Source organism: Inquilinus limosus, assembly GCF_051487185.1.
Lineage (GTDB): Bacteria > Pseudomonadota > Alphaproteobacteria > DSM-16000 > Inquilinaceae > Inquilinus > Inquilinus limosus_F.
In genome coordinates, this window is the sequence record NZ_JAHVDK010000005.1 from 114287 (window position 1) to 170225 (window position 55939).

The 55939-nt window shown below is 70.0% G+C and carries 53 protein-coding genes, 1 tRNA gene and 1 pseudogene (1 of these 55 only partly in view); 24 read left to right on the forward strand and 31 right to left on the reverse strand.

Translation table 11 applies throughout. From position 1 onward, the window contains the following. The 8 genes from KXR53_RS07465 to lpxB all read left to right on the forward strand — a co-directional run. Positions 1–551 carry the end of a 1-deoxy-D-xylulose-5-phosphate reductoisomerase gene (locus tag KXR53_RS07465; RefSeq protein WP_437374475.1) on the forward strand. The gene continues 610 nt to the left of window position 1, outside the view, so only the last 551 of its 1161 coding nucleotides appear in the window; its start codon lies off the left edge, out of view; the stop codon is at positions 549–551. Positions 552–596: 45 nt separating this feature from the next. Continuing rightward, positions 597–1712: an RIP metalloprotease RseP gene (rseP, locus tag KXR53_RS07470; protein WP_437374476.1), complete on the forward strand. Its 1116-nt coding sequence runs from the start codon at positions 597–599 to the stop codon at positions 1710–1712. Between the two features lie 151 nt (positions 1713–1863). Beyond that, positions 1864–4152 (forward strand): outer membrane protein assembly factor BamA, encoded by a 2289-nt coding sequence (gene bamA / locus KXR53_RS07475; RefSeq protein WP_437374477.1) that lies wholly within the window; start codon positions 1864–1866, stop codon positions 4150–4152. Between the two features lie 168 nt (positions 4153–4320). After that, on the forward strand, positions 4321–5343 hold the full coding sequence (lpxD, locus tag KXR53_RS07480) for a UDP-3-O-(3-hydroxymyristoyl)glucosamine N-acyltransferase (protein WP_437374478.1): 1023 nt from the start codon (positions 4321–4323) through the stop codon (positions 5341–5343). A gap of 1 nt (position 5344) precedes the next feature. Next, the gene (gene fabZ, locus KXR53_RS07485; protein ID WP_437374479.1) at positions 5345–5818 is read left to right on the forward strand and encodes a 3-hydroxyacyl-ACP dehydratase FabZ; all 474 of its coding nucleotides are present in this window, start codon (positions 5345–5347) and stop codon (positions 5816–5818) included. Beyond that, entirely contained in the window at positions 5815–6624 is an 810-nt protein-coding gene (gene lpxA, locus KXR53_RS07490; protein ID WP_437374480.1) for an acyl-ACP--UDP-N-acetylglucosamine O-acyltransferase, read from the forward strand. Before fabZ ends, lpxA begins: the two co-directional genes overlap by 4 nt. Beyond that, a complete protein-coding gene (locus KXR53_RS07495) occupies positions 6614–7441 on the forward strand; it encodes an LpxI family protein (RefSeq protein ID WP_437374481.1) in 828 nt (275 codons plus the stop codon). Before lpxA ends, KXR53_RS07495 begins: the two co-directional genes overlap by 11 nt. Next, on the forward strand, positions 7441–8628 hold the full coding sequence (gene lpxB / locus KXR53_RS07500) for a lipid-A-disaccharide synthase (RefSeq protein ID WP_437374482.1): 1188 nt from the start codon (positions 7441–7443) through the stop codon (positions 8626–8628). The genes KXR53_RS07495 and lpxB overlap by 1 nt, the downstream gene beginning before the upstream one ends. On the opposite strand, the gene KXR53_RS07505 is transcribed toward lpxB, so the two are convergent. The 3 genes from KXR53_RS07505 to gltX all read right to left on the reverse strand — a co-directional run bounded on the left by KXR53_RS07505 (position 8613) and on the right by gltX (position 11726). Further along, positions 8613–8822 (reverse strand): hypothetical protein, encoded by a 210-nt coding sequence (locus KXR53_RS07505; protein ID WP_437374483.1) that lies wholly within the window; start codon positions 8820–8822, stop codon positions 8613–8615. The genes lpxB and KXR53_RS07505 overlap by 16 nt on opposite strands. After that, on the reverse strand, positions 8815–10131 hold the full coding sequence (locus KXR53_RS07510; protein ID WP_437374484.1) for a citrate synthase: 1317 nt from the start codon (positions 10129–10131) through the stop codon (positions 8815–8817). The genes KXR53_RS07505 and KXR53_RS07510 overlap by 8 nt, the downstream gene beginning before the upstream one ends. 185 nt (positions 10132–10316) lie before the next feature. After that, positions 10317–11726, reverse strand: a complete 1410-nt coding sequence (gene gltX, locus KXR53_RS07515) for a glutamate--tRNA ligase (RefSeq protein WP_437374485.1) — start codon at positions 11724–11726, stop codon at positions 10317–10319. Between the two features lie 169 nt (positions 11727–11895). Between gltX and KXR53_RS07520 the strand changes: the two genes are divergently transcribed. Continuing rightward, positions 11896–13959: a ComEC/Rec2 family competence protein gene (locus KXR53_RS07520; RefSeq protein WP_437374486.1), complete on the forward strand. Its 2064-nt coding sequence runs from the start codon at positions 11896–11898 to the stop codon at positions 13957–13959. Between the two features lie 4 nt (positions 13960–13963). Here the strand turns inward: KXR53_RS07520 and KXR53_RS07525 are convergent, their stop codons facing one another. After that, the gene (locus tag KXR53_RS07525) at positions 13964–14818 is read right to left on the reverse strand and encodes a phytanoyl-CoA dioxygenase family protein (RefSeq protein ID WP_437374487.1); all 855 of its coding nucleotides are present in this window, start codon (positions 14816–14818) and stop codon (positions 13964–13966) included. A gap of 105 nt (positions 14819–14923) precedes the next feature. On the opposite strand from KXR53_RS07525, the gene KXR53_RS07530 reads away from it, so the two are divergent. Further along, positions 14924–16051 carry a Gfo/Idh/MocA family protein gene (locus tag KXR53_RS07530; RefSeq protein WP_437374488.1) on the forward strand — a complete coding sequence of 376 codons (1128 nt, stop codon included), beginning with the start codon at positions 14924–14926 and terminating at the stop codon, positions 16049–16051. A gap of 3 nt (positions 16052–16054) precedes the next feature. Here KXR53_RS07530 and KXR53_RS07535 read toward each other — a convergent pair whose 3' ends face one another. Beyond that, positions 16055–16777, reverse strand: coding sequence for an NIPSNAP family protein (locus KXR53_RS07535; protein ID WP_437374489.1), 723 nt, complete (start codon positions 16775–16777; stop codon positions 16055–16057). Positions 16778–16858: 81 nt separating this feature from the next. Here KXR53_RS07535 and KXR53_RS07540 point away from each other — a divergent pair, with 81 nt between their 5' ends. Then, the gene (locus tag KXR53_RS07540) at positions 16859–17488 is read left to right on the forward strand and encodes an LmrA/YxaF family transcription factor (protein ID WP_437374490.1); all 630 of its coding nucleotides are present in this window, start codon (positions 16859–16861) and stop codon (positions 17486–17488) included. Here the strand turns inward: KXR53_RS07540 and KXR53_RS07545 are convergent. From KXR53_RS07545 to KXR53_RS07590, 10 genes are all read right to left on the reverse strand, one after another. Further along, on the reverse strand, positions 17485–18507 hold the full coding sequence (locus KXR53_RS07545) for a LacI family DNA-binding transcriptional regulator (protein ID WP_437374491.1): 1023 nt from the start codon (positions 18505–18507) through the stop codon (positions 17485–17487). The genes KXR53_RS07540 and KXR53_RS07545 overlap by 4 nt on opposite strands. Before the next feature lie 46 nt (positions 18508–18553). Continuing rightward, positions 18554–19795, reverse strand: coding sequence for a PQQ-dependent sugar dehydrogenase (locus KXR53_RS07550; RefSeq protein ID WP_437374492.1), 1242 nt, complete (start codon positions 19793–19795; stop codon positions 18554–18556). Positions 19796–19915: 120 nt separating this feature from the next. Beyond that, complete coding sequence (lexA, locus tag KXR53_RS07555) at positions 19916–20644, reverse strand: transcriptional repressor LexA (protein ID WP_437374493.1); 729 nt, start codon at positions 20642–20644, stop codon at positions 19916–19918. Between the two features lie 130 nt (positions 20645–20774). Continuing rightward, on the reverse strand, positions 20775–21974 hold the full coding sequence (locus KXR53_RS07560; RefSeq protein ID WP_437374494.1) for a molybdopterin molybdotransferase MoeA: 1200 nt from the start codon (positions 21972–21974) through the stop codon (positions 20775–20777). After that, positions 21971–22453: a cyclic pyranopterin monophosphate synthase MoaC gene (moaC, locus tag KXR53_RS07565; protein WP_437374495.1), complete on the reverse strand. Its 483-nt coding sequence runs from the start codon at positions 22451–22453 to the stop codon at positions 21971–21973. The genes KXR53_RS07560 and moaC overlap by 4 nt, the downstream gene beginning before the upstream one ends. Next, entirely contained in the window at positions 22450–23271 is an 822-nt protein-coding gene (gene trpC / locus KXR53_RS07570) for an indole-3-glycerol phosphate synthase TrpC (protein WP_437374496.1), read from the reverse strand. The genes moaC and trpC overlap by 4 nt, the downstream gene beginning before the upstream one ends. Continuing rightward, complete coding sequence (gene trpD / locus KXR53_RS07575) at positions 23268–24302, reverse strand: anthranilate phosphoribosyltransferase (protein ID WP_437374497.1); 1035 nt, start codon at positions 24300–24302, stop codon at positions 23268–23270. Before trpD ends, trpC begins: the two co-directional genes overlap by 4 nt. Continuing rightward, entirely contained in the window at positions 24299–24883 is a 585-nt protein-coding gene (locus KXR53_RS07580; RefSeq protein ID WP_437374498.1) for an anthranilate synthase component II, read from the reverse strand. Before KXR53_RS07580 ends, trpD begins: the two co-directional genes overlap by 4 nt. 106 nt (positions 24884–24989) lie before the next feature. Beyond that, entirely contained in the window at positions 24990–26528 is a 1539-nt protein-coding gene (gene trpE / locus KXR53_RS07585; protein WP_437374499.1) for an anthranilate synthase component I, read from the reverse strand. A gap of 213 nt (positions 26529–26741) precedes the next feature. Then, entirely contained in the window at positions 26742–28613 is a 1872-nt protein-coding gene (locus KXR53_RS07590) for a peptidyl-prolyl cis-trans isomerase (RefSeq protein WP_437374500.1), read from the reverse strand. A 185-nt stretch (positions 28614–28798) separates the two neighbouring features. On the opposite strand from KXR53_RS07590, the gene tpiA reads away from it, so the two are divergent. The 9 genes and pseudogenes from tpiA (at position 28799) to KXR53_RS07635 (ending at position 36393) form a co-directional block, all read left to right on the forward strand. After that, positions 28799–29554, forward strand: a complete 756-nt coding sequence (gene tpiA, locus KXR53_RS07595) for a triose-phosphate isomerase (protein ID WP_437374501.1) — start codon at positions 28799–28801, stop codon at positions 29552–29554. Positions 29555–29641: 87 nt separating this feature from the next. Then, positions 29642–29718 (forward strand) — tRNA-Pro (locus KXR53_RS07600). 19 nt (positions 29719–29737) lie between these two features. Beyond that, positions 29738–30637 carry a 2-dehydro-3-deoxygalactonokinase gene (locus tag KXR53_RS07605; RefSeq protein WP_437374502.1) on the forward strand — a complete coding sequence of 300 codons (900 nt, stop codon included), beginning with the start codon at positions 29738–29740 and terminating at the stop codon, positions 30635–30637. A gap of 1 nt (position 30638) precedes the next feature. After that, positions 30639–31271, forward strand: a complete 633-nt coding sequence (locus KXR53_RS07610; protein WP_437374503.1) for a 2-dehydro-3-deoxy-6-phosphogalactonate aldolase — start codon at positions 30639–30641, stop codon at positions 31269–31271. 78 nt (positions 31272–31349) lie between these two features. Beyond that, positions 31350–31640: pseudogene (locus tag KXR53_RS07615) on the forward strand (CRISPR-associated endonuclease Cas3''); the annotation flags it as partial. A gap of 199 nt (positions 31641–31839) precedes the next feature. After that, a complete protein-coding gene (locus KXR53_RS07620) occupies positions 31840–33258 on the forward strand; it encodes a CRISPR-associated helicase/endonuclease Cas3 (protein ID WP_437374622.1) in 1419 nt (472 codons plus the stop codon). Between the two features lie 362 nt (positions 33259–33620). Further along, entirely contained in the window at positions 33621–34244 is a 624-nt protein-coding gene (locus KXR53_RS07625; protein ID WP_437374504.1) for a YqaA family protein, read from the forward strand. A gap of 74 nt (positions 34245–34318) precedes the next feature. After that, positions 34319–35803: a DUF1176 domain-containing protein gene (locus KXR53_RS07630; protein ID WP_437374505.1), complete on the forward strand. Its 1485-nt coding sequence runs from the start codon at positions 34319–34321 to the stop codon at positions 35801–35803. Positions 35804–35988: 185 nt separating this feature from the next. Further along, entirely contained in the window at positions 35989–36393 is a 405-nt protein-coding gene (locus KXR53_RS07635; protein WP_437374506.1) for an MAPEG family protein, read from the forward strand. A gap of 144 nt (positions 36394–36537) precedes the next feature. On the opposite strand, the gene KXR53_RS07640 is transcribed toward KXR53_RS07635, so the two are convergent. The 12 genes from KXR53_RS07640 to KXR53_RS07695 form a co-directional block, all read right to left on the reverse strand. Beyond that, positions 36538–37011 carry a DUF2269 family protein gene (locus KXR53_RS07640; RefSeq protein ID WP_437374507.1) on the reverse strand — a complete coding sequence of 158 codons (474 nt, stop codon included), beginning with the start codon at positions 37009–37011 and terminating at the stop codon, positions 36538–36540. A gap of 4 nt (positions 37012–37015) precedes the next feature. After that, positions 37016–38263: an SDR family oxidoreductase gene (locus KXR53_RS07645; protein ID WP_437374508.1), complete on the reverse strand. Its 1248-nt coding sequence runs from the start codon at positions 38261–38263 to the stop codon at positions 37016–37018. 233 nt (positions 38264–38496) lie between these two features. Continuing rightward, positions 38497–39540: a hypothetical protein gene (locus KXR53_RS07650; protein ID WP_437374509.1), complete on the reverse strand. Its 1044-nt coding sequence runs from the start codon at positions 39538–39540 to the stop codon at positions 38497–38499. A 144-nt stretch (positions 39541–39684) separates the two neighbouring features. Continuing rightward, positions 39685–40140, reverse strand: coding sequence for a DUF4126 domain-containing protein (locus KXR53_RS07655; protein WP_437374510.1), 456 nt, complete (start codon positions 40138–40140; stop codon positions 39685–39687). Between the two features lie 180 nt (positions 40141–40320). Continuing rightward, positions 40321–40746, reverse strand: a complete 426-nt coding sequence (locus KXR53_RS07660; protein ID WP_437374511.1) for a growth inhibitor PemK — start codon at positions 40744–40746, stop codon at positions 40321–40323. Between the two features lie 16 nt (positions 40747–40762). Continuing rightward, entirely contained in the window at positions 40763–41017 is a 255-nt protein-coding gene (locus tag KXR53_RS07665) for a type II toxin-antitoxin system prevent-host-death family antitoxin (protein WP_437374512.1), read from the reverse strand. A 226-nt stretch (positions 41018–41243) separates the two neighbouring features. Beyond that, positions 41244–41585 carry a DUF6404 family protein gene (locus KXR53_RS07670; protein WP_437374513.1) on the reverse strand — a complete coding sequence of 114 codons (342 nt, stop codon included), beginning with the start codon at positions 41583–41585 and terminating at the stop codon, positions 41244–41246. An 88-nt stretch (positions 41586–41673) separates the two neighbouring features. Continuing rightward, positions 41674–43131, reverse strand: coding sequence for an N-acyl-D-amino-acid deacylase family protein (locus tag KXR53_RS07675; RefSeq protein WP_437374514.1), 1458 nt, complete (start codon positions 43129–43131; stop codon positions 41674–41676). Next, positions 43124–44056 (reverse strand): SIS domain-containing protein, encoded by a 933-nt coding sequence (locus tag KXR53_RS07680; protein WP_437374515.1) that lies wholly within the window; start codon positions 44054–44056, stop codon positions 43124–43126. Before KXR53_RS07680 ends, KXR53_RS07675 begins: the two co-directional genes overlap by 8 nt. Positions 44057–44396: 340 nt before the next feature. Then, positions 44397–45704, reverse strand: coding sequence for an alanine racemase (locus KXR53_RS07685; protein ID WP_437374516.1), 1308 nt, complete (start codon positions 45702–45704; stop codon positions 44397–44399). Between the two features lie 13 nt (positions 45705–45717). Continuing rightward, a complete protein-coding gene (locus tag KXR53_RS07690) occupies positions 45718–46785 on the reverse strand; it encodes an ABC transporter ATP-binding protein (RefSeq protein ID WP_437374517.1) in 1068 nt (355 codons plus the stop codon). 182 nt (positions 46786–46967) lie between these two features. Then, positions 46968–47762, reverse strand: coding sequence for an SDR family oxidoreductase (locus KXR53_RS07695; RefSeq protein WP_437374518.1), 795 nt, complete (start codon positions 47760–47762; stop codon positions 46968–46970). 313 nt (positions 47763–48075) lie between these two features. Here KXR53_RS07695 and KXR53_RS07700 point away from each other — a divergent pair, with 313 nt between their 5' ends. From KXR53_RS07700 to KXR53_RS07715, 4 genes are all read left to right on the forward strand, one after another. Beyond that, the gene (locus KXR53_RS07700; RefSeq protein ID WP_437374519.1) at positions 48076–49314 is read left to right on the forward strand and encodes an ABC transporter substrate-binding protein; all 1239 of its coding nucleotides are present in this window, start codon (positions 48076–48078) and stop codon (positions 49312–49314) included. A 185-nt stretch (positions 49315–49499) separates the two neighbouring features. After that, on the forward strand, positions 49500–50426 hold the full coding sequence (locus KXR53_RS07705) for a carbohydrate ABC transporter permease (RefSeq protein ID WP_437374520.1): 927 nt from the start codon (positions 49500–49502) through the stop codon (positions 50424–50426). Next, complete coding sequence (locus KXR53_RS07710; RefSeq protein WP_437374521.1) at positions 50419–51240, forward strand: carbohydrate ABC transporter permease; 822 nt, start codon at positions 50419–50421, stop codon at positions 51238–51240. The genes KXR53_RS07705 and KXR53_RS07710 overlap by 8 nt, the downstream gene beginning before the upstream one ends. Positions 51241–51248: 8 nt before the next feature. Next, entirely contained in the window at positions 51249–51638 is a 390-nt protein-coding gene (locus tag KXR53_RS07715) for a RidA family protein (RefSeq protein ID WP_437374522.1), read from the forward strand. Positions 51639–51802: 164 nt separating this feature from the next. Here KXR53_RS07715 and KXR53_RS07720 read toward each other — a convergent pair whose 3' ends face one another. Genes KXR53_RS07720 through KXR53_RS07735 form a run of 4 tightly spaced genes read right to left on the reverse strand, consistent with a single transcriptional unit; the run spans position 51803 to position 55764 of the window. Continuing rightward, positions 51803–52669, reverse strand: a complete 867-nt coding sequence (locus KXR53_RS07720) for a TauD/TfdA dioxygenase family protein (RefSeq protein ID WP_437374523.1) — start codon at positions 52667–52669, stop codon at positions 51803–51805. A gap of 55 nt (positions 52670–52724) precedes the next feature. Beyond that, entirely contained in the window at positions 52725–53555 is an 831-nt protein-coding gene (locus KXR53_RS07725) for an isocitrate lyase/PEP mutase family protein (RefSeq protein ID WP_437374524.1), read from the reverse strand. Between the two features lie 52 nt (positions 53556–53607). After that, a complete protein-coding gene (locus KXR53_RS07730; RefSeq protein ID WP_437374525.1) occupies positions 53608–54849 on the reverse strand; it encodes an MFS transporter in 1242 nt (413 codons plus the stop codon). Positions 54850–54894: 45 nt separating this feature from the next. Beyond that, positions 54895–55764 (reverse strand): NmrA family NAD(P)-binding protein, encoded by an 870-nt coding sequence (locus tag KXR53_RS07735; RefSeq protein ID WP_437374526.1) that lies wholly within the window; start codon positions 55762–55764, stop codon positions 54895–54897. Positions 55765–55939 lie beyond the last annotated feature (175 nt).

Below are 55939 nucleotides of genomic sequence, written 5' to 3' on the forward strand. Positions count from 1 at the left end.
CGAACTGGAGCATGGGGGCCAAGATCTCGGTCGACAGCGCCACCTTGATGAATAAGGGGCTGGAGCTGATCGAGGCCTCGCATCTCTTCGCCATGCCGGAGGACCGGATCGAGATCGTGGTCCATCCGCAATCGGTGATCCACAGTCTGGTCGACTATGCCGACGGCTCGGTGCTGGCCCAGCTCGGCGTGCCCGACATGCGGGTGCCGATCGCTTACACGCTTTCCTGGCCGGAGCGGATGGAGACGCCCTGCGCCGCGCTCGACCTGACCCAGATCGCCCGGCTCGACTTCCAGGCGCCGGACCCGGAGCGGTTCCCGGCGCTGCGGCTGACCCGGGAATGCCTGCGGCAAGGTGGCTCAGCCACCACGGTGCTGAACGCCGCCAACGAGGTGGCGGTGGCGGCCTTCCTGGCCGGGAAGATCGGCTTTCTCGACATCGAGCGAATCGTCGAGCGTACCCTTGCCATGATTCCGGCACAAGCTGTGGCGACGCTGGACGAGGTGTTCGCCATCGACGCCGAGGCGCGACGGCACGCCGCTGCGCTTTGATTTGCGGGCGAGCGGGCCTACATAGCCCCTCGGCAAGAGGTACATATGACGCTGTTCACCTATCTGATCCCGTTCCTGGTCGTGCTGACCGTGCTCGTCTTCGTGCACGAGTTCGGCCATTACTGGGTCGCCCGCCGCAACGGCGTGCGGGTCGAGACCTTCTCGATCGGCTTCGGGCCGGAGTTGTTCGGGTTCAACGACCGGCACGGGACCCGCTGGAAGTTCAGCGTCGTGCCGCTCGGCGGCTATGTGAAGATGTTCGGCGACGCCGACGCGGCGTCGAGCCCGGCGACCGCGGCGCTGGACGGCATGACCGAAGAGCAGCGGGCGGTGTCGTTCCATCACAAGCCGGTCGGCCAGCGCGCCGCCATCGCCGCCGCCGGGCCGATCGCGAATTTCCTGTTTTCGATCATTGCCCTGTTCTTCCTGTTCCTGGTCGGCGGCCATCCCTTCCCGCCGGCGGTGGTGGGCGAGGTGTCGCCGGGCGGCGCTGCGGCCGAGGCCGGGATCCGGCCGGGGGACCGGATCACCAGCGTCGACGGCACCGCGGTCGACCGCTTCGCCGAGCTCGGCATCGCCATCCGCAACGGCAACGGCAAGGCCGTCACGCTCGGCATCGACCGCGGCGACGAGGCGCTGAGCTTCGAGCTGACGCCGCGGCAGGAGACGGTGCCGACCACCGATGGCGGCACCGCGACCGTCTGGCGCCTGGGCATCGCCGCCGATACCGGCCCCTACGGCGTCGCCGAGGCGGCGCGGATGTCGGTCAGCGAGAGCTGGGCGATCGTGTCGATGACCGCCTCGGCGCTCGGGGAGATGGTCGCCGGCCAGCGCGGCACCGAGGATCTCGGCGGCCCGATCCGGATCGCCCAGATGTCCGGTGAGGTCTACCAGGTCGGCGTCGTGGCGCTGCTCTGGTTCATGGCGATCCTGTCGATCAATCTCGGCCTGATCAACCTGGTGCCGATCCCGATGCTCGACGGCGGCCATCTGCTGTTCTGCGCGATCGAGGCGATCCGCGGCCGTCCGCTCGGCGCGCGGGCCCAAGAATACGGTTTCCGCCTTGGGCTTGCTTTGGTATTAACCCTGATGCTCTTCGCGACCTGGAACGACCTGGTCCAACTCAAGGTTGTGGCCTTTTTCAAAGGCTTGGTGTCCTGAGCCGGGCCGTGTTACCGGATCGTGGCGGGGGTGAGTCGCCGTGATCCGTAGCCGCTGGTGGTGGGGGCGGCGGTCGTTCGTCAAACCTCTCGCGCCGGCTCGCTCGGGGACGAGAGGGATGGGTGTGAGTTTGAGGGGAAAGCAGAAACCGATGTCGACCGTGACCTCCCGACTCTGGCTCGCGGCCGTGGCGGCTGTTGCTCTTGGAACGGCGCCGATGGCGGCGCCGGCGCAGACCCGCGGCGGGACCGTCGCCGACGTCAAGGTCGAAGGGTCGCAGCGGATCGAGCCGGCCACCGTGATCTCCTACATGGCGATCAAGCCGGGCGACGAGTACAGCGACCGGGCCGTGGACGAATCCGTTAAGAGCCTGTTCGCCACCGGCCTGTTCTCCAATGTCCAGATCCGGCGCGAGGGATCGAGCCTGGTGGTGACGGTCGAAGAGAACCCGATCATCAACGAGATCGCGTTCGAGGGGAACGACCGCTTCGACGACGCGAGGCTGACCTCGGAGATCGAGGAGCGCCCGCGGCAGGTCTACACCCGCACCAAGGCGCAGAGCGACGCCGACCGCATCCAGCAGCTGTACCGCCGCAGCGGTCGCTTCGCGGTCGCGGTCGAGCCGAAGATCATCCAGCTCGACCAGAACCGCGTGAATCTGGTGTTCGAGATCCGGGAGGGCGACCTCGCCCGGATCGAGCGGATCAACTTCGTCGGCAACCGCGCCTTCTCCAACAGCGACCTGCGCGACGAGATCCTGACCAAGGAGACCGAGTGGTGGAACATCCTCGCCACCAACGACACCTATGATCCGGATCGTCTCGCGGTCGACCAGGAGATGCTGCGCCGCTTCTACCTGAACCGCGGCTATGCGGATTTCCGCGTGGTCTCGGCGGTGTCGGAGCTGGCGCCGGACGGCGAAGGCTTCTTCATCACCTTCACGGTCGACGAGGGCGAGCGCTACAAGTTCGGCACGATCGACGTCAACAGCGCCCTGCCGGGCGTCACCCCGGAGGAGCTGAAGACCGTTCTCGTCAGCCAGGAGGGCGACTGGTACTCCAGCAAGGCGGTCGAGGATTCGATCCAGGCCCTGACCACCTATCTGGGCGACCGGCAATACGCCTTCGTCGACATTCAGCCCCGGGTGCAGCGCAACCGCGACGAGCAGCTGATCGCGATCACCTACGAGATCTCCGAAGGCCCGCGTGTCTTCGTCGAGCGGATCGACATCAGCGGCAACGTTCGCACCGCCGACGAGGTGATCCGCCGCGAGTTCGAGCTGGCCGAAGGCGACCCGTTCAACGCCTCCCGGCTTCGGAAGTCCGAGACCAACATCCGCAATCTCGGCTTCTTCAGCAAGGTGGACATCAAGCCGACCCCGGGCACCGCCGCGGACCAGACGGTGATCCAGGCGGCGGTGACCGAGCAGTCGACCGGCGAACTGCAGCTCGGCGTCGGCTACTCCACCAGCGACGGTCCGCTCGGCGACGTCACCATCCGCGAACGCAACCTGCTGGGCCGCGGCCAGGACCTGCGGCTGTCGACCTCGCTCAGCGGCGTGTCCTCGCAGATCGATCTGAGCTTCACCGAGCCGTATTTCCTCGGCCGGAACCTGGCGGCGGGCTTCGACCTGTTCCGCACCACCCGCGACAACCAGAGCTTCAGCTCCTACGACGAAACCAACACCGGTTTCGCGCTGCGCATGGGCTATCCGCTGTCCGAGAACCTGCGGCAGACCCTGCGCTACCGCCTGAACTACCGCCAGATCTCGGACGTCAGCGACGACGCCTCGCGTTTCATCAGGGAGCAGGAGGGCAACACGCTGTCCTCCGCGGTGCAGCAGACCCTGACTTATGACCGGCTGGACAGCCGCATCAACCCGACCGACGGCTACCGGATCACCCTGTCGAACGAGGTCGCCGGCCTCGGCGGCGACGTGCACTACTTCAAGACCCAGCTCAGCGCCGACTGGTACTATCCAGTCACCGAGTCCATGGTGCTGAACATCGGCGGCCAGGTCGGCAACATCATCGGTCTCGGCGAGGATGTCCGGATCAACGACCGCTTCTTCCTAGGCGGCAACTCCTTCCGCGGCTTCCGGACCGGCGGCCTCGGCCCCCGCGACCTCGACTCCGAGGACAAGGACGCGCTGGGCGGCAACAACTTCGCCCTCGGTTCGGTCGAGCTCAGCTTCCCGCTCGGCCTGCCCAGCGAATTCGCCCTGCAGGGTCATGCCTTCACCGATGTCGGCACGCTGTGGGGCGCGGACGACTCCGGCCCTGGCATCGTCGACGACGCGGCGCTGCGCGCTTCGGCCGGTGTCGGCGTGTCCTGGGCCTCGCCCTTCGGCCCGATCCGCCTCGACTACGCCTATCCCTTCGCCAAGCGGGACTACGACAAGCAGGAGCAGCTCCACATCAGCTTCGGCACGCGATTCTGATTGCTGCGGCGCCGGTCCGCATCCGTAATCGCGTAGCCATCCGCGGCGCCGGTGAGAGCCGGCGCCGCTTTCGTTGATCAGCGCTCCGAGTTCACGCCCGGGGCGCGACCCCGGCTGTTGGACGGGCAGGCAGCCGCCATCCGCCAGCCGTGAACAGAGAGAGCGCCTATGCCCGATCCGCGATTCTTTCGCAGCGCCGGTCCGTTCCCGCTCGGCCGCCTGGCCGAGATCGCCGGCGCGACCCTGGCGCCCGAGGCTGACCCCGATCGGCCGATCGCCAGCGTCGCGCCGCTCGACGCCGCCGGTCCCGACGACATCAGCTTCCTCGACAACCGCAAATATGTCGACGCCTTCGCCGCCAGCAAGGCAGGGGCCTGCGTGGTTGCACCGGCCCTGGCCGACCGGGCGCCGGCCGGCATGGCGTTGCTGCTGACGCCAAAGCCCTACAAGGGCTATGCGTTGATCGCCCAGGCCTTCTTCCCCGCGCCGGCGGCAAGGCCCGGCATCGCCGCCTCCGCCGTCGTCGACCCGACCGCGGTGGTCGGCGAGGGGGCGGAGATCGGCCCTGGGGCCGTGATCGAGGCGGGTGCGGAGATCGGCGCGGGCTGCCGGATCGGCCCGAACGCCGTGATCGGCGAGGGTGTGGTGCTGGGCGAGCGCAGCGTCGTCGGGGCAGGGGCGTCGCTGAGCCATTGTCTGGTCGGCGCGCGGGTCACGATCTATCCCGGCGCCCGCATCGGCCAGGACGGCTTCGGCTTTGCCATGGATGCCGAGGGCCATGTCCGCCTGCCGCAGCTCGGCCGCGTCATCATCGAGGATGATGTCGAGATCGGCGCCAACTCCACCATCGACCGCGGGGCCGGCCCGGACACCGTGATCGGCCGGGGAGCGATGATTGATAATCTGGTGCAGATCGGGCACAACGTGCAGGTCGGACGAGGCGCCGTCATCGTCGCGCAGGCAGGCGTGGCGGGGAGCACCAAGTTGGGCGATTTCGCCGTTCTGGCCGCCAAGGCTGGTGTCGCGGGCCATCTCACCATCGGTGCAGGGGCGAGGATCGCCGCGAATGCGGGGGTGATGCGCGACGTCGACCCCGGCGCGGAGGTGGTGGGTTCGCCCGCGATCCCGAAACGGCAGTTTTTCCGGCAGCAGGTCATGCTAGCGCGTCTAGCCGAAGGGAAGGGCGACTGAGATGGACGGAGCCGCCAGCGACAAGAACAACGTGTCGCAGCTGGACATCCTCAAGATCATGGAGATGATCCCGCACCGCTATCCGATGATCCTGGTGGATCGCGTGGTCGATGTGGTGCCGGACGTCAGCTGCGTCGGGATCAAGAACGTCACCATCAACGAGGGCTTCTTCCAGGGCCACTTCCCCCGCTACCCGGTCATGCCGGGCGTGATGATCGTCGAATCCATGGCGCAGACCGCGGCCGTGCTGGTGGTGGCGACGCTGGGCGAAGAGGCCAAGGGCAAGCTGGTCTATTTCATGACCGTCGACAGCGCCCGGTTCCGCCGGCCGGTGACCCCGGGCGACAGCCTGCGGGTCCATGTCCGCAAGCTGCAGCAGCGCCGCAACGTCTGGAAGTTCTCCGGCGAGGTGAAGGTCGACGGCACGCTGGTGGCGGAGGCGGAATTCGCCGCCATGATCATGGACGATCTATGACTTCTGCTACGATCCACCCGATGGCCCTGGTCGACCCCGCGGCGAAGCTCGGGGACGGCGTCCGGATCGGTCCGTTCTGCACCGTCGGCCCGGAGGTCGAGCTCGGCGACGAGGTCGAGCTGATCTCGCATGTCGTGGTCGCCGGCCGCACCAGCATCGGCCCGAAGACCAGGGTTTTTCCCTTCGTCTCGCTCGGCCTGCCGCCGCAGGACCTGAAGTTCGCCGGCGAGAAGTCGCAGCTGATCATCGGCGCCAACAACGTCATCCGCGAGCACGTGACCATGAATCCGGGCACGCGCGGCGACAAGATGAAGACCGTGGTCGGCGACAACTGCATGTTCATGGTGAACACGCATGTCGCGCATGACTGCATCCTCGGCAACAACATCATCATGGCCAACAACGCCGTCCTGGCCGGCCATGTGACGATTGAGGACCATGTCATCATCGGCGGCAACAGCGCCATCCACCAGCACATCCGCCTCGGCGCGCATTGCTTCATCGGCGGCATGACGCCGGTGCGCAACGACATCATCCCCTTCGGCCTGGCGATCGGCGAGACCGCGACGCTGAACGGGCTGAACCTGGTCGGGCTGAAGCGCCGCGGCTTCACCAAGCCGCAGATCCAGTCGCTGCTGGCCGCCTACCGCACGCTGTTCGACGGCGACGCCCAGTTCGCCGAGCGCGTCGAGGCCACGCGCGAGAAGTTCGGCGACAACGAGGTGGTGCAGCGCATCCTGGCCTTCATTGACGCCGATGCCGGCCGCAACGTGATGCAGCCCGCCCGCCGACGGCATGCCGGATAAGCTTGGCATTCTCGCCGCCGCGGGCCCGCTGCCCGGGCGGCTGATCGAGGCATGCCGCCAGGCGGGGCGGGACTTCGTCGTCGTCGCCTATCGCGGCATGACCGACCCGGCCCTGGTCGAGGGCGATGGGGTTCCGCATTTCTGGACCCGGCTGGGCGCCGCCGGCCGCTGGATCGAGGAGCTGAAGCGCCGGGGCGCCATGACCCTGTGCCCGGTCGGCAACATCCGCCGGCCGAGCCTGTTCGAGCTGATGCCGGACTTCAAGGCGGTGCGGATCCTCAGCCGCATCGGCTTCTCCTCGCTTGGCGACGACGCGCTGCTGACCGCGCTGCGCCGGGTGCTGCAGGATGAAGGCTTCCACCTTGTCGCCCTGCACGAGGTGATCGACGATTTCCTGGCCAAGCCGGGTCTCTTGACCCGGACCGCGCCGGACGAGCTGGCCCAGGCCGACATCGCCAAGGCGCGCGAGATTGCCCGCGAGATCGGCCGGCTCGACATCGGCCAGGGGGCGGTGGTGCAGCACGGCTATGTCCTGGCAGTCGAGGCGGCGGAGGGCACCGATGCGATGCTGCGCCGCTGCGGCCCGCTGGCGCGCCCAGGCCCTGGCGGCGTGCTGGTCAAGGCCAAGAAGCCGCAGCAGGACATCAGGCTGGACCCGCCGACGATCGGGGTCACCACGGTCGAGCTCGCCGCCGCCGCCGGGCTGCGCGGCATCGTGGTCGAAGCCGGCGGCGCCATGATCATCGACGTCGAGGCGGTGCGACAGGCGGCTGATCGGCTCGGTCTGTTCGTGCTCTGCCTGGCGGAGGGCGAGTGATGGCGCCCCACATCTTCCTGGTGGCGACCGAGCCGTCGGGCGACCTGATGGGCGCCAGCCTGATGACGGCGCTGAAGCGGCGGTGCGGCGACGGCGTGCGCTTCAGCGGCGTCGGCGGCGCCCGGATGGCGGCGGAGGGGCTGGACAGCCTGTTCCCGCTCGCCGACATCGCGGTGATGGGCGCGGTCGAGCTGGTGCCGCAGCTGCCGCGGCTGTTCGACCGGATCCGCCGCACCGCCGAGGCGGCGCTGGCCGCGAAGCCGGACGCGATGGTGTCGATCGACGGCCTCGCCTTCAACGCCCGGGTGGCAGCGCGGCTGGCGGACCGGACCTTCCCGATCGTGCATTTCGTCGCGCCCAAGGTCTGGGCCTGGCGGCCGGGCCGGGCGCGCAAGCTGGCGAAGCTGGTCGACCATCTGATGGTGCAGCTACCCTTCGAGCCGCCCTGGTTCGAGCGCGAGGGGCTGGCCACCACCTATGTCGGCCATCCGATCATCGAGACCGCGGCGGGGCAGGGGGAGGGCGCTCGCTTCCGCCAGGCGCACGGCATCGCGCCGGAGGCCAGGCTGCTGACCGTTCTGCCCGGCAGCCGGCGCGGCGAGATCCAGCGGCTGCTGCCGGTCTTCGGCGAGACGGTGCGGGCGCTGACCGCCCGGCATCCGGGGCTGCGTCTCGCGGTGCCCACGGTCGACACGGTGGCGGCGGCGGTGCGCGAGGCGGTCGGGTCCTGGCCCGGCGACCCGATCGTGATCGAGGGTGACGTCGAGAAGTATGACGCCTTCGCCGCCAGCGATGCGGCGCTCGCCGCCTCCGGCACGGTGGCGCTGGAGCTGGGGCTGGCGCGGGTGCCGAGCGTGATCGCCTATCGCGTCAACCCGGTTTCGGCCTTCGTCGTGCGGCGCATGCTGACGACGAAGTACGCCAACCTCGTCAACATCATGCTGGACCGCCCGGCGGTGCCGGAGCTGCTGCAGGAGAACTGCACGGCGGAGAAGCTGACCGCCGCGGTCGACCGGCTGCTGACCGATCCGGCGGCGGTCGCGGCGCAGCGCGCGGCCTATGACGAGGTGGCGAAGATGATGCTGCTGCCGGACGGCGCCGTGCCCGGAGACCGGGCGGCGCAGGTGGTTCTGGATGTGATCCGGCAGGGGCGGCAGAGGCCCGGCGCCGATCAGGAAAACAGATAGGTCAGCAGCGCCGCCCCAGCGAGGACCGCGAGGATGGCGGCGGCCGAGCGCAGCCAGATGCGCAAGGGTGGCCGATTCGAGTTCGCGGCCCGCGGCACCGGCCGGGGAATGGTCGAAATGCCGACCGGCCGGCCCGGGCGCCCCGTGGCGCGCGGGCCGGTGCGGTCGATCTGGGTGCTGCCTCGCCTAGCCACGCTCGCTCAGCGGCACGAAGGCGCGCGGCGTGTGGCCGGTGAAGAGCTGACGCGGCCGCCCGATCTTCTGGTGCGGGTCGCCGATCATCTCGGTCCACTGCGCGATCCAGCCGACGGTGCGTGCCACCGCGAACAGCACGGTGAACATGCTGGTCGGGAAGCCCATCGCCTTCAGGATGATGCCCGAGTAGAAGTCGACATTCGGGTACAGCTTGCGCTCGACGAAATACTCGTCCTCGAGCGCGATCTTCTCCAGCTCCATGGCGAGGTCGAGCAGCGGATCCTTGACCCCGAGCTCGCCCAGCACCTCGTAGCAGGTGGCGCGCATCACCTTGGCGCGCGGGTCGTAGTTCTTGTAGACGCGGTGGCCGAAGCCCATCAGCCGGAACGGGTCATCCTTGTCCTTGGCCCGCTTGACGTATTCGCCGACACGGTCCTTGGTGCCGATCTCGCCCAGCATCTTCAGCACCGCCTCGTTGGCGCCGCCATGGGCCGGACCCCACAGCGAGGCGATGCCGGCGGCGATGCAGGCGAAGGGGTTGGCGCCGCTGGAGCCGGCGAGGCGGACCGTCGAGGTCGAGGCGTTCTGCTCGTGATCGGCGTGCAGGATCAGGATGCGGTCCATGGCGCGGGCCAGGACCGGATTGATCTTGTACTCCTCCGCCGGCACGGCGAAGGTCATGTACAGGAAGTTCTCCGCGAAGCTGAGGTCGTTCCGCGGATACATGAAGGGCTGGCCGATCGAGTATTTGTAGGCCATCGCGGCCAGGGTCGGCAGCTTGGCGATCAACCGGTGCGATGCGACCTCGCGCTGGCGCGGATCATGGATGTCGGTCGAGTCGTGATAGAAGGCCGACAGCGCGCCGGTGACGCCGCACAGCACCGCCATCGGATGGGCGTCGCGGCGGAAGCCGCGGTAGAAGTGATGGATCTGCTCATGCACCATCGTGTGGCGCGTGATGGTGTGCTCGAACTCCGCCGCCTGGGCCGCATTCGGCAGCTCGCCATGGAGCAGGAGATAGCAGACCTCGAGGAAGTTGCTCCTCTCCGCCAGATCGTCGATGGCGTAGCCGCGGTGCAGCAGGATGCCTTCGTCGCCGTCGATGAAGGTGATCTGACTGTCGCAGGAGCCGGTCGAGGTGAAGCCGGGATCGTAGGTGAACATCCCGGTTTCGGCGTAGAGCTTGCGGATGTCGATGACGCTCGGGCCCATGGTCCCGTCGATCACGGGCAACTCCACCGACTTCCCGGTCGAGTTGTCGGTCAGCGTGACGGTCTTCTGCGCCACGGGGGTCTTCGTATCGGGCATGACGATGTCCTTGAGCGGGGGCTTCGTACTGGAAACGCAGATCATCCGCTCCGTCGGTCGCGAGGATAGTCGGCCGGCGGAGCAAGATCAACGCGACTTGGGTCCTCCCGACGATGGATTTCGATCGCCTGTTTTTTAGGCGTTCTTGGGATTAGTCTTCCAGATCAAAATGTTACCGGACCCCCTTAAGAGGGGCCGACAACATCGCGGATCCGCCGCAGCGCCTCATCGCGGCCGAGGATCGCGGCGACCTCGAAGATGCCCGGCGAGACGTTCGATCCGGTCAACGCCGCGCGCAGCGGCTGGGCCACCTTGCCCAGCTTCAACCCCTCGGCCTCGGCGAAGCGGTTGACCTCGGCTTCCAGCGCCGCCTCGGTCCAGTCGCTCAGGCCGGACAGCATCGGCAGCAGCCGGCCGACCAGGGCGCGGGCGTCATCGGTCAGGATCTTCTGCGCCGCTTCGTTCATCGGCAACGGGCCGGAGCGGAGATAGAACAGCGCACTGTCGGCCAGCTCGACCAGCGTCTTGGCTCGCCGCTTCAGGCCGTTCATGCCGAGCAGCAGGATCGCGCGGTCGGCATCGTCGAGCGAGCGGCCGAGCGCGGTCTCGAGATTCGGCGTGATCCGCTCCACCAGTTCCGTGTCCGGCGTCTCGCGCATGTAGATGCCGTTCAGGTTCTCCAGCTTGGCGAAATCGAGCCGCGAGGGCGAACGGCCGACGCCGTCGAAGTCGAACCACTCGATCGCCTTCTCGGTCGGGATCACCTCGTCGTCGCCATGGCCCCAGCCGAGCCGCAGCAGGTAGTTGCGCAGTGCCGCCGGCAGGTAGCCCATGTCGCGATAGGCCTCGATGCCGAGCGCGCCGTGCCGCTTCGACAGCTTGGCCCCGTCGGGCCCGTGGATCAGCGGGATATGGGCGAAGTCCGGCGGGGTTGCGCCGATCGCGTTGTACAGCTGCACCTGGCGGAAGGTGTTGGTCAGGTGGTCGTCGCCGCGGATGATCTGGGTGATGCCCATGTCGATGTCGTCGACCACCACCGACAGCATGTAGACCGGCGTGCCGTCGGCACGCAGCAGCACCATGTCGTCGAGCTGGTCGTTGCGCACGGTGACCTGGCCCTGGACCTTGTCCTCGACCGTGGTCTCGCCGGTCCGCGGCGCCTTCAGCCGGATGACGGGATCGACGCCCTTCGGCGCCTCGGCCGGGTCGCGGTCGCGCCAGTAGCTGGTGTAGGTGTGCAGCGGCTTGCCTTCGGCCCTGGCCCGCTCGCGCATCGCCTCCAGCTCCGCCGGCGAAAGCCAGCAGTGATAGGCCTTGCCTTCGGCCAAAAGCTGCCGGGCCACGGCGGCATGCCGCTCCCGCCGCTCGAACTGGGACACGATCTCGCCGTCCCAGTCCAGCCCGAACCAGGCCAGCCCGTCGATGATCTTCCGCACCGCGTCTTCGGTGGAGCGGGCGCGGTCGGTGTCCTCGATGCGCAGGCGGAAGACGCCGCCGTGGTGGCGTGCATAGAGCCAGTTGTACAGGGCCGTCCGGGCCCCGCCGATATGCAGGTAGCCGGTCGGGGAGGGGGCGAAACGGGTCACGACCGTCATGGGCCAAATTCCACAGGGGCTGCTACGATGAATGCGAGAGGTCCATAGCATAGGCCTTCGGCCCATGGCTAATGCGGGGGCATCGGTCGGAGTTCCGAAGTCCGTGCGGGCGTCGCTGCGGCGGCTCGGGCCCGGCGGATGGCGGATTGCCCGGCCGGATTGGGCGGGATTGTTCGATGCCCTGGCCGGCGGCGTGCGGCGCCGGCTGGTGCTGCTGGTGCCGTGCGGCCTCGGTACCGGCATCGGCATGTATTTCGCCCTGCCGTCGGAGCCGCCGCTCGCGGCCGGGCTGGGGGCACTGGTCCTATCCGGCCTGCTGACGCTGCTGCTGCGCCGGCGGCCGCGGGCGCTGTGCTTCGCCGCGCTGCTGCTGGCCGTCGCGGTCGGCTTCCTGGCGGCGGAGCTGCGCACCCGGATGGTGTCGGCACCGCTGCTCGACCGCGAGCGGCGCAGCCTCGTGACCGGAACGGTCGAAAGCGTCGATCTGCTCCCGCACGGCGTGCGTGTGGTGCTCGACGAGCTGACGGTGGAGGGGCTGGCGCCGGAGGCGACCCCGGCGGCGGTGCGGCTGCGGCTGCTCGGCGCGGAGCAGGCGCCCGCGGCCGGGGACCGGATCCGGGTGCGGGCGACGCTGGCGCCGGTGGATGGCCCGGCCTATCCGGGCGGCTTCGACTTTCGGCGGCAACTATTCTTCCAGGGCATCGGCGGCACCGGCTTCGCCATGGGGCGGGTGGAGCGGCTGGATGCCGTCGACCCGGCGCCGTCCAGCCTGGCCCGGCTGCAGGACGGCATCGCCGCCCGGGTGCGGGCACAGATCGGCGGCGATGCCGGCGCCATCGCCGTCGCCTTCCTGACCGGCGAGCGGGCCGGGATCAGCGACCAGGCCAACGAGGCGATGCGCGATTCCGGCCTGGCCCATCTGCTGTCGATCTCTGGCATCCATATCAGCCTGGTGGCGATCCTGCTGCTCGGCGGCATCCGGCTGGGCCTGGCGCTGGTCGAGCCGGTGGCGCTGCGCTGGCCGATCAAAAAATGGGCGGCCGGCGTCGCCCTCCTCGGCATCATCGTCTACACGGTGCTGGTCGGTGCTTCCGTGCCGACCGTGCGGTCCTGCGTCATGACCGGCGTGGTGCTGCTGGCGGTGATGGCCGACCGCGTGGCGATCTCGATGCGGCTCGTCGCCCTGGCGGCCACCGTGGTCCTGCTGACCGTGCCCGAGGCTTTGCCGGGACCGAGCTTCCAGATGTCCTTCGCCGCGGTGATCGCGCTGATCGCGGCCTATGAGGCGCTGCGGCCGCATCTCGCCCGATGGCGGGGCGAGGCTGGGCCGGCCCGCCGCGTCCTGCTCTATCTTGGCGGCATCGTGCTGACCACCCTGGTCGCCACGGTCGCGACCACGCCCTTCGCCATCTTCCATTTCCAGCGCTTCGCCCCGCTGGCGGTGGCCGCCAACCTGATGGCGATCCCGCTGACCTCGCTCTGGATCATGCCCTGCGTGCTGCTGGCCTATCCGGCCATGCTGCTGGGCCTCGACGGATTGGTGCTGCCGCTGCTGGGCTGGGGCATCGAGGCGATGCTGTGGGTGGCGAACACCGTCTCCGCCTGGCCGCTGGCCGCCTTCGCCGTGCCGGCGATTCCGGCCTGGGGGCTGGTCGCCGGCGCGGTCGGCGGGCTGTGGCTCTGCCTCGCCGCGGGGCGGCTGCGCCTTCTGGGGTTGCTCGCCCTGCCGGCGATCCTGGTGGCGGCGCTGTCGGCGCCGCAGCCGCAGATCCTGGTCGACGCCACCGGCCGGCTGGCGGCGGTGCGGGTGCCGGACGGGAGCCTCGCCTTCTCGACCCGCCGCAGCGAACGCTTCATCCGCGAGATCTGGCTGCGGGCCGAGGCGGCGGCGGAGGACGCGCCCTGGCCGCCGCAGGGCGCCGCGGCCGGCGGGCGGCTGGCCTGCGACCCGCGCGGCTGCGTCTACCGCTTCGGCGACAGGACGGTCGCCTTCACCCGCGACGGCGAGGGTTTCGACGACGACTGCGCCGGTGCCGATCTCGTGATCACCGATCTGGTGGCGCCGCGCTGGTGCCGGCCGCGCTTCGGCGTCTGGGACCGCTTCGACCTGCGCCGCGCCGGCGGCATCGCCGTCGATCTGTCCGGCCCGGAGCCGGAGGTGGCCACGGTGGCCGAGGCGGTCGGCGACCGTCCCTGGGCCCCGGCGCCGTTCCGCGCGGCGGCGCCCGAGTGACCGGTCAGCGCGCCGTCGCCATCATCCGGCCTTCGGCGTTGCCGGCCTTGGCCGCGTCCAGCACCTCGGGATAGGGGTAGTTCAGCCCCAGCAGCTGGCGCAGGTCGGGGCTGGCCTGCTCGACGAAGGCACGGGGCAGGGCGGCCGGCATGTCCTCCATCGGCTTCACGAATTTCGGCAGGTACTGGATCAGGATCGCCGACCGGTCCTGCCGCGACCGGTTCGGCATGGCGCAGTGCCAGACCGCGCCGAAGAACACGACGGTGTCGCCCGGCTCGCCCAGCATGCGGGCGCAGCGCTCGTGGAAGCGGTCGCTTTCGGCCGGGTAGCGCAGCGCCTTCTGCGTCCCCGGCACATAGGCGGTGGCGCCGGTCTCCTCGGTGAAGGGGTCCAGCAGGATCGTCGCCTGGGCATTCAGCGGGAAGGAGCCGTTGATCCGCACCGGATGCGATTCCGGCTTGTGCATGTCCCAGTAGGGATAGTCGATGTGCGGCTCCTGGCCCGGGCCGCCGGGCAGGATGCGGTTGGCCGCGATCGACCCCATGATGAACTCGCTGCCCAGGAAGGCTCGCATCACCGCCATCAGCGTCGGATGCGCCGCCATGCGCGAGAACACCTCGCCCTTGGCCAGCAGGTTCCACACCCGGCGCTGCAGGTCGATCCGGCCTTCCTGCTCGGCCGCGCCCTGGAAATGCGTGACCTTGGGGGCGCCGCTCTCGGATTCGCGCATCACCACGGCGCGCGCCTCGGCGATCTCCGCCGGGGTGAACAGGCCGCGCAGCAGCACCGCGCCCGGGCCGTCCAGCAGCTCCGCCACGATCTCCGCCGGGTCGAGGGTGTCCTGGGTAAAGGTCTTCATGCGTTCCTCCCTTTCTCGGATAGCAGCGTACCCGATTTGCAAGCGCTTGCAAATCGGGTGGAGGCCGATAGAGTCGGGAGAACGAGCGGGCAGGGAGGATCAAAGATGACGCGGACGCTGCGGATCGGGCTGATCGGCGCCGGTTATATGGGCAAGGCCCACACCATCGGCCTGCAGCTGGTGCGCACGGCGTTTCAGCCGCCGCTGATCCCGGTCTGCGAGATGATCTGCAGCACCACGGAGGAGGGTGCGGCCAGGCACGCCGAGGCCTGGGGATGGAACCGCTCGACCGCGGACTGGCGGGCGCTGGTGGCCGATCCGGCGGTCGACGCGGTCATCATCGCCACACCGCCGCGCACCCACCTGGCGATGGCGACCGAGGCGCTGCGTCTGGGCAAGCCGGTGTTCTGCGAGAAGCCCCTGGGTTGCGACCCGGCCGAATCCAGGGCGATGGTGGAGGCGGCGGAGGCGGCAGGCGTCACGACCATGGTCGGCTTCAACTACATCCGTACCCCGGCCAGCCAGCTGGCCAAGCAGATCATCGCTTCCGGCGAGATCGGCGAGGTGATCCAGGTCACCGCCGAGCATGTCGAGGACTATCTGCACGACCCGCGGGCACCGGCCTCCTGGCGCACCCGGATCGCCACCGCGACCGAGGCCGGGGCGCTGGGCGATGTCGCCCCGCACATCATCAACGCCTGCCTGCGGCTGGTCGGGCCGATCGAGTCGCTGGTGGCGGATCTGAACATCGTTCAGCCGGTGCGTCCGGGGCCTGAGGGCGAGGAGCGGGTCGAGAACGACGACCAGGGCCAGATGCTGCTCCGCTTCGCCAACGGCGCCACCGGCTCGCTCAGCTTCAGCCGCGTCGCCGCCGGCCGGAAGATGGGCTACACCTACCGCATCACCGGCACCAAGGGCGCCCTGGCCTTCGACCAGGAGAACCAGAACGAGCTCTGGCTCTACGATGCCGCGCGGCCGACGGCGCGCCAGGGCTTTCAGCGCCTGCTGACCGGGCCGGCGCACCCCGACTACCTGGCCTTCAACCAGGGCGTCGGCCACGGCACCGGCTACAACGAGCAGATCGCGATCGAGGCGCGCGACTTCCTGGAGGCGGTGGCGACCGGCCGGCCGGTCTGGCCGACCTTCCGCGACGGCTGGGAGGTCGACCGGGTCGTGGCCGCCGCCCTTCGCTCGGCCCGCGAGCGCGCCTGGGTGCGGATCGCGGAGGTTTGAGCCTCAGCGCAGCCGCGAACGCGCCGTCGGCGACAGCAGCGCCACCTCGGGCGGCTGGGCCAGATGCGGCCGCAGCGCCGCGGCGAAGTCCGGGGCGAGGGCGGCGGCATGGCGCTCATAAGCGGCGCGGTCGGGGAAGCGGGAGAACCAGACGAAGACCCGAGCGTCCGCACGCACCGGCAGGGCCGGGAAGCCGTTCTCGGCGTGCTCGCTGACGAAGGCCGCCAGGATGGGTATGCCGGCATCGCGCAGCGCGGGGGCCAGGACGGTCTCGAACACCTTCGGAGATCTGGCCTCTGCCGCCGGGTCCAGATGCCAGATGGTGGCCACGATGATCCCGTCGGGAAGCGCGCCCTGACCCGGGGCAGGGCGGTCGCAGTCGAGCCGGAACCCCGCTTCCGGATGCGCCGGCCGCAGCAGCAGGACGTCGTCCGAATCGATCATGGAGGCGTTGGCGGCGTCGCGGTGCGCCTGCCAGACCGGCCCGCCATAGAAGGCGCGCAGCGACTCCGTCCTTGAACGCATGTCCGGAAAGCCGCGCAGCCAGACGAAATGGTCGGCCGCGTCGAGATCGCGGAACTGGCCGATGACGTCGATCCCGACCGCCTCCTGCGTCTCGACGAATTCCCGGTCGAACAGCGCGATCAGCGCCTCGCGCTGCCCGGGACGCAGCGTGTAGCGCCGCAGCTCCACGATCGGGCTGAAACTCCGAATCGCTCCCACCATGCGTCTCCTTGAAAACAGACCGGTTGTCCGGTTCTAAAACAGACTGATTGTCCGGTTGAGTCAATATGCTAGGGTCGCGGCATGACCGAGACGGCGAGCGGAAACACGCGGAAGCGCAGCTACGACCCCGAGGGGATGCGGCGGCGCCTGCTGGACGTGGCGGCGGAGGCGTTCCAGTCCCGCGGCTATCAGGCCACCGGCATGCATGAGCTGATGCGCGAGGCCGGGGTGACAGGCGGGGCGCTGTATCATCACTTCCCGACCAAGAAGGCGCTCGGCCTTGCGGTCATCCGCGACCGGGTGGCGCGGGAGGTGGAGGAGACCTGGATCGAGCCCCTCCGCGCGGCGCCGGACGCGCTGCAGGGCATCGCCGGGGTGTTCGAGCGCATCGCCGCGGGGCTGCGGCGCGGCGCCGTCTCGGGCTGTCCGCTGAACAACCTGGCGCTGGAGCTGTCGCTGGCCGATCCGGAGTTCCGCACTGCGCTGCAGACAGTGTTCGAGGCCTGGCGCACGGCGATCGCGGACCGGCTGCGGGCCGACCAGGCGGCCGGCCGGCTGGCGGCAGCGGAAACCGACGACCTCGCCGCCTTCGTCGTCGCCGCCTATTCCGGGGCGATGGCGCAGGCCAAGGCGCAGCAGGACGCGGCCCCGCTGGAGGCCTGCGCCCGGCAGCTGATGCGGTGCCTGGAGGGGTTGAGGACCGGTCCCTAGAGGCTGTCCCGCTCGACCAGGGCGATGTCGAACAGACGGCCTCGGATCGGATGATCCGCGTCGGCCAGGCGGGCGGCGATCTGGTCGATGGCGTGGCGCACCATCTCGGCCATGGGCTGGCGGATCGTGGTCAGGCGATAACCGGGCCAGGCGGCTAGCGGCATGTCGTCGAAGCCGACCACGCCGATCTCCTCCGGCACCGCGAGCCCACGCTCGCGGCAGGCGTCGATGGCGCCGAGCGCCAGGATGTCGTCGCCGCAGAACACCGCCTGCGGCCGGTCTCGGTCGAGCAGGGCGTGCATGCCGCGGCGGCCGTGCTCATGCGAATAGTCGCCGGCGAACGCCGTGGCCACGGGCCGCAGGCCGCCCTTGGCCAAGCCCTGCGTGAAGCCGGCGGCGCGATCGACGGAAGACGAGTCGGTCTCCGCCCCGCCCAGGAAGGCCAGACGCCGCAGGCCGCGCGCCAGCATCGCCTCGGCGACCAGGCGTCCGCCGGCAACGTTGTCGACTGTCACGACCGGCACCGGCGTCTCCGGCCCGGCCCGGCCGAATACATGCACCACCGGCAGCCCGGCGCGGGCACAGGATTCGGCGAAACCCTCCGGCGGTGCGGAGGTGGCGATCAGCACCGCATCGACACTGTATTGCAGCATCATGTCGAGCGCGGAATCGGCGCCGCCTTCGTCCGACAGGTTGGCGATCAGCGGCCGCAGCCCGCGGCGCTGCAACTCCCGCGTGAACAGGTCGAACACATCCATGAAGGCGGGATTGGCGAAATGGGTCGAGACCAGCCCGACCAGCTCGGTCCGGCCGGTCATCAGGCTGCGCGCCAGCTGGTTGGGGCGGTAGCCCAGCGCCTCCGCCGCCGCCAGCACCCGGGCCCGCGTCCGGGGCGAGACGCTGGCGTGCTTGGTGAAGGTGCGGGAGACGGCGGAGATCGATACGCCGGCCGCCTCGGCGACCTGCTGCGCCGTGACCCGCTCGGACCTCGGCGGCCGCTGCCCGGCCCGGCTGCTCACGGCGCGCCTCCGAAACGGAGGCTTTCCGGTCCGGAAGGGTGCCCGATCAAGGCGAGGCAGCGGGTTGGAGGCGGGCGAGCCGCAGCAGCGTGCCGTTGTGGTCTTCGGTGATCAGGACGCTGCCGTCGGCCATCTCGGCGAGCCCGAGCGGCGCGCCCTGCGGCCGGACCCCTTTGGCAGAGTCCCAGCCCCAGACGAGCGGCTGCGGCTTGCCTTGCGGCATTCCCTTATCGTCGATCGTCAGCATCACGATGCGATGCCCGGTGTCGCGATAGCCGTGATAGGCCATCAGCAGCCGCCCATCGAGCCCGGGCAGCGTCGATCCGCGATAGACGAGCATGCCGAGCGGGGCGGCGTGCGGCGGCAGGAGCAGGGTCGGTGTCTGTGTCTTGCCGCAATCGAAATGCGGGTATTCGGGGCTCGGCCGCTGTTCGTCATAGCAGTATGGCCACCCGTAATCGGCGCCTTCGCGCAGCACCGCGTAGAAGTCGTGCGGCAGCGCCTCGTCCGACAGGCTGGGGTCGGCCTGGTCGATGGCGTCCCGCGCATTCACCAGGGCCAGCGGCGTACCATTCGGCAGCACCCAGAGCGCCATGCTGTTGCGCAGGCCGCGGGCGAAGGGGACGAGCTTATGTGCATCCGCGGGAAGGGCGTCGGGCGCCAGGCGCAGCACGCTGCCGCGCGGCGGCGTGCTTTCCGTCTCCGGGCACGGCTTGGCGGGATCCGGGGCCGAGTCGTCGTCGCGCTCGCAATGATCGGTCGCGGAGCCGACATTGACGAAGAGCGCGCCGTCCGGCGCCAGAGCCAGGGCCGACAGTGGATGCCGGCCGTCACTCGGCAGGCCGGTCACGACGTCGCGCAGCGTCGCTGCCGGCTGCTCCGCCTTCGGATCGACGGACACCACCCGGCCGGCCAGGCCCAGGAGCAGCCTGCCGTCCCCGGTCGGCACCAGGGCGTTCGGCCGGTCCAGCTTGGTCAGCAGGACCTGCGGCGCCGCATGGCCGCCGTCGGGGATCCGCAGCAGCCGGCCGCGCCCCTTCTCCCAGCTGCCCATGTCGGCGATATAGATGTCGTTGCCGATCACCGCCACGCCTCGCGCGAATCCGAGGCGGGCCGCGACCAGGCCGACGCAGAGGCCGGGCGGGGAGCGAAGCGAGATTTTCGGAAAGCCGTCGCAGTCGCCAGAGGTGCGATAGGTACCGGCCGCCTCGGCCGGCATGCTGGCGAGGGCACCGACACAGGGCAGAATGAGAGCCAACAGGCGGATCACCCATCGATGCAGAGTCATGCCCAGGCTTTCTGGTCTCGACAGAACGCTGCACAGATGGCCGTACAAACCGGAATTCGGCAACACCTGGAATCAATCGGGAGGCCGTCCCCGCCGCGAGCGGCCGGGACGGCCGGCTTGTCAGGAATAGGTTCGCAGCAGCCCAACCAGGCGGCCCTGGATGCGGACGCGGTCAGGCGAGAGATAGCGGGTTTCATAGGCCCGATTGGCGGCTTCCAGCCCGACCGTGCTGCCCTTCTTCCGCAGCCGCTTCAGCGTCACCTCGTTCTCATCGACCAGGGCGACGACGATGGTGCCCGCATCGGCCGCGTCGCAGCGCTTGATGATAACGGTGTCGCCGTCGAGGATCCCGGCCTCGACCATGCTGTCGCCGGCGACCTCCAGCGCGTAATGCTCGCCTGGGCCGAGCAGCGAGGCCGGAATTTCGGCGTAGTTGGAATGGTCGCGCAGCGCCTCGATCGGCATGCCGGCGGCGATCCGCCCGTAGAGCGGCAGGCGGACGCCGTGCTCAGGGCCGGCGAGATCGGCGCGTTCCAGCTTGCGGCCGGGCAGGGCGGCTTCCGACCGCGGCGGGCGGAAGGGAACGACGTTGTCATCCTCGGCCGGTGCCGTGGACGGTGCCTCCGTTTTCAGGCATTCCGGCAGGCGCAGCACTTCCAGCGCCCGTGCCCGGTGCGGCAGTCGCCGAATAAAACCGCGCTCCTCGAGGCCGGTGATCAGTCGATGGATGCCCGATTTCGACTTGAGATTGAGAGCATCCTTCATCTCGTCGAAGGAGGGACTGACGCCATCCGCCTCCAGGCGGCGGTGAACGAACAACAACAACTCCTGTTGCTTTCGCGTCAGCAAGGCTTCCTCCGTTCGCAGCGGCCGCGGCGCGGCCGAATCCCTAAGGGAGAAGATAGGAGGAACAAAACAAAAACACAAGGGGCCAACTTTGTCGCAGAAGCTTCTTTACTTCGATGTAACGATCGCCGGGTCAGATTCCGTCGCCGAACAGCACCGCCTCGACCGTTTCGCCGCGCGTCGCGGCGGGGGCGTGCGGCGGCCGCACGACCAACCCGTCGGCCGCGGCCAGCAGCGACAGCATCGAACTGTCCTGGGTCGGGAACGGGGTGGCAACATGACCCGAACCCGTCCGCTCGATCCGCGCCCGTAGATAATCCTCGCGGCGGTCATTGGCCGGCAGGTCGCGGCCGAGGGCCGCCATGACGCGAGTCTCCGGCGCCTCGGCCCCCTGCAGCGCCCACAGCACCGGGCGCAGGAACAGCCAGGCGCAGACCATGGTCGAGACCGGATTGCCGGGCAGGCCGAGCAGCGGCGTGTCGCCGAGCCGGCCGAACATCAACGGCTTGCCCGGCCGCATCGCGATCTTCCAGAAATCGAGCGCCAGGCCGCGCTCGCCGAGGACCGAGCGGATCAGGTCGTGCTCGCCGACCGAGGCGCCGCCGGTGGTGACGATCAGGTCGGCGCCACGGGCGCCGGCGGCGAGGGCCGCCAAAGATTCGGCGTCGTCGCGGGCGATGCCGAGATCGACCGGCTCGCCGCCACAGCCCCGGATCAGCGCCGCCAGGGCATGGCTGTTGGAGCTGACGATCTGGCTCGGGCCTCGCGCCTCGCCCGGCAGCACGATCTCGTCGCCGGTCGCCAGCACCGCCACCCGGGGACGCCGGCGCACGCGCAGCCAGGGATGGTCGGACGCGGCGGCGATGCCGAGGTCGCGCGCGGTCAGGCGGCGGCCGGGCTGCAGCAACACGTCGCCGGCGCGGAAGTCGAGCCCGGCCTTGCGCACATGGCGGCCGGCGGCGACACCTTCGCGCACGGTGATCCGCTCGCCCTCGGCGTCGGCATCCTCCTGCAGCACCACGGCGTCGGCGTCGTCGGGCAGCGGTGCGCCGGTGAAGATGCGGACGCATTGCCCGGGCCCAACCGAGCCCTCGAAGCGCCCGCCGGCCGGCACCCGGCCGATCTCGCGCAGCGTCGCCGGCACCTTGGCGACATCGACGGCGCGCACCGCCCAGCCGTCCATGGCCGAGACGTCGAGCGGCGGCTGGGTCAGCCGCGCCGCCAGCGGCTCGGCCAGAATCCGCCCCAGCCCGGCGGGCAGGGGCACGGTCTCCGCCGGCAGGGCGGAGAAGGCGGAGAGGATGCGGGCGCGGGCCTCGGCGACCGGGATCATGGCGCGGCCTCATAGGTGCCGGACCGCCCGCCGGATTTGTGCAGCAGGCGCAGATCGGTGACCGCCATGCCGCGGTCGACCGCCTTGCACATGTCGTAGACGGTCAGGGCGGCGACCGAGGCGGCGGTCAGCGCCTCCATCTCCACCCCGGTGCGGTGGGTGACCTTGACGGTGGCCTCGATCTCGACCCGGCTGTGCTCGGCGTCGCAGCGCAGCGCCAGCTCGACGCTGGACAGCGGCAGCGGGTGGCACAGCGGGATCAGATCGGCGGTGCGCTTGGCCGCCATGATGCCGGCGATCCGGGCGATGCCCAGCACGTCGCCCTTGGCGTGGCCGCCGGAGGCGATCAGCGCCAGCGTCTCCGGCTTCATCTCGACCCGGCAGCCGGCCCGCGCCACCCGAACCGTCGCCTCCTTGTCGGAGACGTCGACCATGCGCGCCTGTCCGGCCGCGTCGAAATGGGTGAGGCCGCTGGTCATGCCGCCGACGACCTCTCCTCCCGCGCCAGCAGCGCGCGGGTGGCGGCGGCGACGTCGGCGTGGCGCATCAGGCTCTCGCCGATCAGAAAGGTGGTGGCGCCGGCGCGTGCCATCCGGGCCAGATCGGAGGGGGTGAACAGGCCGCTCTCCGCCACTAGAAGCCGGTCGCCCGGCACCTGCGCCGCCAGCGCCTCGGTGGTGGCGAGGTCGACCTGCAGGGTCTTGAGGTTGCGGTTGTTGATGCCGATGAGGGGCGAGCGCAGCGTCAGCGCCCGGTCCAGCTCCGCCGCGTCATGCACCTCGACCAGCACGTCCATGCCGCTGTCGATCGCAACCTGCTCCAGCTCGCGGGCGGTGGCGTCGTCCAGCGCCGCCATGATCAAGAGGATGCAGTCGGCGCCGAGAGCCCGGGCCTCGTCGATCTGGTACGGATCGATCATGAAGTCCTTGCGCAGCACCGGCAGGTCGACGGCGTTGCGCGCCGCGGCCAGGTATTCGTCGGCGCCCTGGAAATAGGGCGCGTCGGTCAGCACCGACAGGCAGGTGGCGCCGCCGTCGCGATAGGCGCGGGCGAGGGCGGGCGGGTCGAAATCCGGCCGGATCAGCCCCTTGGAGGGCGAGGCCTTCTTGATCTCGGCGATCAGGCCGTAGCGGCCTTCGGCCCGCGCCCGCTGCAGCGCCGCCAGGAAGCCGCGCGGCGGCGCGGCCCGGTCGGCCAGCGACGCCAGCCGACCGATCTCAGCCGGCGGCACCGCGGCCTTGCGGGCTTCGACATGCCGGCGCTTGTCGGCGAGGATGCGCGCGAGGGTGTCGCTCATGCCGTTCCCTGGCTCGTGATCCGGACCAGCCGCTCGAGCACATGGGCAGCCGATCCGTCGTCGATGATGCGGGCCGCGAGCGCGGCGCCGTCGGTCAGTGTAGAGACGCGGTCGGCGACGATGAAGCAGGCTGCGGCGTTCAGCAGCACGATGTCGCGATAGGCGCCGCGGGTGCCGCCCAGCACCGCGCGCAGGGCGGCGGCGTTGGTCTCCGGATCGCCGCCTCTCAGCTGGTCCGGGGTGGCACGGGGCAGCCCGGCATCCTCCGGCGTCACGGTCAGGCGCCGGATCTGGCCGCCGCGGAGCTCGGCCACCGCGGTCGGACCGGTGGTGGTCATCTCGTCCAGCCCGTCGCTGCCATGCACCACCCAGGCGGTCTCGCTGCCCAGCTGGTTGAGGGCCTCGGCCACCGGCTCGACCCAGGCCTCGGCGAAGACGCCGAGCAGCTGGCGCTTGACCCCGGCCGGGTTGGCCAGGGGGCCGAGCAGGTTGAAGATGGTGCGGGTGCCCAGCTCCTGCCGCGCCGGGCCGACGTGGCGCATGGCGCTGTGGTACAGCGGCGCGAACAGGAAGCCGATATGGGCTTCCCACAGCGCCTCGCGCATCACCTCGGGAGGCGCCTCGACATTGACTCCCAGCTCGGCCAGCACGTTGGCGGCGCCGGTCAGGCTGGAGGCGGCGCGGTTGCCGTGCTTGGCCACCGGCACGCCCGCCCCGGCCAGGACGAAGGAGACGGCGGTCGAGACGTTGAAGGAGCCGGAATTGTCGCCGCCGGTGCCGCAGCAGTCGATGGCGCCCTCCGGCGCATCGATGGTCACCGCCTTGTCGCGCATCACCCGGGCGGCGGCGGCGATCTCCTCCGGCGTCTCGCCGCGCACGCGCAGCGCCATCAGGAAGCCGCCGATCTGCGCTGGCGTCGCCTCGCCGGACATGATGATCTCGAAGGCGGCGCGGGCGTCGGCGGCGTCCAGCGGCCGGCCCAGGGCGGCCTTGGCGACGAACGGCTTGAGGCTGTCGATGCCGGTGCTCATGCCGCGTTCCGCCGTTCCGCGATGGCCAGGAAGTTCTGCAGGATCTTGTGGCCGAACTGCGAGGCGATGCTTTCCGGATGGAACTGCACGCCGTGGATCGGCAGGGTCTTGTGCCGCAGCGCCATGATCACCCCGTCCTCGGTCCAGGCCGTGGCCTCCAGCTCGTCCGGCATGCTGTCGGGCGCGATGGTCAGCGAGTGGTAGCGGGTGGCCTCGAAATTATCCGGCAGCCCGGCCAGCACACCGCCGCCATGATGGTGGACGTGGCTGATCTTGCCGTGCATCGGCTCCGGTGCGCGCACGATCCGGCCGCCGAAGACCTGGCCGATCGCCTGGTGGCCGAGGCAGACGCCGAACACCGGTACCCGGCCGGCCGCGGCCCGGATCAGATCCATGCAGATGCCGGCCTTGTCCGGGTCGCAGGGGCCGGGCGAGATGACGATGCCGTCGGGCCGCAACGCCAGAGCCTCGTCGACCGTCAGCGCGTCGTTGCGGCGGACATCGGTGTCCGCCCCGAGCTCACCGAGATAGTGGACCAGGTTGTAGGTGAAGCTGTCGTAGTTATCGATCAGCAGAAGCATGGGATTCGCCCTCTCGAGACAAAGGAATGGGGAGGAACGGCGTGGATCCGGCCGGCCTCACCATCGATGCAGGAGGGGGCGATGCTGCTGCGAAGGGTTGCGGTTCCTAGACATGACCCATGGGCCGGTTGCCGTTGCGCGGCCGGTTGGCGAAGCGTACCGCATCTTCGGCGGCGCGCACCAGCGCCCGCGCCTTGTTGCGGGTCTCCTGGTACTCCCCCTCCGGGCTGCTGTCAGCGACGACGCCGCCGCCGGCCTGGATATAGAGGGTGCCGTCCTTCACCACCGCGGTGCGCAGCGCGATGCAGGTGTCCATGTCGCCATTGGCGCCGAAATAGCCCATCGCCCCGGCATAGACGCCACGCCGCGCCACCTCCAGCTCGTCGATGATCTCCATCGCCCGCACCTTCGGCGCGCCGCTGACCGTGCCGGCGGGGAAGCCGGCGGCCAGCGCCGCCACCACGTCCTTGTCCGGCGCGATCCGGCCGACGACGTTGGAGACGATGTGCATGACGTGGGAATAGCGCTCGATGATGAAGCGGTCGGTCACCTTGACGGTGCCGATCTGCGACACCCGGCCGACATCGTTGCGGCCGAGGTCGAGCAGCATCAGATGCTCGGCCCGCTCCTTCGGGTCGGCCAGCAGGTCCTGCTCCAGCGCCGAATCCTCCTCCGGCGTGGCGCCGCGCGGCCGGGTGCCGGCGATCGGCCGGATCGTCACCTCGCCGTCGCGCAGCCGGACCAGGATCTCCGGGCTCGATCCGACGATGGCGAAATCGCGGAAGTTCTGGAACACCAGGAAGGGCGACGGGTTCAGCCGCCGCAGCGCCCGGTAGAGAGCGAAGGGCGGCAGGGTGAAGGGCAGCGAGAAGCGCTGCGACAGCACAACCTGGAAGATGTCGCCGGCGCGGATGTACTCCTTCGCCCGCTCGATGATCGCGTGATACTCCTCCCGCGTCATGTTGGAGCTCGGCTCGGGCAGGGCCGGCAGCGTGCCCTCGGCCGCCGCCTCGCGATGCGGCAGGCTGGATTCGAGCGCGGCGACCACGTTCGACAGCCGCTCGCAGGCCGCCTCATGCGCCTGTTCCGCCGTCACCGCCGGGTCCGGGAAAACCGGGGTGACGATGGTGACGACATCGGCGATGGTATCGAAGACGCAGACGATGGTCGGCCGGATCATGATCGAATCCGGCACGCCCAGCGTGTCCGGATTGGCGTCCGGCAGCGTCTCCATCTGCCGGACCATGTCGTAGCCGAGATAGCCGAACAGCCCGGCAGCCAGCGGCGGGAAGCCGCGTGGCAGGTCGATGCGCGATTCCGCGATCAGACCGCGCAGGCTGTCGAGCGGCTTCTGCGCGACCGGCTCGAACGTATCGAGGTCGGCCAGAGCCTTGCGGTTGATCTCGACCGCGTCGCCGCGGCAGCGCCAGATCAGGTCGGGGCGCAGCCCGATGGCGCTGTAGCGGCCGCGGACGGCGCCGCCTTCGACCGATTCGAGCAGGAAGGTGTAGGGCTCGTCCCCGGCCAGCTTGAGCATGGCCGAGACCGGGGTGTCGAGATCGGAGACGAGGCGGGTCCAGACGACTTGGGGCTTGCCGGCGCGGTAGGTGTCGGCGAAGGCGTCAAAAGCCGTGGAATCCGGCATGGCGGTGACCTGTGGCGATGGGGCAGGGATGGGCGAGGGCGGAACGGTCGCCGCCACGCCATCGCTCCCACGCACCCGCCCGGCTTCGCCACGCCAAGCCCCTCGCTGCGGCCACCCAGCGCCAGCCCTTCGCCTCTCCGCGCGGAGAGAACGGGGCCGCCGGATGGGATCCGGCGAGGGGGCGCAGCGACGCCGCGAGGGGGATCATCGACATCATTCCTGATAGTTCAGCCGGGCGAGGACCGCTTGGTCAATGGTCACTCCATACCGGTCGCGCAGCGCCTGGTCCAGGCCGCCGCCGACATCGACCGCGAGGCCGCGCCGCAGATCCTGCTTCACCGCCGCCTCGGCCGCCGGGTCCGGCTTGGCCGGCTCGACCTTGGTCAGCCGGGCGACCACCCGGCCGCCCGGGGTCTCCGCCGTCGCCGTGCCGCCGACCTGGGCGGCGAACAGGTCGCGCACCAGCGCCGCCGGCAGGGCGCCGGCATTGCTGCCGTCGCGCAGCAGCGCCGGGCTCTCGGCATATTGCCCGCCGACCGCCTTGGCGACATCCGCCGCAGCCTCGCCGGCGGCGAGGCGCTTGGCGATATCGGCGGCCAGGGCCGCGGCCGCCTCGGCCTGCTTCTGCTCGGTCCAGGCGGCGGTGACCTCGTCCCGCACCTTGGCCAACGGCTCGGTCGCCGGCGGCACGACGCCGTCGACCCGGACGATGAAGGAGGTCTTGTCGTCGATCGTGCCCATTGGGCTGACGTCGCCCTGCTGCAGCTGAAAGGCGGCCTGCAGGATCTGCGCCTGACCGGGTAGCGGCGGCAGCGGCTGCCCGCTCTGGGTCGTGCCGTCCTGCGCGACTGCCGGGACCGCGGTCACAGTGAAGCCGAACTCCTGCGCCGCCTTGTCGATCGCGACGTTGTCGGCCAGCGCGTCCTCGAATTTGTTGGCGGTGTCGTACAGAGCGTCGGCCGCCTTGCTCTGCTTCAGCTGGGCCTCGATCTCGGCCCGCGCCTCCTCGAAGGGCACGGTGCGGGCGGGCTGGACGCCGGTCAGCACCAGCACATGCCAGCCGAAGGGCGACTGCACCGGGTCGGTCGCCTGGCCCTCGGACAGGGTGAAGCCCGGATCGGCCAGGGCCGGAATCGGCATCGCCGATTTGGCGGTGAAGTCGACCGGGATCAGCTTGACCGCGGCGTTGCCGGACTCGTCCACCGCCTGCTGCACCGGCTTGCCGCCGCGCACTGCCGTGGCGATCTGCTCCGCCAGCTCCTTGGTCGGCGCGATCACCTGGTCGAAGCGGCGCATCTCCGGCTTCTGATAATTGGCCTGGTTCTTGTCGTAAGCAGTGCGCGCCTCGTCCTCGGACACCGTGACGTCCTTGGCGAACTGGTCGGTGTTCAGCAGCACGACGCTCAGCGTCCGGTACTCCGGCGACTGAAACTTGTCGCCATGCTCCTTGTGATAGGCCTCGAGATCGGCCTGGGTCGGCTGCGGCACGCCGGTCTGGTCGGCGTTGCGCAGCGTGATCGTGTCGGCCACCCGGGTCTCACGGCGGTATTTGTAGATGGGGTCGACCAGCGCCTGCGGCGGCTCGGCGCCGCTGAACAGCGCCCGCATCACCTGCTGCTGCTGCAACTGGCCGCGCATATAGGCGATGAAGGCGGCCTCGTTGGTGCCCCCGGCCTGCAGCAGCTGCAGGAAGCGGTCGCGGCTGAACTGGTTGGTGGCCGGGTCGCGGAACCGCGGATCGTTGCGCACCGCGTCGGCCACGGCCTCGTTCGACAGGTCGTAGCCGAGATCGGCGGCGAGGCGGTCGTACAGCATGCCGGAGATCATGCTGTCCAGCACCCGCCGAGGCAGGCCCAGCTGCTGGGCGACGGACAGCGGCAGCTGCTGGCTCTGAGCCAGAGAGCGGAACTGGCTGTCGAGTTGCTGCAGGCTGATCGTCTGGTCGGCCACCGTGGCCACGGTGTCGGACTGGCCCCGGTTGCGGAAGACGTCGCCGATTCCCCAGATCGCGAAGCTCAGGATCAGGAGGACGAACAGCACCTTGATGATGACGGAGCCGGCCTTGTGGCGGAGGATCTGCAGCATGACGACCGTAAACAAAGGACGAGGCCGCGCCGGTCTCCCGGGCGGTTGGGCCGCGCATCATAGGTGCGGCCTTCCCGGGCAGCAATGCTGAAGCCTGCCTGTCTCGCACTGGAGTCCATATGGCGTCGCTGCGCCTGGGTTGGTACACCAAGGCGACATTCTGAGAACCAGCCGGAGAGAGGCCGATGGCGCGGAAGCTGATCGCGGGCAACTGGAAGATGAACCTGCTGCGCAACGAGGGCACGGCGCTGGCCCGCGACCTCGCCCTGCGGCTGGCCCGCACGGTCGACCCGGCCTTCGACCTCCTGATCTGTCCGCCGGCGACCCTGATCGCGCCGATCGCCGATGCGGTGCAGGGCAGCGGCCTCCTGGTCGGCGGCCAGGACTGCCACAGCGCGCGGGACGGCGCCCACACCGGCGACATCGCGGCCCGGATGCTGGCCGATCTCGGCTGCAGCCACGTCATCGTCGGCCATTCCGAGCGGCGCCAGGACCATGGCGAGATCGACCTGGTGGTGGCGGAAAAGGCGGCGGCGGCACAGGCCGAGGGGCTGGTCGCGATCATCTGCGTCGGCGAGACCGAGGCCGAGCGCAACGACGGCCGGGCGCTGCAGGTCTGCAGCCGGCAGATCGCCGGGTCTCTGCCGCGCGGGGCGACGGCGGAGAACACGGTGATCGCCTATGAGCCGGTCTGGGCGATCGGCACCGGCCGCACCCCGACCACTGATGACGTCGCCGAGGTGCATGCCCATATCAGGGCGGCGCTGGGCGCCCATGTCCCGGCCGAGGCGGCCGGGATCCGCATCCTGTATGGCGGCTCGGTCAAGCCCGCCAACGCCGCCGAGCTGCTGGCGGTGCCCAATGTCGACGGCGCCCTGGTCGGCGGCGCCAGCCTGAAGGCGGATGATTTCTGGGCCATCGCCGAGGCCAGCGCGGGCTGATCCCGCATCGTCGTTGCATAGGGGCGGGGCGGTGGCTATAGTCCCGCCCGCCCGCCGCCCGGCACCAGTCCGGCGGTGGCCCCCGGTCGGAGCGTAGCGCAGCCTGGTAGCGCACTTGCATGGGGTGCAAGGGGTCGCGAGTTCGAATCTCGCCGCTCCGACCAACATCTCCCGGAATGGATCATGCTCGTCGCCCTCGACTGGGGAACCTCCTCGCTCCGCGCCTGGCTGCTCGACGCCGATGGCGCCGTGCGGGACGAGGCCGCGGCCCCGCTCGGCATCCTCAAGGTCCCCGGTGGCGACTTCGACGCCGTGTTCCGGCAGATCGCGGAGAAGTGGAGCCCCACCGCCGCCATCGCCTCCGGCATGATCGGCAGCCGCCAGGGCTGGGCCGAGGCACCCTACGCCTCATGCCCGGCCGACGAGGCGGCGCTGGTCGCCGGGCTGACGGCGGTGCCGACCTCGCTGGGCGTGACCCTGCGAATCGTCCCCGGCGTCAGCCGCGTCGACGCCGACGGCATCCCCGACGTGATGCGCGGCGAGGAGGTGCAGATCCTCGGCGACGCCCCGGCCAGCGGCCGCCGCCTCTACGTCCTGCCCGGCACGCACAGCAAATGGGCCCTGGCCGAGGACGGCCGCATCGCCTGGTTCGCCACCTCGATGACCGGCGAGGCCTTCGCCGTGCTGGCCGAGCACAGCATCCTCGGCCGGCTGATGGACGGCCGCGCCTACGACCAGCCGGCCTTCCGCCGCGGCTTCGCGGTCGGCGCCTCGGCCGGCGGCGGCCTGCTGCGCCGGCTGTTCAGCGCCCGCACCCTCGGCCTGTTCGGCGAGCTGGAGCCGAAGGCGACCGGATCCTATCTCTCCGGCCTCCTGATCGGGGCGGAGGTGGCCGACGCCCGCGCCACCGTGGCCGCCGCGACCGGCGCCGCGCCGGAGGAGGTGACCATCGTCGGCGGCGCCGAGCTGTCGGCCCGCTACGCCGAGGCGATCGAGGCCGCGGGGCTGCAGAGCCGCATCGCCTCGGCCGACACCACGGTCAAGGCGCTGTGGCGCCTGGCCAAGCATGCGGAGCTGGTGTGAGATGAGCCTATCCCTGCACGACGCCCTCGCCGACCTGCCGCTGGTCGCCATCCTCCGCGGCGTCAAGCCGGAGGAGGTGGAGGCCATCGGCGCCGCCCTGGTCGAGGCCGGGTTCCGCTGCATAGAGGTGCCGCTGAACTCGCCGCTTCCCTTCGACAGCATCCGCCGCCTGGCCGACCGTTTCGGGCAAGAGGCGCTGATCGGCGCCGGCACGGTGCTGAGGCGCGAGGACGTGGCCCGGGTGCAGGCCTCCGGCGGCAAGCTCATCGTGATGCCGCACGCCGATGTCGAGGTGATCGCCGAGGCCCGGCGCCTGAACCTGGTCTGCGCCCCTGGCGCCGCCACCCCGACCGAGGCCTTCGCCGCGCTGAAGGCCGGCGCCGATGCGGTGAAGATCTTCCCGGCCGAGGCGATCCCGCCCGCCGTGGTCAAGGCCTGGCGGGCGGTGGTCCCCGCCGCGGTGCCGCTGATCGCGGTCGGCGGCATCACCCCGGACCGGATGGCGCCCTATCGCGACGCCGGCGCCACCGGCTTCGGCCTCGGCTCCGCCCTCTACAAGCCCGGCATGACCGCGGCCGAGGTGGCCGCCACCGCCGCCTCCTTCGCCCAGGCCTGGCGGGCGCTGAAGGGCTGACGGGGGCGCCAGCCGTCGAGGGGGATTTCGGCGATGGCGGACGGCATCATCTACGCGCATTCTCTTCCCGGCCGGCCGATGGACCGCTGGGAAAGCCTGTCGGATCACCAGGAGGCGGTCGCGGCCCTGGCGGCGGAGTTCGCCGCAGTGTTCGGCTGGGCGGAGGTGGCCCGCCTCGCCGGCCGCCTGCACGACATCGGCAAGCTCTCCGCCGCGTTCCAGGCCTATATCGCCGGGCAAAGGGAGTCGGGCGGCGATCATTCCTCGGCCGGGGCGCGGATCGCGCTCGATGCCTACAGACTCCCGCTCGGCACGATGCTCGCCGCCATCATCGCGGCGCATCACGCCGGCCTGGCCGACGGCGTCGATCTGGCGCGCCGGTTGGAGGGGGCGGCAGACCTGGTCCCCGCCGGATGGCAGGCGCAGGCCGGACCGCTGCCGCCACAGCCGGAGCTGAACCCACACGGGCCTTCAACTGGCAGGCGGGACCGAAGGGCTTCGCCGCAAGCCTCCTCGTCCGGATGCTGTTCTCCTGCCTGGTCGACGCCGACTTCCTGGCGACCGAGCGATTCTATGCGGCGGCGGAGGGCGTGCCGGCCGAGCGCAGCGGCCATACGAGCCTCGCCGCGATGCGCGACCGGCTGCGCGCCCATATGGCGGAGAAGCGCGCCGCGGCCGGGCCGACGCCGCTCAACGCCCTGCGCGCCGCGATCCTCGACCATGCGGTCAGCAAGGCCGAGCTTACGCCCGGCCTGTCACCCTCACCGTCCCGACCGGGGGCGGCAAGACCCTGGCCTCGCTCTCCTTCGCGCTGGAGCATGCGGTCCGCCACGGCCTCCGCCGCGTCATCTACGTCATTCCCTACACCTCGATCATCGAGCAGACGGCGCAGGTGTTCCGGCAGGCGCTGGGCAGTGAAGACGACATCCTGGAGCACCATGCCAGCTTCGATTGGGAGCGGGCGCGCCGGACCCGCCCCGACGACGAGGCGCCGGACGCGCTGGCCAAGCTGCAGCGGGCGGCGGAGAACTGGGACGTCCCGGTCGTCGTCACCACCGCGGTGCAGTTCTTCGAGAGCCTGTTCGCCGACCGCCCGTCGCGCTGCCGCAAGCTGCACAACATCGCCGGCAGCGTCGTCGTGCTGGACGAGGCGCAGACCATGCCGGTGCATCTGCTGCGGCCCTGCATGGCGGCGATCGACGAGCTGGCGCGGCACTACGGCGCCAGCGTCGTGCTCTGCACCGCGACCCAGCCGGCGCTGCGGGCGGTCGACGGGTTCGAGAACGGCGGCTTCGCCATCGACGATGAGCGCGAGTTGGCGCCCGATCCGCAGGATCTCTACCGCAGGCTGAAGCGCGTCGCGGTCGAGCGGCTGCCGGGACCGGTCGACGATGCGGCGATCGCACGGCGCTTCGCCGAGCAGCCGCAGATGCTGTGCATCGTCAACCGGCGCGCCCATGCGCAGCGGCTGTTCGCGGCCATCCGCGACCTTCCGGGCGCGGTGCATCTGTCGACCCTGATGTGCCCGCTTCATCGCCGGCAGGTGCTGGCCGGCCTGCGCGACAGGCTGCGCCAGAGGCTGCCGGTGCGGCTGGTGGCGACATCGCTGATCGAGGCCGGGGTCGACATCGATTTCCCTGAGGTCTGGCGCGCCGCCGCAGGCATCGACTCGATCGCGCATGGGGGCGTGGATCGAAACCAGTTGTATACGCGCCCGTGGCAGCTGCAGCCGTTGTCGCCCCTCTCATGGGGCGTGGATCGAAACAACGAGAAGCTGCGGGCGCATCCGATCGTTCGTCGTCGCCCCTCTCGCAGGGGCGCGGGTCGAAACCAGCTCGGCGCGATCGACGTCACCGGGAATGTCGGTCGCCCCTCTGGGGCGCGGATCGAAACGTCAGACCCTGCTGCCGCATATACTCCCAGACCGTCGCCCCTCTCGCAGGGGAGCGGATCGAAACTGCGCCTCACTGGCCGACGTCTTCGATGACCATGTCGCCCCCTACGCGGGGGCGTGGATCGAAACAAGCGGTGTTGAACGATGAAGTGATCGGCCGGCACGTCGCCCCCTACGCGGGGCGTGGATCGAAACTCCGTCATTGGGTGAAATTGGAATGTCGATGCCGCTCTGGGTGGCCCCTGGATCGCCGGGTCAAGCCCGGCGATGACAATAGAAATTGAGCCTACTCCTCTTTCGCACCCGAAAACTCCTAACCGGACACCCGTGGGTCAAGCCCGGCATGCCAGTTTTGGGGAGGGCAGCTTCAGGAGGCTACGCCCAATCCCGGCCGTGACACCGGGCCTCCTGCCGTCTATGACCATCGCAGGAGCGACCGGGCAGAGGATCAGCGCGTGGTGCAGGACGGGGGCGTTCAGGCCGGGGTCGAGCCGCCGGGATTCCTGCGGCGGCAATACGACCGGCTGATCCGGGCGGCGCACGGGCCGCGGGCGCAATGGACGCTGGCCGGCGTCTCCTTCGCCGAGAGCTCCTTCTTTCCGATCCCGCCCGACGTGGTGCTGATCCCGATGATGCTCGCCAATCCGCGGCGGGCCTGGTGGCTGGCGGGGCTGTGCACCGTGGCCTCGGTGCTGGGCGGCCTGGTCGGCTACGCCATCGGCTATTTCCTGTTCGAGACCGTCGGCTCCTGGCTGATCAATGTCTACGGCCTGCAGGCCGGGTTCCACGAGTTCCAGCAGAAATACGCCGAATGGGGCAGCTGGATCATCCTGGCCAAGGGGGTGACGCCGATTCCCTACAAGCTGGTGACGATCACCAGCGGCGTGGCCCAGTTCCCGCTGATCCCCTTCATCCTGTCCTCGCTGGCCTCGCGCGGCTTGCGCTTCTTCCTGATCGCGGTGCTGATGCGGATCTATGGCGACCAGGTGCGGCACTATCTCGAGAAGTATCTGAACTGGGCCTTCTGGGGATTCCTGGCCCTCGTCGCCCTCGGCTTCGCGGTGATGACGCAGTTCTGACGAAAGAACTGTCTGGCCCTCCGGCCGAAGACATGTTTTCCTAGTCCGGGGTCCCTTGGGGGAGGATTTCCGGAATGACGCCGCGCATCATGCCGTTATCGGCGATCGTCTTCTCGTTGCTTGCGGCCGTCTGTCATCCTGCGGCCGGGCAGGAGAAGACGACGGACCAGGCGATCACGGAGCTGCTGGGCGACCCTGCGCCGTACCGGCAGGTGTTCGAGGCCCTGCAGAAGGCGGTGCGGGCGCATGCCGCCGCCGATGTGGCGGCGCTGGTCTCCTACCCGATCGACGTCACCATCGGCGGCCGCAAGGTCGCGATCCGGACGCCGAAGGACTTCGCGGCCCGCTACGACCAGTTCATGACCCCGGCCATCACGGCGGCGGTGCTGAACGAGACCTATGACGATCTGGGCGTCAACTATCAGGGCGTCAGCCTCGGCGACGGCGAGGTCTGGATCACCGGGACCTGCCTGGACACCGCGTGCAAATCGGTCCGGGTCCAGGTGGCCACGATCCAGCCGGGACCGGAAGGGGCGGCCGCGCCAGCACCCGCATCCACGCCGACGCAGGCCAAGGCGGCCGCGGCCCCGTCCGCCGCCGCCGGGCCGCTCAAGGAGTTCAAGGACTGGGTGATCGGCTGCGACAACCTGCGGGGCTGCACCGCGCTGGGGCTGACGGCCGAGGACGGTGGCGATGTCGCCTATCTGTCGGTGTCCCGGACCGGCGCTGCGGAAGACGGCCCCCGCGTTGCCGTCACCCTCCTGGCCGACAAGCCGATGCCGGGGGCGGAGCTGGGGCTGGCCCCGGACGGCCGGGGGAGCACATCACTGCCGGTGACCTGGGCTGGCGACTATGCCACCGCCGCGCTTCCGGATGCGGCGGCGGCGCAGCTCCTGGCGGCGCTGCGCTCGGCCAAGACCCTGACGGTCGGCCTGCGGGCGGGATCGAAGACGGTGAAGAGCGTCACGGTCTCTCTCGCGGGCGCGACGGCAGCGCTGCTGTTCATGGACGACCAGCAGAAGCGCGTCGGCACGGTCACGGCGTTGGTGCGGAAGGGGGATGCGCCCGCGTCATCGATCCCGCCGGTGCCGGACGCGCCAAAGCTCGACGCCAGGAAGATGACCGCGCTGTCCGACCCGCTGCCGCCGCTGCCGCAGGGGCTGAAGCGGTCGCGGGACGAGACCTGCAAGGATGCCGAGGACGTCGTGATCAAGCTCTCGGACGCGGCGACGCTCTGGGGCCTGTGCGACGATGCCGGCGCCTACAACCAGGACTACCGGTTCTGGATCATCGGCTCCGGCGCGCCGAAGCCGGTGTCCTTCGCCATTGCCGGAGACCAGGACGGCTCCGACGCCGCCCTGCTGACCAACCCGTCGCTGTCGGATGACGGCATGACGCTCAACGGCTTCTTCCTGAGCAGGGGCGTGGGCGATTGCGGCGAGGTCTCGGACTGGATCTGGGACGGCGAGGCTCTCCGCCTGTCCCGGCTGACGCGGATGGACGAATGCCGCGGCGTGCAGCAGGACGACTGGCCGGTGCTGTTCCGGACGGGTGGGTGAGGCGGGCGGCGGCTCGCTTTTCCTGGCTGCGGTGCTGATGCGGATCCGTGGCGGCAGGTGCGGTAGTATCTGGAGAAGGACCTGAACTGGGCCTTCCGGGCTTCCTCGGGCCGGTTGCCCTCGGCTTCGCCGTGATGACGCCGGTCCAGCCGAAGCCGTCCGGCCCGCGCCAGGGAGGTCGGGCCATGTCCACGCAAGCCATCCTGCTGCCCCTCTTCGTCCAGGTCGCGCTGATCTTCGTGCTCATGATCTGGACGCTGCGATCGCGCCATCGCGCCTTGCAGGGAGCCGCCTCCGGCCAGCCGGCGCGCAGCACCGAGATCTCGGACTGCCTTCAAAGCCAGCTGCAGTTGTCGCTGCTGTTCTTCGTCCTCGTCATCCTGGCGATGATGACGCGGAAAGCGGATCTGCTGTTCGTGGTGATGTCCTGGGCCCTGGTCGTCGTCCTCATCATCCATGCGGCGGCCGAGGCCGGATCCGGCCGCCCGCGACTCCGCTCCGGCGCCTTCGCGGCCGCCATCCTGCTGCTGCTGGCGATGTGGGTGATCTTCGTCCTGCGCATCCTGCTGGCCGGGGTGGAGCCGGTGTAGCGAAAGCCTATTGGCCCGCCCTCGCCAGCAGCCGCCGCGCCCGGTCGACCTCGGTCTCGCCCTGGCGCCAGGAGAGGCGCCGTCGACCAGCTCGAAATCGATGCCCAACAGCTTGCTGGTCCAGCATTGCGTGTGCGGCCGGGTTCACCACAGAACCGGCTTCGAGAGCATCATCCAGAAGATCACGAGGACCGCGATGAAGGCCGGCCAACCGAGCAGAAACCATAGCCGGAGAATGGTGTAATAGGACTTCGGCAGCGGCTGAGCCGTCGCGGCGGCTTTTTCGGCGAGATCGGCGGCCCGGATCTGCAGCCAGACGACAGGGAGCCAGCAGGCCCCGGCCAGCGCGTAGAGCCCGAGCGAGACCGCAATCCAACCGTCGGTGATCCGGAAACCGGCCAGATGCATCATCGCAGCGCCCGACAGCGGCTGGATGATCACCGCGGGCGTGGTGAAGTACCAATCGGCTCGCACGACGTTGCGGGCGACGACGGCGATCGCGCGGACGTCGCCCCGCCGGTGGGCCGTCCACATCTGGAAGGCCGTGCCGAGACCGGTGCCGAAGATCAGGGTCGAGCTGATCACGTGCACGTAGTTGAGGATCGTGTAGAGGTCCATGGAGCTAGCCTTTGCCCTTTCGGGGCGCCGCGGCGTCGGCCTTGGCGAGCATGGCGAGCCCGAAGGCGGCGGCAGCGAGAGGCAGGCCCTTGGCGACGGGCCCGAGCGGATCAAACCAGAGATGGGGGATGCCCACCGTCATGATCGCCATGTAGGCAAGCGTGACGACCGCGGCCGCGAGCGCCGCCGCCGGCTGAGATCGTCGTGCCAGCAAGGCGACGCCGATCACCATGTCCAGGATCCCGCCTGCATACACCGAGGCGACGGCCAGGGTTTCGGGAACGCCGGCCTGGCGCGCGAGCTCGGCGCTTTGGGCGATCGGCCACAGGAGGACCGAGGACAGGCCGGACCAGATCCAGAAAGCGGCCAGGCTGAGGGCGAGGATGCCGCGGAGAAGCGGGACGCTCGGCATCAGGCCGGCCGTGGCGTCGGAGAGAGGCCGCGGCCGGACCCCTGTTCTCGCGCGGAGCGGTTCGGGATCGCCGTCGGCGCCGCGCTGGAGCATCGTGACCATGCCGTCGCCGGCCATGCCGACCCCGAGCTTGCCGCCGAGCCGGAAGAGCCGCCGCATGAGACCGGGCGGAACCGGCACCGTCACCGCCGGGCGGGCGCCTCCCTCGATCGATCGGATGTAGCCTTCGAGGTCGACGCGGTCCGGACCGCAGGCGTCGAGAACGGCCGGGTCCGATCGGTCGCCCAGCAGCAGACGCGCGATCGCCTCGGCGAGATCGTCGACACGGATCGGGCGCAGGGGGCCGGACGGGATCCGGGGCCTGATCGGCAGCGATGCCAGGCCGGCGAGCAACCTCGCGCTCGCTCCTCCGTGACCGCAGACCAGCGACGGCCGGACGATCGTCCAGTTGCGAGCTCCGTCGTCGGCACGATGCCCGAGGAGGGCCGCCTCTTGCGCGGCCTTGCCGCGCAGCGAGGCGACCGGCGCCGCGGGATCGGCACCGGCGCTGGACACGAGAACCAGGTTGCGGATCCCAGCGAGGGCAGCCTGATCCAACAGCGTGACGACGCCGGCGGTGAGCCGGTTCGAGGCCGGAGGATCGTCGTCGAGCGTCCCGGCGGCGATGACCAGGCCAACGGCGCCGTCCAGGCGGTGGCGCAGCCCGATGACGGTCTCAGGCCGCTCCAGGTCGACCCCCTGCGTGCGGCCGGCCGGGACGACTTCGGTTCCACGCCGTTCGAGCGCAATCCGGACGGCCTGCCCGATGAAGCCGGTGCTGCCGACAAGGACGACGCGCACGGTCGCCTCCAATCATTCATTCCGATGTCGTCGCGGCGGGAGCCCGAGACTGGAAGGGCAGGTTCCTGGGTTCCGGAAAGCGCATATTAGCCTCCTGTCCGATCGGGAGGCGAACGCTGCTGCGACTCTCCTGACTGGCTGCTGCCGCCACCCCTATCAGCAGCCGCCCCGCTCGGTCGCGCACCGCCTCGTGGTGATGACTGAGGTGTGATCCTCGGGGCACAACCTCCCGGTCATTCCCGCGTGACGAGATAAGGCATTGCATCGGCCGGCGATTGCGCCGCGCGTAAGTCGTCGTAATAGACCATCAGATGGCCGGGAATGGCGCGGCTGATCCAGACGTCGCCCAGCTTGACCGGCTTCGGCAGCGGAGCCTTGACGGCGCGGGTGCCGTCGAACCGGTACAGCACACGAAATCCGAGGATCCAGAATTCTCCGGAAGCTCCTTCAAAGAGCCCGTAGAAGGGCTCGCTTTCTCGGAACACCCCTCCGGGAAATTGCTGCATCCATGCCTTCTCCCAGACCACCGAGACCTGGTCTCCACACAGCTTCAGGACGGCGCCCTCCTGGCTGGTCATGTGAGCCAGCCCGGTGGAGGCCAGGATACAACCCGGCGCACCGGGGGCTTGGATCAGCCCGGTGATGGGAACACCGCACAAGTGGCCGGTGCACCGTCCGTCGCTATCCCGCCGCCCGATCTCGCCAATGATACCCGTCGCCGGATCCAGGCGCTGCAGGCCGCCGCCCCATTCGCCGAGGTCGTGGCCGATATACAGCAGGCCGTTTACCGCCAACACGATCGGGGGCTCGGCAACTGGATGATCTCGGAACTCGCCCTGCAGCGGCTTTGACGTCCAGCGTCCGTCGGCGCCCTGGACATCCATCCGGTGGGGCGACAGCACCGTCGGACTCCCATCGACGATGATCAGCGCTCGCGGCATCAGCGGCAGCTTGAAGGGCGCGGAATCCTTGAACACGTCCCCGGTCCAGGACGACAGGACGAAGGTGCCGTCGGCCGGGCGGAATGTCTCCTCCATATCGAACGGGTTGAGTGAGAGCGATCGCAAGACCACCGGTTTTCCCTCAGCCACGGAGAGGTCGATCACACCGCCCGCGAAATGGGTCGTGCGGACCCCGCCTGGCAGCGTCAGGGACGCCAAGCTGCCATCCAGGCCGCGCAGCCAGAGCCGTCCGCCCAGGGCCAGCCCCCTGCTGTAGTTCCGATATTCTCCTGTCGTCGCCACCTGGTCCGGCCCAGAACCGGGCTGTGCAGCCATGGCAACATCGGTAGAGCCCCCCGATCGTCCTGGCGGGCCGCTGCATCCTGCGAGAATCGAAAGCGGCACCACGAATGCCGACGCAATGACCGATCGAAATCCGCGCACGATGCCGCCTCCTTCCCCTATGGCGAGCGTCGCCCCTCACACCGACGCGACGATCCAGGCCGCGCCGCCGATCGCGACCGCGTCCTCCAGCAGGGCGATCGGCAGGTCCCTGCCCACGGCCCGGCCCAGCCGTGACCGCAGCTCGTAGCCGACCAGCGTGCCGGCCACCGCGCCGGCGACGCCCGCGGCGATCCCGCCGATCATCGAGCCGCCGATGATGCCGAAGGCGGCGCCGCAGACCGCGCCGCTGACGATCCGGCTGCCGAACTGCACCGGCACCTTCCGGCTCGGCGTCCGCGGCAGCTGGTCGGCAACCAGCTCGGCGACCGCCGCCAGGGTGAGCAGCCAGGGCGTGACCGCGGCGCCGAGAAAGGCCAGCCCGGTGCCGTCGAGCGGCAGCCAGCCGAGATTGGCGGCCCAGCTGACCGCGGCCGGCGCAGTCATCGTCCGCAGCCCGGCGACGGCCCCGATCAGGAACGCCAGGACCAGCATCGAAATCTCCCCCGGAAATGCGCGGCCGCGAGGGCCGGTCTGAAAATCGGCCGCCAGCATCCGCGACCCCCGCCGGTCTGTCGACACTGGCGGCGATATCGGGGATGGACGACGTTCCCGAAGATGAGTTGGACGACCGGTCGCTCACCTGATTAAGAGGCGGCGGGGCGCGGTCGAGCGTCAGCGCCGAACGGCGCCGCTCCTCTTCCGTCGTGCCAACTCCAGGAACGCGGCTTTGACTCGCGCGAACAGGCCCGGCGGGACGAAGCCGTAGGCGAAGACGCCGGCCTTGCCCGGCACCGGCGAAAGGCCGCCATTCGGCCATTCGTCGATGTTGTGCTCCGAGACGATCACCCAGCTCGGTGCGTCGTCGAGACCGATCGCCTGCCTGACCTTCGCGGGTATCTCGATCCCGATCGTATCGCCCGAGGGCGGCATGTGCGTAATCGGCAGCAGAACGACATAGCGAGGACGCGTGGCGCTGTCGCTCGCCGCCACGAGACAGGTCGGGCGATCCTTGCCCTGATCCTGTCCACGTTCGGCCTCATGCGGCCACAAATAGTCGTAACGAACGACGAGACCGGGCCTCGGTTCGGGAAACGACACAGGTCGTTCTCGATTCTTATTTCAGCAGTTCATCGAGCGCGTCGTGTTCCGGGTCCATCTCGGCCCGCTCCACGGCGGCGAGAGCGACATCGGCCGTATCGGCCGTGCGGTGCGTCCGCTGGGCAGCCGCCTTCAGCCAGTCATAGTGCTCGGCCGACATCAGCACGAACTCACGCCGGCCGTGCCGGGTGATCTCGACCGGCTCACGCTGCGCCTGATGCTGAAACTCGCCGAACTTGCGCTGGAATTCGAGAGCCCCGACTCTGGGCATGGACGGACATCCTGTCGAATGATGGTGTCCAAATTATACGTGTAAATCGTACTCCGGCAAGAACCCTCCCGGAGTCCGACCCAAGTGCTACGCCCGCGCCGGCAGCCGGCCCGCCCGATCCGCCTCGGTCTCGCCGTGGCGCCACGACATCCGGCCATTGACCAGCACGAAGTCGATGCCGCGCGACGGGGCTTCGGCGCCTCGAAGGCGGCGGCGCCGGCACCGGCTAGACGTCTTCCCAGGACGGCAATTCATGCTTGCGCGCAGTGCGGCGCAGCAACCAAGCCATCATGGCGCCGAATGCGGCTCCTGCGAGCAGAGATCCGATGATCCGGCCAGGGAGCGCCGATCCGCCGGGTGCCCCGTCCAAGAGCCACATGAGGACTCCATAGCCGACGGCGAAGAAGAGACCCATGATGGCTGCATTGACCAAAGGAGGGGCGAACAGCGGCGGCGGCACGGCGACGCCGAGACGCCAGAGCAGGCGATGGAACAGGGGCGCTCCGCGCCTGATCCCCTTCGTCTCCAGCAGTGCGCGGCTCCTGGCCAGCCTGTCCTGGAAGCTCATCCGTATCTCCACGGTCCGACCTGCCTGAAGGGCTTTCGATGGTCTTCCATCGGCCGCCCCCGCGCAATGCCGCCTTGGGCCGGAGGGGCTACCCCGCCCGCGCCAGCAGCCGCCCCGCCCGATCCACCTCCGTCTCGCCGTGGCGCCAGGACATCCGGCCGTTGACCAGGACGAAGTCGATGCCGCGCGACGGGGTCTTCGGCGATTCATAGGTGGCGGCGTCGGCGATGTGGTGCGGGTCGAACACCACGAGGTCGGCGGCGCAGCCCTCGCGCACCAGGCCGCGGTCGGGCAGGTTGAAGCGCATCGCCGACAGGCCGGTCATCTTGTGCACCGCAATCTCCAGCGGGAACAGGCCGAGGTCGCGGCTGTAATGGCCCAGCACGCGGGGGAAGGTGCCCCAGAGGCGCGGATGCGGATGACTGTCATGCGGCAGCCCGTCCGAGCCGATCATGGTCAGCGGGAAGGACAGGATGCGGCGGACATCGGCCTCATCCATCTGGAAATAGATGGCGCCGGCCGGGTGCAGCCGCACCGCGGCCTCCTTCTCGGTGCAGCCCCATTCGGCGGCGATCTCGGCCAGGTCGCGGCCCGCCATCTCCGGCCGCGCCTTGGACCAGGCGACCATGATCCGGATGTCGCCGGTGACGTGGTCCGGGTCCAGCACGGTCGAGCCGGCGGTGTAGGGATAGGCGTCGAGCCCGACCGGCTGGGTCTTGCTGGCGGCCTCGATCACCGGCAGGGTCTCGCGGCTGCGGCCCCAATTGTGCGGCCCGGCGCATTTGTGGTGCGAGATCACCACAGGCACCCGGGCGCGGCGGGCGGTCGAGAAGCTCTCCTCCAGCGAATCCAGCACCTTGTCGTGCTCGTCGCGCATATGGGTGGCGTAGACGCCGCCGCGATCGGCTAAGAGCTCCGCCAGCGCCACCACCTCGTCGGCGTCGGCCGGGGCGTTGGGCTTGTAGTAGAGGCCGGTGGAGAAGCCGATCGCGCCCTGGTCCAGGCTGTCGGCCAGCAGGCGCCGCATGGCGTCGATCTCCCCGGCATTCGCCTTGCGGTTCACCTCCGGCATGGTGCCGACGCGCAGCGAGGAATGGCCGATCAGCGCCGCCACGTTGACGCCCGGCACGACGTCGTCCAGCCGGGCGCGGTATTCGGCGAAGCTCGTGAACTCGTAGGCCGACTGGTCGCCCAGCAGGTTCAGCGGCGGCGGCGGGGCGCGGTCCAGCGTCAGGGGCGACAGGCTGATGCCGCAATTGCCGACCACCACCGTGGTCACGCCCTGGCTGATCTTCGGCAGCATCGCCGGGTCGTCGATCACCGCGCGGTCGTCATGGGTGTGCACGTCGATGAAGCCGGGCGCGACCACCCGGCCGGCGACGTCGATCGTCTGCCGCGCCCGGTCGGCCGCGATGCCGCCAGGCGGGGCCACGGCGGCGATACGGTCGCCCAGGATGGCGACATCGGCCTCGCGGCGCGGGGCGCCGGAGCCGTCGATCACGGTGCCGTTGCGGAGCAGCAGGTCGTATGGGGCGCGGTCAGGCATGGATCTTCTTCCGTCGGGCGGGGCGGGGCGGCGCTGGGGCGGCCGGCTCGTCGAGGGTGGGGATCTGGCTGAGAGTGTATTTGACCCGGCGCAGGCTTTCGAGGGCGGCCGGGCCGCGCCGCATGGCCACGCCGGTGGCGATCACGTCGATCACCGCCATATGGGCCAGGCGCGAGGCGGTCGGCTTGAAGATGTCGGCGTCCTCCGGCGGGGCGACCGCCAGCACGATCTCCGCGGCCCGGGCCAAAGGCGTGTCCGGCCGGGTGAGGGCGATCACGGTGGCGCCGTATTGCCGGGCGATCTCGGCGCTCTCCACCAGGTCGCGGAAGCGGCCCGAGGCGCAGATCGCCAGCACGCAGTCGCCAGGGCCGAGCGTCGCGGCCGACATCCGCTGCAGCTGGGTGTCGGCGTGGAAGTCGGTCGGCAGGTCGAGCCGGAAGAAGCGCAGATAGGCGTCATGGCCGACCGCGTGCGAACCGCCGCCGACACCGTAGATGTCGAGCCGCCGGGCGCGGGCGATCGCCTCGATCGCCTGGCGCAGGGGCTGCGGGTCGAGCTGGTCGCGGACGACGGTCACCGCCTCGATCACGCTGTCCAGCACCCGGTCGGCCAGCTGGGCGACGTCGTCCGGCGGCGCGCCGGCCCCCATGGCGGTGGACGCGCGCCGCGCCAGATAGGGGCTGGCGACGGCCAGGTTCTGCGCCAGCTTGACCTTGAAGTCGCGCACGCTGTCGCAGCCCAGCGCCCGGCAGAAGCGGGTGACCGAGGGCTCGCTGACCTTCGCCCGGCGCGCCAGCTCGGCGATGCTGGCGCGGGTGGCGAAGCCGGGATCGGCCAGCACCGCCTCCGCCACCCGCTGCTCGGAGGGCCGCAGCGACGCCTCCATCCGGCGCAGGCGCGAGACGATGTCGACCACATAGGCCATCAGACGGCCTCTTGGGGGTGGTGGAGCGGACTTACGCGTCGATCCGAAAGGCCGACCGCGCGCGTGCGAAGGAATTGCCTCTCCCGCTTGCGGGAGAGGTCGGGCTCGCGCAGCGAGACCGGGTGAGGGCCGAGCGCCCGTGCTACCGAGAGCGTCGCTTCAGGATGGAGACCATGCGCTCCCTCACGACATATTCCGTAAACTCGGCTAGACCGCTGGCCCTCACCCGGACCTCCTTCGGAGGTCCGACCTCTCCCGCAAGCGGGAGAGGCAATTGGATCGCGACCGGCAGATCTGTGAGTGCCAGGGAACGAATGGTCGAGGGCAATGCGCGTCCGCATCAGAAGAACGTCCGGATGGCGCCGGAGACGCGGTAGTCGTCCTCCACCACCATCATCACCTGCCACTTGTCGAAGGTGGTGCAGGGGTGGGAGATGCCGCAGCAGATCAGGTCACCGATCTGCGGGTCGAAGCTGTCCGGCAGCCGGAGATAGGCGTGCTGGTCGTTCATGGCGGTGATCGTCGCGCCGGCCGGCACCGGCTGCGGTGCCGTGGCGCCGGCGGGGCGCCAGCGGGTCGGGATCGGCAGCTCGATGTCGTAGGACACGTCGCGCTTGCCCATGGTCAGGATGGCGAGCCCCGGCTCCGGCCGCGACTGCACCATCGACCAGACCTCCAGCGCCGGCTCCAGGGCGCCGTGCCGGCGCCAGTCGGCCGGGATGCGGCGGACGATGTGCTCGAACAGCCGCGTGTACTCGCCGGAATCATGGGTCAGATAGCAGCCGCTGCGCACCACCACCTGCGTCGGGCGCGACAGCCGCACCGCGGAGAGCTTGCGGGCCACGATGTCGTAATAGGCCGAGCCGCCGGCGCTCAGCAGAACCGGGCCATCGGCGAACAGGCCGGCGCGGTCGATCTCCGCTGCCAGCGCCGCGAGCTGATCCAGGAATCCGGCAACGGCGATCTCGTCCGCCGCCGGATCCTTGGTGACGACGAGGCCTTCGTAGCCTTCAACGCCGCGCAGGGCGAGGCCGGGCGCGTCGGCCGCGGCCCGGGCGACGGCCAGCGCCTCCGCCCCCGTGCGGCAGCCGGTGCGCCGGCCGACCAGGCCGAGCTCGACCAGCAGGCCGAGCGGCCGCTGCGGCGGCGTCGCCCGGGCGGCTTCTGCCAGACGACGCACTCCGGCGATGGAATCGACCAGGCAGAAGGCCTCGAGTGCCGGGTCGGCGGCCAGCGCCGCCAGCACCGAGCGCATCGCCGCGGCATCGACCAACTGGTTGGCGACCAGGATCCGCTTCACCCCGAAGCGGCGGCACACCTCGAACTGCTGGGCGGTGGCGATGGTGATGCCCCAGGAGCCGTTGGCGAGCTGTAGGTCGAACAGCTGCGGGCTCATCGTCGTCTTGCCGTGCGGCGCCAGGGCGACGCCGGTCTCGGCCAGGATGTCGCGCATCCAGCGGGCGTTGCGCTCCAGCACCGACCGCTTCAGCAGCGCCTGTGGGAAGGGTAGGTCGCCGGATAGCGCGTTCCAGCCCTGGTCGCCGATGGCGCGGAACGGGATCGGCTTCAGGTCGGGCGGCAGCCCCTTGCTGGCGCCGTCGATCGGGGCGTCGAGGATCGGGTCGAGGGCGAGGACGGACGCCTGCATGACGGGCCTTCTTTCAGATGCGCCGGCCGGAGGCCGCGTCGAACAGATGGGCGTGGGCGGCGAGGGGGGCGAGCGGCACCACGTCGCCCGGCGCCACGGGGCGGCGGCCGTGCATCACCGCGGCGATGCGGGTGCCGGCCAGGGTACCGTAGAGATGAGTCTCGGCGCCGGTCGGCTCGACCAGGTCGATGGTCACCGGCACCCCGCCGCCGTTATCGACGACGGTGAAATGCTCCGGCCGCACGCCCAGCAGCACCGGCTGGTCGTCCGCGGCAGCGGCGTCCGGGGCGGGCAGGCGGGTGCCGTCCTCGGCCTCCACCACCGGGCCTTCGGCGCCGCGGCGGTAGCGGCCGGGCAGGAAGCTCATGGCCGGAGAGCCGAGGAAGCCGGCGACGAAGGTGTTGGCCGGCAGGTCGTAGAGGTCGAGCGGCCGGCCCTGTTGCTCGATCCGGCCGCCATTCATCACCACGATGCGGTCGGCCAGCGTCATCGCCTCGATCTGGTCGTGGGTGACGTAGACGATGGTGGTGCCCAGCCGGCGGTGCAGCGCCTTGATCTCGGTGCGCATCTGGACGCGCAGCTTGGCGTCGAGGTTCGACAGCGGCTCGTCGAACAGGAAGACGGCAGGGTCGCGCACGATCGCCCGGCCCATGGCGACGCGCTGGCGCTGGCCGCCGGAGAGCTGCCGCGGCAGCCGCTCGAGATAGTCGAACAGGTTCAGGATGCCGGCCGCCTTGCCGACCTTGGCCTCGATCTCCGGCTTCGGCTCGCCGCGCAGCTTCGGGCCATAGGCGATGTTCTGCCGGGCGGTCATGTGCGGGTACAGGGCGTAGGACTGGAACACCATGGCGATGTTCCGCTTCTGCGGCGGCACGTCATTGGCGCGGGCGCCGCCGATCAGCAGGTCGCCGCCGGAGATGGTCTCCAGCCCCGCGATCATGCGCAGCAGGGTGGACTTGCCGCAGCCGGACGGCCCGACCAGGACGACGAACTCGCCATCGGCGATGTCGAGGTCGATCGCATGGATCACCTGCGCGTCGCCGTAGCGCTTCACCACCCCGTCCAGCCGCACCGTCGCCATGGGTCGGGTCTCCCTACACCGGTAACGGAAGTGATTTGGCCCAGCCCTTCCCCAAAGCCGTCATGGCGAGGAGCGAAGCGACGTGGCCATCCAGGGACCGGTGCGAGCGGCCCTGGATGGCCACGCCCCTTCGGGGCTCGCCATGACGATGAGAGAACGGGTCGAGAGGCTGCTCCACTGAATCAGAACTCCTCCAGCGTGAGCTCGCCGGCCATCACCCGGTTGCCGGCGGTCAGGCCGCCATCGACCGGCAGCACCGCGCCGGTGATGAAGCCGGCCTGCTTGTCCGAGGCCAGGAAGGCGACCGCCCTGGCGATGTCGGCGGGCTCCGCCACCCGCTGCAGCGGGTACCATTTGCGCAGGGACTCGAAGATCTCCGGCTTCCTGTCCACCCGCGCCTGCCAGATCGGGGTGCGGACGGTGCCCGGGCAGATGACGTTGGCGCGGATGCCGAAGGGGCCGTATTCCACCGCCAGGGCGCGGGTGTAGCTGATCAGACCGGCCTTGGCGGCGCTGTAAGCGGGGTGGCCCAGCGCCTGCAGCGCGTTGACGCTGCTGATATTGACGATGGCGCCGCGGCGCCGCGCCTTCATGCCGTCGATCACCGCGGCGGTGACGTGATAGGCGCCGTTCAGGTTCAACTCGACATCCGCGGCCCAAGTCTCGGCCGTGGTCGTGGCCAGGCTGCCGCGGTCTCCGCCGCCGGCATTGTTGACGACGATATCGACCGGGCCGGTGCCGGCGACCGCGGCCTCGATCGCGGCGCGGATGCCGGCGGGATCGCGCAGATCGGCGGGCGCAGCCGCCGCTTTGATGCCGGATGCGGCCAGTTCGACCACGCGGGCCTCCAGCGCCGCGGCGTCGCGGTCGGACAGGATCAGAGTCGCCCCGGCCAGGGCGAAATGCTCGACGATCGCCCCGCCGATGCCGCCGAGCGCCCCGGTGACGAGAACGGTCTGGTCGGCGAAGCGCGTCATGGCGGTGGTTCCGGCAGGGAGAAGGGGTGAAGGCCGATGGTAGCTCAATGTTTGAAACTTACAAGGCGGCCGTCGCGCGTGTGCGCTGCAGCATCGGCGCGGCGCCGGGAATCGTCAGAAGATTCAGCGTTGCTGCGGAATAGCGGAAGAAAATGGGCTCGCACGCCACTTCCGAATTGCGCCTTTCCGGGGATTGTAAGAGAGTTACATGCAGGGCGGTTCCGGCAGAAAGCCGGGCGCGGCCGCCCGCCGGAGATCCGGTTCCCAATTGCGACTCGCGCGGCCCCGGTGCCGCCGAAACAGGAGGCTCTCCATGCAGCATGCGTTCCGGTCCGTGCTTCTCGGCGCGGGCGCATCGATCCTGGCGGCGCTGGCCGCCGTCCCCTCTGTCGCCGCCGAGGTGCGGGTGACGGTTGCGGAATACAGCTCCAAGACCGGGCCCTATTTCGAGGAGGCGGCGAAGGCCTTCGAGGCCGCCAACCCCGGCACCGACATCAAGATCGAGGTGGTGCCCTGGGACGTGCTGCAGCAGAAGCTGACCACCGACATCTCCGGCAATGCCAATGCCGACCTCGCCATCATCGGCACGCGCTGGCTGGTGGATTTTGTGCAGCAGGGGGTGGTCGCGCCGCTCGACAGCTACATGACCGAGGACTTCAAGGCGCGGTTCATTCCGACCTTCTTCCAGCCCGGCGTGCTGGACGGCAAGACATACGGCTTGCCGATCGCCGCCTCGGCCCGGGCCATGTACTACAACAAGGAGCTGTTCGAGAAAGCCGGCATCTCCGCCCCGCCGGAGACCTGGGACGAGCTGGTCGAGGACGCCAAGAAGATCAAGGACCTCGGCATCAAGGACACCTACGGCTTTGGCCTGCAGGGCAAGGAGATCGAGACCGACGTCTATTTCTACTACGCGATGTGGAGCTTTGGCGGCGACATCGTCGTCGACGGCAAGAGCGGGCTGGACAGTGAGGCCGCGGTCAAGGCCGCGACCCTGTACAAGCAGATGATCGACGACGGCCTGACCCAGCCCGGCGTCACCGCCTACAATCGCGAGGACGTGCAGAACCTGTTCAAGCAGGGTCGCATCGGCATGATGCTCACCGCGCCCTTCCTGGCCAGTCAGATCAAGACCGAGGCGCCGAACCTGAAATACGGTGTGGCCCCGGTGCCGAAGGGCACCACCCAGGCGACTTACGCCGTCACGGACTCGATCGTGCTGTTCGAGAACTCCAAGGTGAAGGACGAGGCCTGGAAGTTCCTCGACTTCCTGTTCCAGAACGACTGGCGCGAGAAGTTCACGGTCAATGAGGGCTTCCTGACCGAGAACAAGGCGGTGGCGCAGCTGCCGCATTTCACCGACGACCCGGACCTCAAGGTCTTCACCGCCATGCTGCCGGACGCCAAGTTCGCCCCGACCATCGCCGGGTGGGAGGAGATCGCCGACGCCACCGGCCGGGCGCTGCAGAAGATCTATCTCGGCGAGGCCAAGCCCGAGGAGGCGCTGAAGGCCGCCGCCGAGCAGGCCAACGGCGTGCTGGGCGCGAAGTAGGGGCCGGGACCACCCCCTCACCGAAATCGCTGCGCGATTTCGACCTCTCCCCAAGGAGAGGTGAGCGGGGCCGAGGCTCTGTTTCCCTCTCCTCGGGGAGAGGGAGGGCCCGGCGCCGCAGGCGACGGGAGGGTGAGGGGGAGGGCCTTGCCGTCGAGCGGTCTGGTGGCGATCAGGGACAGGCAGTGACGACCGAGACCGAAAGGCAAGCCATTCCGACGTCGGCGCCCCTGGCCGCGCGGCTGCCGGGGATGACGCCGATCCTGTTGATCCTGCCCAGCTTCCTGCTGGCGGCCTTCATCATCGCCTATCCGGTCTGGGACCTGCTGACCGTCGCCTCGCACCAAGTCAACCGCTTCGGGCAGCTGCGCGGCTTTACCGGCCTGGCCAATCTCCAGAACGTCATCGCCGATCCGCTGTTCATGGACAGCCTGTGGCGGACGCTGATCTGGACCGCCGGGGTGGTGGCCGGCACGGTCGCGGTCTCGGTGCCCGTGGCGCTGATCCTGAACACGGAGTTCTACGGCCGCGGCATCGCCCGGGTGATCGTGATGTTGCCCTGGTCGGTGTCGCTGACCATGATGGCGATCGTCTGGCGCTGGGCGCTGAACGGCGAATCCGGCCTCCTGAACCTAACGCTGCAGGATCTCGGCCTGATCGACCAGAAGGTGGTCTGGCTGGCCTCGGCCGCCACCGCCTTCCCGATGCAGATCCTGATCGGGATCCTGGTGTCGATCCCGTTCACGGTGACGATCTTCCTCGGCGGCCTGTCGTCGATCCCGGCCGACATCTACGAGGCCGCGGCGACCGACGGCGCCTCGCCCTGGCAGCAGCTCCGCACCCTGACGCTGCCGCTGATGCGGCCCTTCATCAACATGGCGGTGGTGCTGAACATCATCTACGTCTTCAACTCCTTCCCGATCATCTGGGTGCTGACCGAAGGCGGGCCGTCGGATTCGACGCAGATCCTGGTCACCTACCTGTACAAGCTGGCCTTCAAGCTCGGGAAGATGGGCGAGGCGGCATCGATCTCGCTGGTGATGTTCGCGATCCTGCTGGGCTTCACCCTGATCTATCTGCGCATGGCGATGCGGGGCGAGCGCAATGCTTAAGAAGAGCGTCCTCTGCTGGCTGGCGCTGTCGCCGCTGATGCTGGTGGTGCTGTTCCCCTTCGCGGTGATGGTGGCGACCGCGCTGAAGCCGGCGGCGGAGGTGCTGTCCGCCGACCCCTCCTGGCTGCCCAGCCGCATCACGTGGGAGAATTTCGCCACCATGTGGCAGGCGACCGATTTCGGCACCGCGCTGCTGAACAGCCTCTACGCCTCGACCCTGGCGACGCTGCTGGCGCTTCTGGTCAGCATCCCCGCCGCCTATGCCATGTCGCGCTGGCGATTCTCCGGGCAGGGCCTCTATCGCGACTTCCTGCTGGTCACCCAGATGCTGTCGCCGATCGTGCTGGTGATCGGGCTGTTCCGCCTGGTCGCCTGGCTCGGCCTAGTCGGGTCGGTCGATTCGCTGGTGCTGGTCTATGCTGGCTTCAACATCGCCTTCGCCGTCTGGATGCTGCAGAGCTATTTCGCCACCATCCCGCTGGACCTGGAGGAGGCAGCATGGCTGGAGGGCGCGTCGCGCCTCCGCACCGTCATCCGCGTGTTCCTGCCGCTGGCGGCGCCGGCCATGGTGGTGACCGCGATCTTCACCTTCATCAACGCGTGGAACGAGTTCGCCGTGGCGCTGAGCCTCCTGCGCGCGCCGGAGACGCACACCCTGCCGATCAAGATTTTCTCGCTGGTCGCCGGCCGCTATACAATCGAGTGGCATCACGTCATGGCCGCCACCTTCCTGGCGACGATCCCCGTCGCCATCGTCTTCGCCTGGCTGCAGCGCTATCTGGTGCGCGGCCTGGCGCTCGGCGCCGTCAAATAGAGGACAGCATGAGCAAGAGTGAGCATTTCGGAACCACCGTCACCGGTGCCGGCGGGCAGAAGCTGCCCTTCTCCAAGGCGGTGCGCGCCGGCGACTATGTCTATGTCTCGGGCCAGGTGCCGTTCGACGAGAACGGCGTGATCGTGGCCGGCGGGATCGAGATCCAGACCCATCAGACGATGCAGAACGTCCAGGCGGCGCTGGAGCTGGCCGGCTGCTCGCTGGAGGACGTGATCAAGGTCACGGTCTGGCTGGCCGACACCCGCGATTTCGCCGCCTTCAACCGCACTTACGACAGCTACTTCACCGGCGACCGGCCGGCGCGCTCCTGCGTCCGCGCCGACATGATGGTCGACTGCAAGGTCGAGATAGAAGCGATCGCCTACAAGCCGCTGTGAGATTCACTCTCCGGTCCCTTTCCGTCATGGCGAGCCCCGAAGGGGCGTGGCCATCCAGGGCGGCTCGCACCGGCCCCTGGATGGCCACGGCGCTGCGCGCCTCGCCATGACGGAAAAGAAAAGGGGCCGCCTCGCTGTTCGGAGCGTTGCTCCCCGGCGAGTCCTTAGGCCCGCGGCACCGCCGGGACCGGCCGTTCGCCCTGCACCATGGTGCGGTACAGCAGCCGGTCCTGGCCGTCATAGTCGTTGACGGCGTAATGCAGGGTGCAGCGGTTGTCCCAGATCGCCAGGTCGTGCACCCGCCAGCGCAGCCGGCAGGTGAATTCCGGCCGGACGGCATGGGCGTAGAGGAAGTCGAGCAGCGGCTCGCTCTCCTCCGCGGTCATTCCGGCGAAGCGGGTGGTGTAGATCGGGTTGACGAACAGCGCCTTGCGGCCGGTGTCTGGATGGATGCGCACCACCGGATGCGCAACCTCGCGGTCCGCCTCCGGCCGGTTGCGCTCGATGGCGATCGAGCGCGAGACGGCGATCGTGCCGGGCACGCCGCCGGTGCCGTAGGGCTTGCCGGCATGCATGGCGTCGAGGCCGTCGAGCAGCCGCCTCATGCCCTCGGACAGCGCCTCATAGGCGGCGACCATGTTGGCGAACAGCGTGTCGCCGCCATGGCTCGGCACCTCGCAGGCGTAGAGCAGCGACGCCATCGGCGGCTGGTCGAGGAAGCTGAAATCCGAATGCCAGGCGTTGCCGAAGGTGCTGACCTTGCGCTCGTCGGCCGTCTTCTTCACGGCGACGATGTCCGGATGCCCGTCCATGTGCCTGATGTAGGGCGCGCGGCTGACCGGGCCGAAACGGCGGGTCAGCGCCACCAGCTCCTCCGGCGCCAGGTCGAGCCCGTGCAGATGGATCACCAGATGGTCGTCCAGGGCCTGGCGGATCGCGGCGAAGATTCCATCATCGACCGGGCCGGCGAGATCGATGTCGGCGCCGAGCGACCCGGCCATCGGCCGGATCTCGATGCGTGCGCTGGTCATGGCGGCAGTATAGGCATCCGATCCGGCCGGCCGGAAGGCGCCGCGCGCCTCGAAGTCAGGACTGGCCGAACAGGGCGTTGATCTCCTTGTGCGGCACCGCGTCGTCGGCGTAGCCGAAGCTGCCCCGGTCCCTGATCTCGCGGGCGGCGCGCAGGAAGCCGCCGAGCGCGGCCCGGGCCAGGGAACCGCCGACGCTGATGCGCTTCACGCCCATCTCGCCCAGCTCCGCGACGGTGAAGCGGGCGCCGACCAGGCCCATCACCACGTTCACCGGCCGGTCGACCGCGCGCACCACCGCCTCGATCTCCTCCCGCGTGCTCAGGCCGGGAGCGTAGAGCACATCGGCGCCGGCCTCCTGGAAGGCCTGCAGCCGGCGGATCGTGTCGGCCAGGTCGCGCCGGCCGTGCAGGAAGTTCTCGGCCCGCGCGGTCAGGGTGAATGGGAAGGGCAGGGATCGCGCCGCCGCCACCGCCGCGCGCACCCGCTCCACCGCCTGGTCGAAGTCGTAGATCGGGTCGTCGTCGCGGCCGGTGGCGTCCTCGATCGAGCCGCCGACCAGCCCGGCCGCGGCGGCTTGGCGGATGGTCTCCGCCGCCGCCTCGGGCGCGTCGCCGAAGCCGTTCTCGAGATCGGCAGAGACGGGCAGGTCGGTGGCCTCGACGATCGCCCGCGCATTGGCCAGGGTCTCCTCCCGGCTCACCCTCCGGGCGCCGTCGCTGCGGCCGAGGGTGAAGGCGTGGCCGGCGCTGGTGGTCGCCAGCGCCTCGAAGCCGAGGCTGGTCAGGAGCTTGGCGGAGCCGGCATCCCAGGGGTTCGGGATGACGAAGATGCCCGGTCGGGCGTGCAGGCGCTGGAAGGCGAGGGCCTTTTCGGTCTGGCTCGGCATCGTTTCCTCCGGGATGTGCGGAGCGATATGTTCGCTTTTCGTTCCGATCCGGTCAAGCCCTGCCGCGGTCGGCCAGGCGCAGCCCTACCGCCGCCAGCGCGAAGGCGAGGCCGACGCCGCAAATCGCACTCCAGCCGCCCCAGACCCAGGCAGGCCCGGCGATCGCGGCGCCGGCCGAGCCGCCGAGGAAGAACAGGCCGGTGTAGAGCCCGTTCAGCCGGCCGCGCGCCTCCGGCCGCAGCGTGTTGATCGCGTGCCGGCCGAGGATCTGGTCGGCGGCGACCCCGGCGTCCAGCAGCACCGCTGCGGCGGCGAGCAGGGCGAGCGACGGGGCCGAGCCCGTCCAGGCCCCGCCCGCCAGCCCGGCCAGGATCAGGGCGAGGAGAACGAGGCCGTGCGCGGCCAGAGTCGCCGGCCGGCTCCAGCCGCGATCGGCGACGCGGCCGGCGATCGGGGCGGCTACCACGCCGGCGGCACCAGCCAGGGCGAAGAGGGCGATGCCGCCCTGGCCGAGGTTGAAGGGCGAGGCGGCGAGGCGCAGGGCGACCGCGGTCCAGAACACGCTGAACGCACCCATCAGCAGCGTCTGGTAGGCGGCGCGCCGGCGCAGCACCGGCTCCTGCCGCAGCAGCGTCCACAGCGAGCCGATCAGGGCGGCGTATCGCGGCCCCGGCGCCGGCCGGCGTTCCGGCAGGGCGCGCAGCAGCACCAGCGCCAGCGCCGCGATCAGACCGGCCGTCAGGACATAGAAGGACCGCCAGCCGAAGCTGTCGGCCATCAGGCTGGCGATCGGCCGCGACAGCAGGATGCCGACCATCAGCCCGCTCATGACGTTGCCGACCACGCGGCCGCGATCGGCAGGCGTGGCGAGGGCCGCCGCGATCGGCACCAGCATCTGGATCGCGGTCGAGGCCAGGCCGATCAGCACCGACGCGGCCAGGAAGACCGGGGTCGAGGTCGCGGTCGCCGCCGCGGCCAGGGCGGCCACGTCCACCGCCAGCGTGACGATCAGCCGGCGGTTCGCGACCAGGTCGACCAGCGGCACCAGCAGGACCAGGCCGGCGGCATAGGCCAGGAGGGTGAGGGTGGTGACCAGGCTGGCCGCCGCCGGCGCCAGCCCCAACGCCGGGCCGATCAGCCCGATCAGCGGCTGCGAGGCGTAGAGGTTGAGCACGACGACCCCGACCGCCGTGGCCAGCAGCAGCATCAGCGGCGTGGTCATCGCGGTCGGCGGGACAGCCGGCGAAAGGGCAGGGGCGGCCGTGACCGCGCCCGACGGGTGCAGCGTCGACATCGATGTGATCTCCGTTGAGGCCCGGCCGCGCCGGGCGGTTGGGGCTTACCGCGCCGCGGCGGCCAGCTCCTCGACATAAGTGCGCAGCGAGCGTGGCTCGCGGCCGAGGACCGCGCGCAGCACCAGGCTGTTGCCCGGCTGGCCATGCGCGGCGTAATGGGCGAAGACCTTCTCCAGCAGCCCGAGCTGCCGCGCGTCATAGGGCGGCTTGGCCAGCGCCACCCATTCGGCGAAGCTCGGCTCGCCGGCCGCGATCGGGCGGCCCAGCGCCGCGCCCATCAGCGCCGCGATCTCCTGCCGGTCCGGCAGGCCGTCGGCGCACAGCTCGAAGCTGCCATAGGCCAGGCGGTCGCCGGTCAGCGCGATCGCCGCGGCCTCGGCGACGTCGCGGTAGTCGACCCGCGCCACCCGCGCCGTCTTCGGGAAGGGCTCGGCGAAGACGCCGGTGGCCAGCACGCCGGGCCAGGCGGCGCCGATGTTCTGCATCAGATTGGTCGGCTGCAGGATCGTGTGCTGCATCCCGGAGCCGTGCAGCGCCGCCTCGACCGGGATCTTGCTGGCGTGGTTGGCCAAAGCCGTGTTGGTCGCCTGGATCACCGAGGAGAAGACGAAGCGCCGGACGCCGGCCTGGCGCGCGGCCTCGACCATGCGAGCGCCGAGTTCGGCCTCGTCCGGGGCGAAGGCCGGGCCGATGTGGAAGACGCCGTCGACGCCGCGCAGGGCGGCATCGAGGCTGGCGCGGTCGCGCAGGTCGCCGAAGGCGATCTCGGCGGCGCCGGCGGCGCGGGCGACGGCGGCCTTGGCGTCGTCGCGCACCAGGCCGCGGACGGTCACGCCGCGGCGGGCGAGCTCAGGCACCACCAGGCCGGCGAAGCGGCCGGCGGCGCCGACGGCGAGGATGGTGGATGCGGTCATGTCCATCTCCAGGGGGAAGCTGGAGTCGATTTTGGCTGATCCGGTTGCCGTGAGAATGGGCGATGATCGTGATACATTCTCTCGCAACGCGAGAGATATTCGGATTCCCAGCCACGTCATTGCGAGCGGAGCGAAGCAATCCAGGGGCGGCTCGCACCGGCCCCTGGATTGCTTC

Excerpts from the sequence above, each read along its gene's own strand:
- KXR53_RS07695 (WP_437374518.1), bottom strand. The coding sequence starts at position 47,762 with ATGACGCGCTTCGCCGACCAGACCGTTCTCGTCACCGGGGCGCTCGGC.
- KXR53_RS07680 (WP_437374515.1), bottom strand. The coding sequence starts at position 44,056 with ATGGCCTATGTGGTCGACATCGTCTCGCGCCTGCGCCGGATGGAGGCG.
- KXR53_RS07530 (WP_437374488.1), top strand. The coding sequence starts at position 14,924 with ATGACGCGGACGCTGCGGATCGGGCTGATCGGCGCCGGTTATATGGGC.
- fabZ (WP_437374479.1), top strand. The coding sequence starts at position 5,345 with ATGGACGGAGCCGCCAGCGACAAGAACAACGTGTCGCAGCTGGACATC.
- KXR53_RS07630 (WP_437374505.1), top strand. The coding sequence starts at position 34,319 with ATGACGCCGCGCATCATGCCGTTATCGGCGATCGTCTTCTCGTTGCTT.
- trpD (WP_437374497.1), bottom strand. The coding sequence starts at position 24,302 with ATGAGCACCGGCATCGACAGCCTCAAGCCGTTCGTCGCCAAGGCCGCC.
- KXR53_RS07715 (WP_437374522.1), top strand. The coding sequence starts at position 51,249 with ATGAGCAAGAGTGAGCATTTCGGAACCACCGTCACCGGTGCCGGCGGG.
- KXR53_RS07495 (WP_437374481.1), top strand. The coding sequence starts at position 6,614 with ATGCCGGATAAGCTTGGCATTCTCGCCGCCGCGGGCCCGCTGCCCGGG.
- KXR53_RS07725 (WP_437374524.1), bottom strand. The coding sequence starts at position 53,555 with ATGCCGAGCCAGACCGAAAAGGCCCTCGCCTTCCAGCGCCTGCACGCC.
- KXR53_RS07610 (WP_437374503.1), top strand. The coding sequence starts at position 30,639 with ATGAGCCTATCCCTGCACGACGCCCTCGCCGACCTGCCGCTGGTCGCC.
- KXR53_RS07640 (WP_437374507.1), bottom strand. The coding sequence starts at position 37,011 with ATGGACCTCTACACGATCCTCAACTACGTGCACGTGATCAGCTCGACC.
- KXR53_RS07700 (WP_437374519.1), top strand. The coding sequence starts at position 48,076 with ATGCAGCATGCGTTCCGGTCCGTGCTTCTCGGCGCGGGCGCATCGATC.
- KXR53_RS07540 (WP_437374490.1), top strand. The coding sequence starts at position 16,859 with ATGACCGAGACGGCGAGCGGAAACACGCGGAAGCGCAGCTACGACCCC.
- bamA (WP_437374477.1), top strand. The coding sequence starts at position 1,864 with ATGTCGACCGTGACCTCCCGACTCTGGCTCGCGGCCGTGGCGGCTGTT.
- trpC (WP_437374496.1), bottom strand. The coding sequence starts at position 23,271 with ATGAGCGACACCCTCGCGCGCATCCTCGCCGACAAGCGCCGGCATGTC.
- KXR53_RS07670 (WP_437374513.1), bottom strand. The coding sequence starts at position 41,585 with ATGAGCTTCCAGGACAGGCTGGCCAGGAGCCGCGCACTGCTGGAGACG.
- KXR53_RS07580 (WP_437374498.1), bottom strand. The coding sequence starts at position 24,883 with ATGCTTCTGCTGATCGATAACTACGACAGCTTCACCTACAACCTGGTC.
- lpxA (WP_437374480.1), top strand. The coding sequence starts at position 5,815 with ATGACTTCTGCTACGATCCACCCGATGGCCCTGGTCGACCCCGCGGCG.
- lpxD (WP_437374478.1), top strand. The coding sequence starts at position 4,321 with ATGCCCGATCCGCGATTCTTTCGCAGCGCCGGTCCGTTCCCGCTCGGC.
- KXR53_RS07510 (WP_437374484.1), bottom strand. The coding sequence starts at position 10,131 with ATGCCCGATACGAAGACCCCCGTGGCGCAGAAGACCGTCACGCTGACC.
- KXR53_RS07605 (WP_437374502.1), top strand. The coding sequence starts at position 29,738 with ATGCTCGTCGCCCTCGACTGGGGAACCTCCTCGCTCCGCGCCTGGCTG.
- KXR53_RS07525 (WP_437374487.1), bottom strand. The coding sequence starts at position 14,818 with ATGAAGACCTTTACCCAGGACACCCTCGACCCGGCGGAGATCGTGGCG.
- KXR53_RS07650 (WP_437374509.1), bottom strand. The coding sequence starts at position 39,540 with ATGGCTGCACAGCCCGGTTCTGGGCCGGACCAGGTGGCGACGACAGGA.
- KXR53_RS07535 (WP_437374489.1), bottom strand. The coding sequence starts at position 16,777 with ATGGTGGGAGCGATTCGGAGTTTCAGCCCGATCGTGGAGCTGCGGCGC.
- KXR53_RS07655 (WP_437374510.1), bottom strand. The coding sequence starts at position 40,140 with ATGCTGGTCCTGGCGTTCCTGATCGGGGCCGTCGCCGGGCTGCGGACG.
- KXR53_RS07635 (WP_437374506.1), top strand. The coding sequence starts at position 35,989 with ATGTCCACGCAAGCCATCCTGCTGCCCCTCTTCGTCCAGGTCGCGCTG.
- KXR53_RS07710 (WP_437374521.1), top strand. The coding sequence starts at position 50,419 with ATGCTTAAGAAGAGCGTCCTCTGCTGGCTGGCGCTGTCGCCGCTGATG.
- gltX (WP_437374485.1), bottom strand. The coding sequence starts at position 11,726 with ATGACGGTCGTGACCCGTTTCGCCCCCTCCCCGACCGGCTACCTGCAT.
- KXR53_RS07665 (WP_437374512.1), bottom strand. The coding sequence starts at position 41,017 with ATGCCCAGAGTCGGGGCTCTCGAATTCCAGCGCAAGTTCGGCGAGTTT.
- KXR53_RS07590 (WP_437374500.1), bottom strand. The coding sequence starts at position 28,613 with ATGCTGCAGATCCTCCGCCACAAGGCCGGCTCCGTCATCATCAAGGTG.
- KXR53_RS07735 (WP_437374526.1), bottom strand. The coding sequence starts at position 55,764 with ATGACCGCATCCACCATCCTCGCCGTCGGCGCCGCCGGCCGCTTCGCC.
- rseP (WP_437374476.1), top strand. The coding sequence starts at position 597 with ATGACGCTGTTCACCTATCTGATCCCGTTCCTGGTCGTGCTGACCGTG.
- KXR53_RS07675 (WP_437374514.1), bottom strand. The coding sequence starts at position 43,131 with ATGCCTGACCGCGCCCCATACGACCTGCTGCTCCGCAACGGCACCGTG.
- KXR53_RS07685 (WP_437374516.1), bottom strand. The coding sequence starts at position 45,704 with ATGCAGGCGTCCGTCCTCGCCCTCGACCCGATCCTCGACGCCCCGATC.
- lpxB (WP_437374482.1), top strand. The coding sequence starts at position 7,441 with ATGGCGCCCCACATCTTCCTGGTGGCGACCGAGCCGTCGGGCGACCTG.
- tpiA (WP_437374501.1), top strand. The coding sequence starts at position 28,799 with ATGGCGCGGAAGCTGATCGCGGGCAACTGGAAGATGAACCTGCTGCGC.
- KXR53_RS07560 (WP_437374494.1), bottom strand. The coding sequence starts at position 21,974 with ATGATCCCGGTCGCCGAGGCCCGCGCCCGCATCCTCTCCGCCTTCTCC.
- KXR53_RS07690 (WP_437374517.1), bottom strand. The coding sequence starts at position 46,785 with ATGGCGACGGTGCGGCTGGACGGGGTGGTGAAGCGCTACGGCGACGCG.
- KXR53_RS07720 (WP_437374523.1), bottom strand. The coding sequence starts at position 52,669 with ATGACCAGCGCACGCATCGAGATCCGGCCGATGGCCGGGTCGCTCGGC.
- KXR53_RS07730 (WP_437374525.1), bottom strand. The coding sequence starts at position 54,849 with ATGTCGACGCTGCACCCGTCGGGCGCGGTCACGGCCGCCCCTGCCCTT.
- KXR53_RS07550 (WP_437374492.1), bottom strand. The coding sequence starts at position 19,795 with ATGACTCTGCATCGATGGGTGATCCGCCTGTTGGCTCTCATTCTGCCC.
- moaC (WP_437374495.1), bottom strand. The coding sequence starts at position 22,453 with ATGACCAGCGGCCTCACCCATTTCGACGCGGCCGGACAGGCGCGCATG.
- trpE (WP_437374499.1), bottom strand. The coding sequence starts at position 26,528 with ATGCCGGATTCCACGGCTTTTGACGCCTTCGCCGACACCTACCGCGCC.